Source organism: Anaeromicrobium sediminis, assembly GCF_002270055.1.
GTDB classification, from domain to species: domain Bacteria; phylum Bacillota; class Clostridia; order Peptostreptococcales; family Thermotaleaceae; genus Anaeromicrobium; species Anaeromicrobium sediminis.
Window position 1 is genome coordinate 1 of the sequence record NZ_NIBG01000030.1, and the last position, 45,655, is coordinate 45,655.

The 45,655-nt window shown below is 31.2% G+C and carries 46 protein-coding genes; 8 read left to right on the top strand and 38 right to left on the bottom strand.

All coding sequences use genetic code 11. From position 1 onward, the window contains the following. Positions 1-116 precede the first annotated feature (116 nt). The 6 genes from speE to CCE28_RS19985 all read right to left on the bottom strand — a co-directional run bounded on the left by speE (position 117) and on the right by CCE28_RS19985 (position 5,632). A complete protein-coding gene (gene speE, locus CCE28_RS19960) occupies positions 117-971 on the bottom strand; it encodes a polyamine aminopropyltransferase (RefSeq protein ID WP_095135689.1) in 855 nt (284 codons plus the stop codon). A gap of 12 nt (positions 972-983) precedes the next feature. Further along, positions 984-2,435, bottom strand: a complete 1,452-nt coding sequence (locus CCE28_RS19965; RefSeq protein ID WP_095135692.1) for an aminotransferase class I/II-fold pyridoxal phosphate-dependent enzyme — start codon at positions 2,433-2,435, stop codon at positions 984-986. A gap of 45 nt (positions 2,436-2,480) precedes the next feature. Further along, complete coding sequence (gene speD / locus CCE28_RS19970) at positions 2,481-3,296, bottom strand: adenosylmethionine decarboxylase (protein ID WP_095135694.1); 816 nt, start codon at positions 3,294-3,296, stop codon at positions 2,481-2,483. A 215-nt stretch (positions 3,297-3,511) separates the two neighbouring features. Further along, positions 3,512-4,459: a 2-hydroxyacid dehydrogenase gene (locus tag CCE28_RS19975; RefSeq protein ID WP_095135696.1), complete on the bottom strand. Its 948-nt coding sequence runs from the start codon at positions 4,457-4,459 to the stop codon at positions 3,512-3,514. Positions 4,460-4,507: 48 nt separating this feature from the next. After that, positions 4,508-5,077, bottom strand: coding sequence for a GDSL-type esterase/lipase family protein (locus tag CCE28_RS19980; RefSeq protein WP_095135698.1), 570 nt, complete (start codon positions 5,075-5,077; stop codon positions 4,508-4,510). 9 nt (positions 5,078-5,086) lie between these two features. Beyond that, positions 5,087-5,632 carry a GNAT family N-acetyltransferase gene (locus CCE28_RS19985; RefSeq protein ID WP_095135700.1) on the bottom strand — a complete coding sequence of 182 codons (546 nt, stop codon included), beginning with the start codon at positions 5,630-5,632 and terminating at the stop codon, positions 5,087-5,089. Positions 5,633-5,952: 320 nt separating this feature from the next. On the opposite strand from CCE28_RS19985, the gene CCE28_RS19990 reads away from it, so the two are divergent. Next, a complete protein-coding gene (locus tag CCE28_RS19990; protein ID WP_141228395.1) occupies positions 5,953-6,357 on the top strand; it encodes a hypothetical protein in 405 nt (134 codons plus the stop codon). 112 nt (positions 6,358-6,469) lie between these two features. Here CCE28_RS19990 and CCE28_RS19995 read toward each other — a convergent pair whose 3' ends face one another. Then, on the bottom strand, positions 6,470-7,657 hold the full coding sequence (locus CCE28_RS19995; RefSeq protein WP_095135704.1) for a S8 family peptidase: 1,188 nt from the start codon (positions 7,655-7,657) through the stop codon (positions 6,470-6,472). A gap of 139 nt (positions 7,658-7,796) precedes the next feature. Next, positions 7,797-8,750, bottom strand: coding sequence for a carbohydrate kinase family protein (locus tag CCE28_RS20000; RefSeq protein ID WP_095135706.1), 954 nt, complete (start codon positions 8,748-8,750; stop codon positions 7,797-7,799). A 503-nt stretch (positions 8,751-9,253) separates the two neighbouring features. Between CCE28_RS20000 and CCE28_RS20005 the strand changes: the two genes are divergently transcribed. Next, positions 9,254-9,838 (top strand): metal-dependent hydrolase, encoded by a 585-nt coding sequence (locus CCE28_RS20005; protein WP_095135708.1) that lies wholly within the window; start codon positions 9,254-9,256, stop codon positions 9,836-9,838. A 26-nt stretch (positions 9,839-9,864) separates the two neighbouring features. On the opposite strand, the gene CCE28_RS20010 is transcribed toward CCE28_RS20005, so the two are convergent. The 12 genes from CCE28_RS20010 to CCE28_RS20065 form a co-directional block, all read right to left on the bottom strand. Next, positions 9,865-10,782, bottom strand: a complete 918-nt coding sequence (locus CCE28_RS20010) for a DUF7916 family protein (RefSeq protein WP_095135710.1) — start codon at positions 10,780-10,782, stop codon at positions 9,865-9,867. Between the two features lie 15 nt (positions 10,783-10,797). Then, the gene (rarD, locus tag CCE28_RS20015) at positions 10,798-11,691 is read right to left on the bottom strand and encodes an EamA family transporter RarD (protein WP_095135712.1); all 894 of its coding nucleotides are present in this window, start codon (positions 11,689-11,691) and stop codon (positions 10,798-10,800) included. Between the two features lie 101 nt (positions 11,692-11,792). Next, positions 11,793-12,692 (bottom strand): RNA-binding domain-containing protein, encoded by a 900-nt coding sequence (locus CCE28_RS20020; protein ID WP_095135714.1) that lies wholly within the window; start codon positions 12,690-12,692, stop codon positions 11,793-11,795. An 89-nt stretch (positions 12,693-12,781) separates the two neighbouring features. Beyond that, positions 12,782-13,396 carry an acetate uptake transporter gene (locus CCE28_RS20025; protein ID WP_095135717.1) on the bottom strand — a complete coding sequence of 205 codons (615 nt, stop codon included), beginning with the start codon at positions 13,394-13,396 and terminating at the stop codon, positions 12,782-12,784. An 89-nt stretch (positions 13,397-13,485) separates the two neighbouring features. Further along, complete coding sequence (locus tag CCE28_RS20030; protein WP_095135719.1) at positions 13,486-13,650, bottom strand: rubredoxin; 165 nt, start codon at positions 13,648-13,650, stop codon at positions 13,486-13,488. 77 nt (positions 13,651-13,727) lie between these two features. Next, a complete protein-coding gene (locus CCE28_RS20035) occupies positions 13,728-15,101 on the bottom strand; it encodes an MATE family efflux transporter (RefSeq protein ID WP_095135721.1) in 1,374 nt (457 codons plus the stop codon). A gap of 22 nt (positions 15,102-15,123) precedes the next feature. Continuing rightward, positions 15,124-15,690, bottom strand: coding sequence for a TetR/AcrR family transcriptional regulator (locus CCE28_RS20040; RefSeq protein ID WP_095135723.1), 567 nt, complete (start codon positions 15,688-15,690; stop codon positions 15,124-15,126). A gap of 320 nt (positions 15,691-16,010) precedes the next feature. Beyond that, positions 16,011-16,553, bottom strand: a complete 543-nt coding sequence (locus CCE28_RS20045; protein ID WP_095135725.1) for a hydrolase — start codon at positions 16,551-16,553, stop codon at positions 16,011-16,013. Between the two features lie 122 nt (positions 16,554-16,675). Then, the gene (locus tag CCE28_RS20050; RefSeq protein WP_095135727.1) at positions 16,676-16,861 is read right to left on the bottom strand and encodes a DUF1858 domain-containing protein; all 186 of its coding nucleotides are present in this window, start codon (positions 16,859-16,861) and stop codon (positions 16,676-16,678) included. Between the two features lie 12 nt (positions 16,862-16,873). Continuing rightward, complete coding sequence (locus tag CCE28_RS20055; protein ID WP_095135729.1) at positions 16,874-17,527, bottom strand: hypothetical protein; 654 nt, start codon at positions 17,525-17,527, stop codon at positions 16,874-16,876. Then, complete coding sequence (locus CCE28_RS20060; protein WP_095135731.1) at positions 17,520-18,212, bottom strand: nitrite/sulfite reductase domain-containing protein; 693 nt, start codon at positions 18,210-18,212, stop codon at positions 17,520-17,522. The genes CCE28_RS20055 and CCE28_RS20060 overlap by 8 nt, the downstream gene beginning before the upstream one ends. 108 nt (positions 18,213-18,320) lie before the next feature. Further along, the gene (locus CCE28_RS20065; RefSeq protein WP_095135733.1) at positions 18,321-19,043 is read right to left on the bottom strand and encodes a class I SAM-dependent methyltransferase; all 723 of its coding nucleotides are present in this window, start codon (positions 19,041-19,043) and stop codon (positions 18,321-18,323) included. Positions 19,044-19,222: 179 nt separating this feature from the next. Here CCE28_RS20065 and CCE28_RS20070 point away from each other — a divergent pair, with 179 nt between their 5' ends. The 3 genes from CCE28_RS20070 (at position 19,223) to CCE28_RS21905 (ending at position 20,579) form a co-directional block, all read left to right on the top strand. Then, positions 19,223-19,696, top strand: coding sequence for a MarR family winged helix-turn-helix transcriptional regulator (locus CCE28_RS20070; RefSeq protein ID WP_095135734.1), 474 nt, complete (start codon positions 19,223-19,225; stop codon positions 19,694-19,696). Continuing rightward, a complete protein-coding gene (locus CCE28_RS20075) occupies positions 19,680-20,258 on the top strand; it encodes a hypothetical protein (RefSeq protein WP_141228396.1) in 579 nt (192 codons plus the stop codon). The genes CCE28_RS20070 and CCE28_RS20075 overlap by 17 nt, the downstream gene beginning before the upstream one ends. Positions 20,259-20,330: 72 nt before the next feature. After that, positions 20,331-20,579 carry a hypothetical protein gene (locus CCE28_RS21905; protein ID WP_141228397.1) on the top strand — a complete coding sequence of 83 codons (249 nt, stop codon included), beginning with the start codon at positions 20,331-20,333 and terminating at the stop codon, positions 20,577-20,579. 149 nt (positions 20,580-20,728) lie between these two features. Here CCE28_RS21905 and sdaAA read toward each other — a convergent pair whose 3' ends face one another. Together sdaAA and sdaAB are read right to left on the bottom strand one after the other, a co-directional pair. Continuing rightward, entirely contained in the window at positions 20,729-21,604 is an 876-nt protein-coding gene (gene sdaAA / locus CCE28_RS20080) for an L-serine ammonia-lyase, iron-sulfur-dependent, subunit alpha (protein ID WP_095135738.1), read from the bottom strand. A 24-nt stretch (positions 21,605-21,628) separates the two neighbouring features. Continuing rightward, the gene (gene sdaAB, locus CCE28_RS20085; RefSeq protein ID WP_095135740.1) at positions 21,629-22,294 is read right to left on the bottom strand and encodes an L-serine ammonia-lyase, iron-sulfur-dependent subunit beta; all 666 of its coding nucleotides are present in this window, start codon (positions 22,292-22,294) and stop codon (positions 21,629-21,631) included. Between the two features lie 401 nt (positions 22,295-22,695). Here sdaAB and CCE28_RS20090 point away from each other — a divergent pair, with 401 nt between their 5' ends. Continuing rightward, entirely contained in the window at positions 22,696-23,244 is a 549-nt protein-coding gene (locus CCE28_RS20090; RefSeq protein WP_095135742.1) for a cupin domain-containing protein, read from the top strand. Between the two features lie 61 nt (positions 23,245-23,305). On the opposite strand, the gene ybaK is transcribed toward CCE28_RS20090, so the two are convergent. After that, positions 23,306-23,776 (bottom strand): Cys-tRNA(Pro) deacylase, encoded by a 471-nt coding sequence (ybaK, locus tag CCE28_RS20095; RefSeq protein ID WP_095135744.1) that lies wholly within the window; start codon positions 23,774-23,776, stop codon positions 23,306-23,308. Positions 23,777-24,366: 590 nt separating this feature from the next. Here ybaK and CCE28_RS20100 point away from each other — a divergent pair. Then, a complete protein-coding gene (locus tag CCE28_RS20100) occupies positions 24,367-25,257 on the top strand; it encodes a multicopper oxidase domain-containing protein (RefSeq protein ID WP_207652939.1) in 891 nt (296 codons plus the stop codon). Between the two features lie 236 nt (positions 25,258-25,493). Here the strand turns inward: CCE28_RS20100 and nadC are convergent, their stop codons facing one another. From nadC to amrA, 10 genes are all read right to left on the bottom strand, one after another. Then, positions 25,494-26,330 carry a carboxylating nicotinate-nucleotide diphosphorylase gene (gene nadC / locus CCE28_RS20105; protein WP_095135746.1) on the bottom strand — a complete coding sequence of 279 codons (837 nt, stop codon included), beginning with the start codon at positions 26,328-26,330 and terminating at the stop codon, positions 25,494-25,496. Beyond that, positions 26,312-27,877, bottom strand: coding sequence for an L-aspartate oxidase (nadB, locus tag CCE28_RS20110; protein ID WP_095135748.1), 1,566 nt, complete (start codon positions 27,875-27,877; stop codon positions 26,312-26,314). The genes nadC and nadB overlap by 19 nt, the downstream gene beginning before the upstream one ends. 13 nt (positions 27,878-27,890) lie before the next feature. Continuing rightward, positions 27,891-28,802 (bottom strand): quinolinate synthase NadA, encoded by a 912-nt coding sequence (gene nadA / locus CCE28_RS20115; protein ID WP_095135750.1) that lies wholly within the window; start codon positions 28,800-28,802, stop codon positions 27,891-27,893. 234 nt (positions 28,803-29,036) lie between these two features. Then, positions 29,037-29,648, bottom strand: a complete 612-nt coding sequence (locus tag CCE28_RS20120; protein ID WP_095135752.1) for a TetR/AcrR family transcriptional regulator — start codon at positions 29,646-29,648, stop codon at positions 29,037-29,039. Positions 29,649-29,676: 28 nt separating this feature from the next. Beyond that, a complete protein-coding gene (locus tag CCE28_RS20125; protein ID WP_095135754.1) occupies positions 29,677-30,489 on the bottom strand; it encodes a class I SAM-dependent methyltransferase in 813 nt (270 codons plus the stop codon). Between the two features lies 1 nt (position 30,490). Then, complete coding sequence (locus CCE28_RS20130) at positions 30,491-33,571, bottom strand: efflux RND transporter permease subunit (RefSeq protein ID WP_095135756.1); 3,081 nt, start codon at positions 33,569-33,571, stop codon at positions 30,491-30,493. Between the two features lie 17 nt (positions 33,572-33,588). After that, positions 33,589-34,695 (bottom strand): efflux RND transporter periplasmic adaptor subunit, encoded by a 1,107-nt coding sequence (locus CCE28_RS20135; RefSeq protein ID WP_095135758.1) that lies wholly within the window; start codon positions 34,693-34,695, stop codon positions 33,589-33,591. Positions 34,696-34,870: 175 nt separating this feature from the next. Continuing rightward, positions 34,871-35,827, bottom strand: a complete 957-nt coding sequence (locus CCE28_RS20140) for a D-2-hydroxyacid dehydrogenase (protein ID WP_095135760.1) — start codon at positions 35,825-35,827, stop codon at positions 34,871-34,873. 430 nt (positions 35,828-36,257) lie between these two features. Continuing rightward, entirely contained in the window at positions 36,258-37,244 is a 987-nt protein-coding gene (gene amrS, locus CCE28_RS20145) for an AmmeMemoRadiSam system radical SAM enzyme (RefSeq protein ID WP_095135762.1), read from the bottom strand. Positions 37,245-37,252: 8 nt separating this feature from the next. Then, on the bottom strand, positions 37,253-38,656 hold the full coding sequence (amrA, locus tag CCE28_RS20150; RefSeq protein WP_095135764.1) for an AmmeMemoRadiSam system protein A: 1,404 nt from the start codon (positions 38,654-38,656) through the stop codon (positions 37,253-37,255). An 815-nt stretch (positions 38,657-39,471) separates the two neighbouring features. Between amrA and CCE28_RS20155 the strand changes: the two genes are divergently transcribed. Continuing rightward, positions 39,472-42,051 (top strand): FAD-dependent oxidoreductase, encoded by a 2,580-nt coding sequence (locus CCE28_RS20155; RefSeq protein ID WP_095135766.1) that lies wholly within the window; start codon positions 39,472-39,474, stop codon positions 42,049-42,051. 34 nt (positions 42,052-42,085) lie between these two features. Here the strand turns inward: CCE28_RS20155 and CCE28_RS20160 are convergent, their stop codons facing one another. The 5 genes from CCE28_RS20160 to CCE28_RS22385 form a co-directional block, all read right to left on the bottom strand. Beyond that, positions 42,086-42,277 (bottom strand): hypothetical protein, encoded by a 192-nt coding sequence (locus CCE28_RS20160; protein ID WP_095135768.1) that lies wholly within the window; start codon positions 42,275-42,277, stop codon positions 42,086-42,088. An 87-nt stretch (positions 42,278-42,364) separates the two neighbouring features. Then, positions 42,365-42,754 (bottom strand): VOC family protein, encoded by a 390-nt coding sequence (locus tag CCE28_RS20165; protein ID WP_095135770.1) that lies wholly within the window; start codon positions 42,752-42,754, stop codon positions 42,365-42,367. Positions 42,755-42,891: 137 nt separating this feature from the next. Next, positions 42,892-43,650: a DeoR/GlpR family DNA-binding transcription regulator gene (locus CCE28_RS20170; RefSeq protein ID WP_095135772.1), complete on the bottom strand. Its 759-nt coding sequence runs from the start codon at positions 43,648-43,650 to the stop codon at positions 42,892-42,894. A 168-nt stretch (positions 43,651-43,818) separates the two neighbouring features. Beyond that, positions 43,819-45,216, bottom strand: coding sequence for a PAS domain-containing sensor histidine kinase (locus CCE28_RS20175; RefSeq protein ID WP_095135773.1), 1,398 nt, complete (start codon positions 45,214-45,216; stop codon positions 43,819-43,821). 74 nt (positions 45,217-45,290) lie between these two features. Continuing rightward, a complete protein-coding gene (locus tag CCE28_RS22385) occupies positions 45,291-45,467 on the bottom strand; it encodes a hypothetical protein (protein WP_176461940.1) in 177 nt (58 codons plus the stop codon). Between the last annotated feature and the right edge of the window lie 188 nt (positions 45,468-45,655).

Genomic DNA, 45,655 nt, shown 5'->3' on the forward strand with positions numbered 1-45,655 from the left:
TTAAAAATAATAGATGGTTATAAAAAAATTCCTAGTATATAAGATATATTTATCTCTACATACTAGGAATTTACTTACTTTATAGTGGTTAACTTGATTTACAAACTCAGATAGTTTTATTCATCTGCACTTTCTAGCATTTCATTAACATAAGTAGGTAGAGCAAAACAACCTACATGTAAATCTGTGTTATAATACTTGGTTTTTAATTCTAGACTATTCCACTGCTCCACTTTTATATCCTTAATAGGGTCAAATTTTTTAGAAGCGAATCCAAATAACCAGTGACCAGATGGATAGGTTGGCATATGGAATTGATAAACTTTGCTTATTGGAAATAGTCTCTTTATTTTTCTATGGGCACGTTTCATTTCATGTGCATCTCTTTCATAATAGGGACTTTCATGTTGATTAACTAATATGCCCTCTTCTGATAGGGCTTTTGAGCAATTATTATAAAATTCTTCAGTAAATAATCCTTCACCTGGTCCTATAGGATCAGTTGAGTCAACTATTATTAAATCATAAATATTATCCGTATTTTTAACAAATGCTAAGCCATCTTCAAAATACAAATTGACCCTTTCATCTTGTAATTTTGATGAAGTTATAGGTAGATACTTTTCACAAGCCCTCACAACTTGTTCATCTATTTCAACCATATCTATTTGCTCAATAGTATTGTATCTAGTAAGTTCTCTTACTGTACCACCATCTCCTCCACCAATTACTAATACTTTCTTAATATTTGGATTAGTAGCCATAGGTACATGAACAATCATATCATGATATATAAATTCATCCTTTTCATTTACCATCATTAGTCCATCTAAGGTGAAAAATGTACCAAATTCTTCCGATTCAAAGAAATCTATTTTCTGAAATTCACTTTCCTCTGAATAAAGTTGTTCCTTTACTTTTATTGAAAATTTAGCATTCTCAGTATGTTCTTCTGTATACCATAATTCCATTTTTATTTCCTCCTATATTCCTAATACTTTAATCCACTTTATTTCAGGGTCTTCCGTTCCTGTTAATATGCTTCCCTTTTCTTTTAGATGTATAATATATTTGATCATTTCATCATCAATTCTTTCTCCTGGTGACACTATAGGTATCCCAGGTGGATAAGCCATTATTGATTCACCGCTTATCTCCCCTGTACTATCTTCAAGTTTTATTCTTTTTTTATTTGAATAAAAAGCATCCCTAGGAGAGACTATAACGGAAGGATTTCTAAAGTTCAATTTTATAGGTGCTTTCTTTTCTTTTTTGTATTTACGACTAATATCCTTTAATGCACCTATGAGTTTATCTATATTCTCTTTAGTATCTCCAACACTTATTATTGCCAATATATTGTTTGAGTCACCAAATTCTACCTGTATGTTATATTCATCTCTTAGAATATCATATACTTCTATTCCTGTTAATCCTATATTTGTAGTATTTATAGAAAGTTTAGTTTCATCAAAATCATAAACTGAATTTTTATCTATTAATTCCTTACCAAATGCATAATAACCTTCTATTTTATTAGTTTCATTCCTTGCATATATGCTTAATTCTCTCACCTTATTAAAAATTTCTTTTCCTTCAGTAGCTAACATTTTCCTCGTTATATCTAAGGAAGTCATTAATAAATAAGAAGCAGAAGTAGATTGTGTTAGATTTAATGTGGTTTTAATAGTTCCTTTATCCACCAGACCATTATTACTTAATAAAACTGAACTCTGAGTTAAAGATCCTCCAGTTTTATGTAGACTAACAGATGATATATCTGCTCCTAACTTCATAGCACCATCTGGAAAATTATCATTAAAGTAAAAGTGAGTTCCATGGGCTTCATCAACTATAGTAACTAATCCATGACTTTTTGCAAGTTCTAGTATTTTTTTAAGATCAGAAACAATACCATAGTAAGTTGGATTTATTACAAATAGTGCCTTAGCATCTGAGTTTTCTTCTATTGCTTTTTTATAACTTTCTACAGATACACCTAAAGATATACCTATATGGTCATCAATTTCTGGTTGAACGTAAATGGGATGTGCTCCACTTAGAATTAATGCATTAATTGCTGATTTATGAACATTTCTTGGAATAATAATTTTATCCCCTTGATGACAAACACTCATAATCATAGCCTGAACTCCAGCAGAAGTTCCATTTACTAAAAAAAATGAATTATCACTAGAAAAGGCTTCAGCCATTAATTCTTCAGATTCTTTTATAACTCCTATGGGATTTCCAATATTGTCTAAAGGTTTCATAGAATTAACATCTACGCTTAAAGTTTTTTCACCTAAAAATTCAACTAACTCTTTATTACCTCTTCCTTGTTTATGACCAGGTACATCAAATGGAATTACTTTTTTTTTACTATATTCTAATATTGCTGTATATAATGGAGTTTCATATTGATTTTTTTTCATTCATCGTCCCACCTTTAGAAATAAGAATAGTAAACAATATAACCTTTATTTAGTAAGGTTTATACCATAAAAGATCTCTGTCATCTCCCTATTAAGTCTTTCAACTATTTCATTCTTATTCTTAATTGATAATTGTGACTCTGATTTTTCGAATAAATAATTATCAAGATCAATATCTTTAACCTTCATTTTCGTATGGAATATATTTGATTGGTAAATGTTCATATCTATTAAACTATATCTCTCTATAGTTTCATCCTTAATATAATCTTGTATAGAATTTATTGAATGGTCTATAAAATGCTTTTCACCATCTATATCCCTTGTAAAGCCTCTTACCCTATAGTCTATAGTTATAATATCTGAATCAAAACTTCCTATTAGATAATTTAAAGCGTTAAGAGGTGATATGGTGCCACAAGTTGACACATCAATATCTACCCTAAAAGTACTTATATTATTTTCAGGATGACTTTCAGGATAAGTATGTACTGTTACATGACTTTTATCTAAATGCCCAACAATATTCTCTCTCATAGGAGTTATTATTCCTTTGTTGCAAGATGGGTCTAATACGTAAACAGGTACTTCCTCTTCAGATATTAGAAGAGTTACGCTAGCTCCTTGGGGATCATAATCTTGTTTTGCAACATTTAAAACAGATGCTCCTATAGTATTGGTAACATCCGTTAATATTTTAGTTAGTCTTTCTGAATTATACTGTTCATCTATGTATTCAATATATCTTTTTCTATCTTCTTCAGTTTCTGTATAACAAATATCATAAATATTGAAACTAAGAGACTTTGTTAAATTATTAAATCCATATAGATTTAGCTTATTATTTTTCAGTTTCGGCAATATAGTCCCTCTTTTCTTTTTAAAATCAGTTCTTTAATATTAGCAAATTAATTATATCTATTTCTCTAAAATGTCAATTATATATATTATGTGTTTTATTAATCAAATGATACAATATGACTTTAAAAACAAAATACAGAATACTTGCAATTAAATATGGGCTTAGGTTATCTCTATAGATACCTAGGCCCAATATTTGTATAAAATCATTATTATTAATCAATACGAACTTCATTAGATGGTCCACCACTCAAATAATTCCGAACATTATCAATGCATATATTTGTTTTAATCTCTGTTGCCTCTATAGTATTAAATCCCATATGAGGAGTTACTACCACATTATCTAATTTCAGTAAATCTTCACCACTTTCTATGCTTAAGTTAATCTCATCTAAGCCTGCTCCAAAAACATTTCTACTTTTTAAAGTTTCATACAGATCATTCTGATTGACTATTTCAGCTCGAGCTGTATTGATGAAAATGGCATTCTTTTTCATCTTAGCAAAATCCTTCTCTGTAATGAAGTTATGAGTTGACGGTAGTAATGGCATATGAACAGTAACAATATCACTTTCCCTAAAGATTTCATCACAAGATGTATATTTCACATTACATTTCCTAACAATCTCATCCTTAGGACTAGGGTCATAAGCAATAATTTTCATGTTAAATCCATTTGCAATCTCCGCTACTCTGCATCCAATTGCCCCTGTTCCAATGATTCCAATGGTTTTATTAGACATCTCCATTCCTTGAAATAATCCCCAATTATAGGCTTTTGATTCTTTAACATTACGATCAGCCTGAGGAACCTTTCTCATAACAGATAACATTAGGCTTATAGCTAATTCTGCAACAGCATTTTTAGCGTATCCTGGCACATTTGTTACAGTAACCCCTCTTTTATTAGCTTCTCCTATATCCACATAGTCATAACCTGTGGCCCAAAGGGAAATCATCTTTAGATTTGGTAATCTATCTAGGGTACTAGATGAGAAATGAGTCCATCCACTTACAATAATATGAGCATCTTTTCCTCGATTCAGAGTCTCTTCTTGGTTTTTAGGTGTTCCTGAATATATGTTTAAGTCTCCTAAGCTTTTTAGTTGATCTATTTGACTCTCATTCATCAAAACATCATCTATAACTACAATCTTCATAAACGATCCCCCTGATTCTATTCTCTTATGTGATTCATATATACTATTTTAATACCTTAAATTAATTAACTTAGCCATTATTTCATTTCCCTTTGAAGTTAGATGAAGTCCATCACTATAATAATCTGATCTATCATCTTCTCCCATATATTTATTAAAACCTTCATAAAAATCTATTACTTCTACATTAAACTTTTTAGCAAATCCCAGTATCCACTTTCTATACAAAATTAATTTTTCATTTACTTCATAAAAATCTGTAGTACTAGACCATTGAATTGGTGCTAGTTGTGGATCTGTTTTTATGGGTATGCCTACAATTGGAACTATATTGTTTTCATTAGCCATATGTACCATATTAGATATATTCTCTTGGATTTCATCTAAATCTATACCCATCATAATATCATTTACTCCGCCTAATATGATTACATGGCTTGGCTTTTCCTTTATAACATGCCTATCAAATCTTAGACACATACCTTCTGTAGTGTCTCCGTTTATCCCTCTATTTACTATATGTACATTATATTTCATAGATAAAAGATATGGCCATGCTTCTCTTTGTCTTACACCATATCCATAGGTGATACTATCTCCAATACAAACTATCTTCATTTATTCCTCCTAAATGTTCTTATAATACTCTTCCTTTGTTAGATTATGGTATAATGTGGTTACTTTTTTATTATCTAATAATTTTAATTCTTCCTTACGCTTGAATATATATTTAAATGGAGATTTTTCAATAACTCTCTTTGACCTCATATTATAATCATAATGGGCACACCAAATCAATTCTAAATTCATTTCCTCAAAACCATGTTTAATTAAAGCATTAGTGGCTTCTGGTACATATCCATTTCCCCAATACTTAGGATTTAGTACGTATCCAATTTCCCTTTGTTTTAAATCTTTCAGTTTTTCATCTGGGGTCCTTCTATGTATTCCAATACTTCCTATAACCTTATTTTCATCCTTTAACTCTATGGCATATACTTCGTCACTTTCTATAAACATTTTTATTATTTCTTTACTTTCTTCTTGGTCTTTATGTGGCTTCCATCCTGCATTAGGACCAACCAAATCACTCTTTGCATATTCAAATAAATCATCCACATCTTCATATGTCCATTTTCTTAAAATTAACCTCTCTGTTTCTAATATACTCATTTTATCCCCTACCTCTTTCTTAATACATTTGCTTCTTTTTTGTTGAATATATTATACCATCTAATTCAACTACAATTCATTTTTCCCTAGTCTTTTTGTTAATAACCAACTTACTTTGTCAAAAGAAATTTTTGGAAATCAATTAACTCCTATACCAGCAAATGTCCCCTTTCCCTTGCGATTCAAGGGAGAGGGGTTTGGTATTTATATCTGTTTATTGGGATGGAAATATGTGTACCTTGTAATCTTAGTAGGATTTATATAAAATGTTATATATGAAAAATTTAATTTAGAATGAGGTGAGAGTTGTGAAAGGTATAATGAAAAAAATTGCAATTATATTAGTCCTAATCATGGCATTCGGTACAGTTGCATTTGCAGCTCAGCCAGAGCTATATAATAACATTAAAGAACGTATTTTATCTATAAAAGATGAATTTATAAAAAAAGATTCCCAATTAGTTTCTAGCGGAGATGAGGCTATTGAAGATTTACGTGATTATGTAGATGAAGTAGAGAATGAAATTAAAACTGAATTAGGAGAATATGAACAAGCTCAGATTGAAGAAGCAAAAAAAGTAATAGCTAAAGAAGTTGATAGTGTAAAAGAGCAACTGAATACTGAAAAAGCAGCCTTAACTGAAACAATGAAAGAGGAAATCAAAAATAAGGTTCAAAAGGACCTGGATAAAGAGTTAGATAAATTAAATAAAGCCTTTAAATAAAGGCTGTGTTAAAGGACTATGTTGTTTTCATAACATAGTCCTTTTTAGTTATAATATAAATACTGATAGCCATGTTATTTAGTTTCTATGATTATGTGAATATGGTGTATTTTTATTTTTTTGTTTTATTTATTATAAATATTTTTCTATTTTTTATAATACTATTTAATTCACCATTTCCTTCTACTTCTCCTAATTCATTTCCAGTTAATAGTTCAAAAGCTCTTTGAGCATCAATTAATCCAGTTCCCGTAAAAGGGTCTATACCTGATTGCATAATGTCCTTTGAAGATTTACTCAATATATCTTTAATTTCATTTATATCTATATCTGGGTTTTCTGTCATTAGCATAGCCACAACTCCTGTAACCACAGGTGTTGCCATACTGGTCCCATCCCAAGCCTCATATCCTCCATTAGGTACTGTACTTAGAATCTTTACCCCTGGAGCTGCTATATCAACACTTTTACCATAGTTTGAAAAATTAGCTTTTTTATTAATTAAATTAGATGCGGCTACTGTATATACTCCATCTAATCCTGCTGGTACGTATCTATCACAATTTCTACTATCATTTCCTGCTGCTGCAATTACGAATACGCCTTTATCCATGGCATACTCTATTGCCTCTTTTATCTCTTCATTTTCCTGTGGTCCACCTAAACTCAGATTAATAATATGTGCCCCTTTGTCAACGGCATACTCTATAGCTTGTGCGATTACACCTATATCTCCAGATCCATCTTTATCTAATGCTTTTATAGGAATAATGTTTACATCTAAATCTCCAACAATACCTACTATCCCTTCATTATTATCCTTTTCTGCTGCTATAATTCCTGCTACATGAGTACCATGACCATTGTCATCCATAGGATCTGGATCATCATTTACAAAATCATACCCTAAATCTACTTTTACTCTATTTTTTAAATCAGGATGATTATAATCTATACCTGTATCTATGATAGCCACATTTATATCTCTTTTTTGATCTATTTCATCCCATACAAGGTTACTTTTTGTATATGCCACTGCCAATTGAGATTTTGATCCTGGGTCATTTGCATCTATATCTATAACTTGTTCCAATTTATCAATTAAAAAGTTTTTTCCTACAATAATTTTAGTAATAGGCTTTATAATACTAATTCTTCTAGAAGGGTCTAATTTTCTAATCTCTTTATTTTTTATAATTCTATTAGAAGATACTTCTGCATTCTTTTCTTTTACAGCACAACCTGTCATTAACATACATCCAACAAGTGCTATAGAAAGAATCTCCTTATATTTTTTCATATAAAAACACTCCTCTGTTTTTTTATCTTATTACACTTTTATTTTACAACATCTTTGTGGAATAATAATGCCTTAATTATGTGAAAATATGTGAATTTAATAAAAAAAATATAGGTGGTATTGAAACCACCTATATCTTTTAATACACTACTTCTGTCCAATCAATTTCATCTATATGTTTTTTAACATATTCATGGCACATCTTTGGATGTATAGTTTCTTCATGAGATATGGTTATTATGGACATGGCTACTGAAAACCTAATGGTATCACGTATATTCATATCGTTTATATATCCATATCCTAAGCCTGCTACGAAAGAATCTCCTGCCCCTGTCACATTCTTTACGCACGCATTATTAGCCCTTATTTTTCCACACTCTAATCCATTTGAATAATATATGCCATCTTCGTCTAAACTTATAAACACATTCTTAACACCTAGGTCTAAGAAGTAGTCAGCAGCTTCCTTTAAATCTGCATCTGTCTTAATTTCAAATCCAGCTAACACTTCTGCTTCATGCCTATTTGGCTTTATTGTATGAAAATGCTTAATTAGATGTCTAATATTCTTTGCCTTTGCAGCTGAAATAGGGTCTAGTATAAATTTAGTTTTCCCCTTAAAAGTTTCAAGTATATACTGCAAATTAGTTGGATTATCAGCATCTAAAAAAGTATATTGTGAATTCTCTATAATTTCCCTCTTAGAATCAATGAACTCAAAGTTCATTTCATCAACACTTTTCATATCTGCTATAGCTGAAACCATCTCTCCATATTCATCTAAAATAGCCATATAAGTTGGAGTTGTTCCATTTTCTAGTATAAGGGATTCACACATGTCATATCCAATGACCTTTGAATGTTCAAGCATACTGCGTCCCTTTTCATCATTTCCTAATATGGAAATAAATTTAGTATTAACTCCAACACGAGCCATATTTTCAGCTATGTTTCTACAGACTCCCCCAAATGTAATTTTAATATTTCCTGGCGTAGAATCATATGATCTATATTTAGCACTGCTAAAACCAATAATGTCTACAACGGATGCTCCAAATACTAAAATATATGGTTGGTTATAATTATTCATTTTGATTTTCTCCTCCTACCTCTCAACCCTATTTATTTTATCACATTTTGTCATTTTTAATAGTATTATGTGTTAAAATCTTTAAATTTCCAGCAGTTTAACGTTTAACCAAATATAATTTAATTTCACCTTTGCACTTTCATTTGTATATAGGAATAATCTTTAATATTTTATGGTAAATATATACAATATAGTAAATTAGTACCATATTTTTCTTTTCCTCTATACTTTTTTACAAATGGTGGTATAATATGATTTATGTGGTTCTCTAAGGAAAAATTGTATTTGTCAATAGCTTAGAGATTATAAAAAGCAGGATATAACCCTACAGGTTAATGAAAGATAACTTACTATACCAGTAAACCTTTATCCATATGCACAATGGATTCTTTTATAACAACTGTAGGGTTATACCCTGCTTTTTATAGTTTAATTTTCCATTTGTCTATTTATGTCACATTGAGTTATAATAAGTCCAACAGCTATTATAGGAGAGTGACACAATGAATGGACGAAGTCATATGATTATTGGAACTGCAGCAAGTCTCCTATTATTGCCTAAAATGGGATATGAATTTAATTTACTAACCAGTACAGCAGCTGCTTTAGGATCTTTGATTCCAGATATAGATCATCCTAAAGCACTTATTAATCAAAAGCTATTATTTAATAAGAACAAAGAGGGAAAGATTCTTTTTTATTGTACTAGTGGTGGTATTTTTCTTTACAAGGGATTTGAATCCTTTAGTAAGTCCATGATGTTTTTAGGTATCCTATTAATTCTAATAGGCCTATCTAAACATAGAACCTTTACCCATAGTTTAGGAGGAGTCTTAGTAATTAGCTACTACATATTTTTTCTATTTAATGAACAAATGATAATGGATAATATAACCTATGCCACTATTATAGGGGTAGTCTCCCATTTAGTATGTGACTTTTTCACCAAGGAAGGTGTTGAGATGTTTTATCCCTTAAGTCATAAGAAATATAGGTTCCCATTTACTATTACAACGGGAAGTGTGGCTGAGTCTGCAATAAACTTAATATTTATATTTATAATTTTTAATGAAACCATAATAAAATAATAGGGACGGTATATAAACCGTCCCTATTATCTATTTACAGACCTGGCCATGGCCCTGTATGTATGTCTTTTCCCTCTTATGGCTATGGAATAATACATTATGTTCTCTGGTGTGGCAATTCCTGGTGACATGCCACAATCACCTATATGGTGTATATCCGTTCCTGTCATTTTACTCCATAAGGCAATTTTTTCTATAACTTCTTTACTGCTACCTTCTTGGGATGTGCCTATGGCAGTCATAGTGAGTTTTCCTTTTTTATGAGCCATACTCACAAACTTTTGAATTTTTTGTACATCTATCCCTGGCACAGTTCCTGGTGCTGGTAATAAAAGAATATCAACCCCAGCTTCTAGAAACTTTTCTATAGTTTCTTCATTTATTATATTTTCTCCACTTTCATGTATGCTTCCTGAAGAATGCATTTTCCCAGATGTAATTATTAAATCATGAATACCTGCTTTTTTTATACGTCCTATAGTATTTAATATGGCATCATTACTAACTCCTGTACTTGGATTTCCTGTAAGTACTACCATATCAGCCCCTTGATTTCTCAACCTTTTAATATTTTCTACCGTGGCCATTCTACCATTAGGTATATTAAGTTTTTCTCCCTTTAATTCCATACTTTCATCTACAGGTTCTAAGTTTACCCCAATCATCTTCCCTGTCATTTCCTTTAATCTTTTAATTACATGTTCCCCTTTACCTATAGCACTTATCTTCGGATTATCCACGTCGTACATGTTTAAAAGAATCATATCTGCCCCAAAGGATGCAGCTAATTCACCATTGCTTATATCTCCTAATAGGGGAGGCACTATACATATTATCTCTGATATTAAAGTCCTCCCTTCAGCAAGCCTAATACTAATGAGTTTCTCCTCTTTAGTCATGTCGTTTAAATTAGAGTAACTTAAATCTAATATTCTTTTAACCATGATCCCACTCCCCTTTTAAATTTGTTTCTTCATAGTTTGGGAAATTGTATATATAATTAGACCTAACCATATGAAACCAAAACTTATTAAATGACTAGTAGTAAATGGTTCTTTAAAAATGTATATGCTTAAAAATAAAGTTATGGTAGGTGATATATATTGAGCAAATCCTATGGTTGATAGGGACACTAATCTTGTGGCTATGGAAAATATCATAAGGGGTACAACAGTTGCCATTCCTGAGAATAAAAGTGTAACAAAGGTGTGTGTTGGTATTTCCCTTAAGAACCCCGTTCCATTAAATTCTTTAAATAAAATATAGCCTATGGCAAATGGAACTAATAACAACATTTCTATAGCTAATCCCATTATTGAGTCCACGTGTGCATACTTTTTAAATAGACCATAAAAGGCAAATGTAGCTCCTATAATAATTGCACCAATTGGAGCCTTACCATATCTATATGTAATAGTTAATACACCTATGGCTGCTAAAAGGACAGATATAATTTCATATCTATTAAGTTTCTCTTTTAAAATAAATACTCCTATTAAAACTACTATTAACGGGTTTATATAATAGGCCATAGTAACCTCTAATACTTTTCCCCTTCCTATAGCAATTACAAAGAATAGCCAGTTTAGTCCAATGGATATGGAACTTAATATTATATACTTTCTCTTTTCTCTAGTAGATAAGATATCCTTTATTTTATTTATTTTTCCCTGGAAACCTAATAAACTCATGGTAAATATGAATGAAAATATTATTCTATAAGCTACTAACTCCCTAGGAGGTATATTACTCAATTGCTTCCAGTATGCTGGCATTAATCCAAATACCAAAAAGCATACAACTGCCCATGTATTTCCACTTGTACCTCTACTCTTAACCCTTTCTAATTCCATGGTAAAAATCTCCTTTATGTAGTATTATTTTTAAATTATAACATAAAGAAAATTTTATAACTTAGTTTCCTATAAACAAAAAAATAAAGTTAGTCTTCAAACTAACTTTTAGGGCTTTTAAAAAAATCCTTATCACCTATTATCTTATTAAGGAGTCTCGTTTTTATTACTTCTTGAATTTCAGGCCCCTCTATTTTTTCATTTCTCCCATCAAATCTAATATATAATTTATCATCCCTCGTAAAGTATAAAACGGAAGGGTCTGGAGAAGGTGGCACGTAAATTTCAATTATATAATAATCTTTTTCTATTTTGCCATTTTTCTTTAATTTTATAAACTCTATAGTAAATAAAGATCTATCTACTACAGGCCTTATATATTTCAATCTATCTATGAATAACTGTCTTATATCATCCCTATCTTCCCTATTCAAATAAGTTCCTTTTATTATTCCATCATCCGTTATTCCAAAATATATTTTACCAAATTTGTTGTTTTCACCATTTAAAAATCCACATATATATTTTTCTAGTTTTCTAGCCATCAAGTCCCTAGGTGCTTCTTGATCTACCCTAAATTCCTTAAACTCATATTCATTATCTTCATCCTTTTCAAAGGTAGAACCTATTTCGAAGAACCTTTCAAATTCCAATTGTTCCATTTTATTCTCATTATTTATTATCATATTCCAAGCTGCCAATATTTTTTTTCTTATTCTTTCATCATTTACTTGGCCTACTTTTACTACTAGTCTATTTTTATTTATAGTTTCGTTATGATTAACTAAGGCTATAGTATCCTTTTCATTGACCTCTATATCCACATGAAGAAGGTTGTTTTCATTTGCATATTTTTTAGGCGCTACTATTATAACATTCACGCATTGACTAAATTTATTTATGGCATTATTAGAAATTACTAAAACACTCTTTACTTCTCCCATCTCAACTCCCTCTATAGGGATCTTTGCAAGATATATATCCCATTGCCTAATGAGCATTATTGGTTTCCCCCTATCCCCAACTTATTTATATATATGTTAAAACAAGTAAAAAAAGACGCCCTAAAAGGCGTCCTTATTCCATTATATTATGACTTTTTAATTATTCCAAGTGGTTTACCTAAAGGTAATATTTCTCTTCCAAAGTGACCATTTAATAGATTTCCTGCGAAACCATAGAATCCACAGATCGAAATCAGTAACTCAGAGTAAGCAGCTAAATTGTGTGCAAAGTGAGGTGCAATTCCAAATGCAACCATTGCTAATCCTAAGAATAAGAAATCGATTAAAAATAAAATAATAAATAATATCTTTTGAATTTCCATAGCAGCAATTGTCATAACCACACTAAAAATGAAATACCCTATATATGCCATTCCTAATTGCTTTACATCAATTCCAGCCATTATTGCTTCTCCAAAAACTCCATTTGTAATCATCCATGTTGTTCCTATTGAAAACCAGAATAATGCATATGCACCAAATACAGTTGTTCCAAAAAGGCTATTTTGCTTTGCATCATGAATACAAGCAAATAATTGTGCAAATGCTCCTAAAAATATTGCCCATGGAATTAGTAATGAAGTTCCGCTTGTCCACCCTAATTTTTGAGAAGCTGCTACTAATGTTACCATTGCTAGTCCAAATTGTCCTAAAGCGGAAGGATTAATTGTACGGATTTTTACTGTTGTTTCATTGATCATCTTTTTCAAGTCCTCCTTATATTATATACACATATTACCATTAAATATCAAAAATGGACTTTTGTCAATATAATTACAACATTTTTCGACTATCTTTTCATCTTGGCAAATGCCATTTTAGGCTGGTTACATGTAGGACATCTCCAATATTCGGGTAAATCTTCCCACTTTGTCCCTGCTTTTATATCATTTGTCCAGTCTCCTTTTTCTTCCTTATATGAATAACCACATACACTACATTTGTATATTTCCATAATATTCCCTCCCAAATAAAAAAAGCTATATAAACTATAATACCCAAATATAGCTTATATAACTTTGAAATTTTTTCCTAATATACACTTGCTAGTCTTTCTTCTGAAATTCCATCAAGACCATCTAATTCCTTCTTTATTTTTGTAGCAAAGTAAAATGTAACTATTATTGTAAAGAAATCTGCTATAGGCTGACTTGCTATTAAACCATTTAATCCAAATAATTTGGGAAGTGTTAATAGGGCTGGTACAAAGAATATACCTTGTCTTGATAAGGCTAGTATACTAGCTTCCTTTGCTTTACCCATGGCTTGGAATAATGATGAATAAACTGCTTGGAATCCAAAGAAAGGAAACAGTACGCAAAGGGCTCTTAATATGGTAACCCCCACTTCTATAACAGCTGGGTCCTTACTAAATATCATAATTATAGGTTCTGCAAAGATGGCAAATACTATACTTACACAAGTGGTAAATATACTAGCCCATCTTATGGTTATCTTAATTGTCTCTTTTAATCTATCATAAGACTTTGCTCCATAATTAAATCCTGCAAGGGGTTGGAATCCTTGACTTAATCCAAATATTACATACATACCGATTATTATTACTCTGTTAGTTACACCCATGGCAGCTACTACTGAGTCTCCAAAGGTAGCAGCTATACCATTCATCAACATCATTGCAAAAGTAGTTGTTAATTGTCTTACGAAAGTAGGTGTTCCTATTTTTAATATGTCATTATATATTTCTTTATCAAACTTTAAATTTTTAATGCTAATCTTTAACATGGATTTACCAGTAAATATATAACCTGCTAGCATTATGAAAGTTACAATTTGTGAAAATACTGTAGCTATGGCTGCTCCACCAACACCCATGTCAAATTTAATTATTAATAATGGATCTAGGGCTATATTCAGTAAGGCTCCCGTTGACATGGCTATCATACTAAATTTAGAACTACCTTCTGCTCTTAATATATTATTCATAGTCATGTTCCCCATTATAAACACTGATCCTAATATGATCACTCTAAGATATTCTATTGCATAGGGCTTTATAGTAGCTGATGCTCCTATCATATTTACTATTTTATCCATAAATACTAATCCCAGTATAGTTGATAATATACCTAATACTAAAGTAGTAAATAGGGCCATATTAGCAGCTTTGTTGGCATTGTCTATTTCACGTTTTCCTAGGGCCCTTGATATATATGATCCTCCACCAATACCAAAGGTTAAACCTACAGTACTTAAAAGCATAAGTATGGGAAAACTCAGTGACACAGCCCCTATAGCAGCTGTTCCTACCATTCCCACAAACATTGTATCTACTGCATTATATACGGCATTTACAAGCATTCCTATAATAGCAGGTAAAGATAGGGCTATTAATGCTTTAGACACCTTTTCTTCTGCCATCAATTTCATTCTTTTATCTTCCATTACCTCTCACTCCTTCTAAATCTCAGCACATACGTTTAACACGATATTTAATATATTTTATTGCATCTTCCTTTTCATATTTATTTCTCAAATGAACACATAGCATTAAAAGATCATAAGCCATATGTTCTATAAATTCTTCCTCTTCCTTAAATACACCCGCCTTTATTCCTTTAAGAATTACTCTTTTTATGATCTCACTATTTTTTTGACCAAAGTTCTTCATCTTCTCATTAGTTTCTTTTTCTTTGTCCCTTTTATGAAGTTCCCTCATAAATTGGCTTCCCATACCTTTTCTATTGATTATATCTTCATATATTGTGCTCAATATTTTTATTAGTTTCTCATCATAATTAACTTTTTCATCTTCTATTTCTTCACATTTTTTTAAGGTCCTATTCCAACTATTCTCTAAAACTATACTAAATAAATCAAATTTATTTTTATAGTAATTATATAGAGTTCCCACAGCTATGCCTGTAGTCTTGGCTATGAATCTCATATCCACATTTTCATATCCCTTTTCTTTAAAAAGTTCCTCTGCTGTAGTTAATATCTTTTTATCTATATCCTTTATAACCTTTGGCATAGTATCTCTCCTTTTTTGTGAACACAGTTCATAATAATATTATAATGAACACAGTTCATAAAATCAAGTGGATAAATATTAAAAATTTATTAAGAAAATCATACTCCGTATGATTCGTTATGGAACCCTATGGTTCCCTTCGACGGTTGCTATCGCAACCTGAACACCTTCCTTTAAAGAGGTAGGGGAATCCTTCCCCCACACCCCCTTTTTTTACTTATCTGCAGTTTTGAAAATGTTGTGATTTTTAAGTAAGTAAAAAAATAAAAAGCATATGACTAAGTTTTACCTTAGAGTCATATGCTCATTCATTCTCAATATTATTTAACTAATTTAGAGATAGTTCTAAACTCTGGTGCCTTTGAGTATCTACATAGTTCAAATAATAAGGATTCATATGTAGTAACTATTACACCTGATTGGGCTAATCTGTTCATAGCCACTTTTCTATTGTTGTCACTTCTTGAACCAACACAGTCTTCTACTATTACAGGCTCATATCCCTTTGCCTTTAAATCTAAGGCAGTTTGCATTACACATATATGACTTTCTATTCCAGTTAATATAATAAATTTCTTTCCTGACTTTTCCATATACTCCATCATATTTTCATCATCGCAACAGCTAAAACTAGTTTTCTCAAGTGGAGTATACTCACCTAATACTTCTTGTAATGTTTCTACAGTATGTCCTAACCCCTTAGTATACTGCTCAGATACTAGGATATCTACTCCCATAGTTTTTAATCCTTCTATTAAAATTCTTAAATTTTTAGCTAGATTTTCATTATCATGGATATGAGGTAATAGTACCTCTTGTACATCTACTAGCACTGCCATAGTTTCTTCTTTTAATATTCTCATAGTTCTTCCCCCTCGTTCAAATTCTATTTCCTACATTTAATATTATATTACGTTCTTTAATAGTTCTGCAACAATTTAAATGGATAGTAAAAAAAGCTCACCTCTTCGGTGAGCCTTTTAAATTATTTATTTAATTCTTCTAATAATTTTTCTAAATCAATTCCATGGATTTCTGCTGCTTGTTCTAGCGTCTCCATTTGTGATGATGGACAACCTAGACAACCCATTCCAAATCCCATTAAAATATTTGGTGCATTTTTATTTACCTTTAATACATCTGCTATAACACTGTCCTTAGTTATTTTCATATTAATTCCCTCCTATTTACTAATCACATTTTTCATTATTATTAAACCATTATTTTTTTCAATACCAAATGTGTATGAAAACTCTCCATTAGCTGTTTCAATAAAGTTGTTTATAAAACCTGTTCTTAAAGTATAATAAACTTGTACGTCTCCATCAACTGCTTCCCAATAGTTCTTGTGTAAGCAGTCAACTGCATTCCATACTATATGATCATCATCCTTTTCTACTACACTATTTACATTATCACAAGGCATTCCCTCTAAAATGTAATTGTTAAGAGCCTTATATAAAGCAGGAGCGTCTTTAATGTTTTCACCTTTTACTTCTTCTCCATACTTTCTTCCCATCTTACAATAAACGTCCTTAGCTACATCTAGTACCATATTTCCATGCTTATCCATAAGCTTTGAGATAATTGCCGCTTGTCTAGTTTCAACTATTCTAATTTTTTCTTGTAACCAACCGTGGATATTGTTTGTATCGATTAATTCTTCTAATTCAACCTTTGGAATTAAATCTCCATGGGCATTACGCATGGTATTTACTACCTCATCCACATCTAATCCCTTTTCCTTTAAGTCTTTTATTAATACCTCTTCTGTTTCCTCAAATACTCTTATCTTATTGAATAGCCAATGATGAATTGGTCCTAAAAATCTACTCAATGTTGTCACTTCCTTTCATTCTCTCTTCAAATACTTTAAGTACTTCTTCTCTAAATTTGTCTACACCTATTCTATCCATAAAGTGCCCTAACTTTTCTCCAGCTTCAGCATTTTCACAATAATAATCAAATAGAGATTCTACTAATATAAAGGCTTCCTCTTCAGTTAAATTTCTCTTAATTTCATCTGATAGCCTTTGATGGAATCCAGCACTACCTCCTGCTACTACTATAAAACCTTCTTCATTAGCTAGGACTCCTATATCCTTAGCATGTAAACTAGTACAGCCATTTAAACAAGCTACAACGCCTATTTTCGTTCTATTAGGAGCTGGTGCTCCATAAAACCTTCTTTCTAGCCTCATTCCAAGGCCTAAAGACTTTTGTCTTGCGCGCTTACAAATTTCACCTGGGCAAATTTCCACATTCTTAACAGAATAGGCAGATAATACTCCTGGGTCCATGCCTAGGTCTTCCCAAGCCTTTTCCACATCTTCTGCCTTTAAACCTATTAGGCTTACCCTTTGACCAGAAGTAAATTTGATTGATGCTTTATATTTTTTAGCTACTTCAGCTATTTTTATCATTTGATTGGCACTTATAAAACCACCTGGTATTCTAGGTGTGATTGCATAAACTCTTTTACCATTTTTAATTTTTTGTAACACTGCATATTTCGGATTCATAACAATCTCTCCAAACTCTCTCTTGTTTTGTTAAGTAAATTATAATCTCAATTGGAAAATTTTTAAGTAACCTATGTTACAAAATTATATTTTTATTTTTCACCTATTTTACTCTTTATATGCTACTACCACATTGGCAAAGGTTTCATCTGAATAGTCACTTTCGTCAAATCCACCAAAGAACTTCATATTACTAAATCCAGCCTTATTTAAAAGTTCCTCTAAATCGACCTTTAATAGGGCAAATAATTCCACATCACTAGTATATTCTTTATTGTCCTCTTTAACAGATAACTTACCTGTGAATATTACTTTCTCATCTTTCATAGAATAAAGTCTTTCAAATACTACACCTTCGTCACTTCTATCTATAGTAGGAAGTTTTGTAACATTATTTTTTATAACCCTGTCGTAATTTACTATTTGTATTATTATAGCTCCATTATCATTTAGAATGTCATAGGTTTTTTTAAAGAATTCTCCAATTTCTTCTTTCCCATTTAAATGTACTAATGAATTTCCAATACAGTACACTCCATCATATTTTTTATCAATCTCATTAATGTCCATCATATTCATTTCATAGATGTCCATATCTATACTTTCCTTTGTTGCCTTATTTTCTAAAAGTTCCACCATATCAGAATCTAATTCTAGTGAATCTACTTCATAACCATCTTTACTCAGGCTAATAGAATAATTTCCCGTTCCAGCTGCCACATCTAATAATTTCTTTCTATCTCCCATATATTTTTTAATAAACCTTAATTGATTTTCTCCTGTTTTAAAAACCACATCATAATATGTGCTTAATTTTTCATAAAAACTCATACTTATATCTCCTTTAAAATCCTATTTTATTTTTATTTTACCCCAATTTTTATTTTCAAAGCAAAAAGTGACTAAAAAGACCCTTTGAATTTAAGAAAAAATTGACAATTAACACCTATAAATATTAGAATTCTAACAATAAGAATTCTAACATTTATATTAAAGAGGGGGGAAATTCAATGAAATCCTTATCAAAGGGACATATGATATTTAATGCCATTGATAAATTTATGCCTTGTTACTTTAAATTTATTAATCCAATTATACATAGGGAAAAGTCTAGAGAATATGGTTTAAATGAAAATCAAATTAAAGTACTTATGGCTATTGACCATGTTGGTTGTCTAACTTCTACCCAATTGAGCCACTTTCTCTTTATTAAGAAAGGTAGCTTAACAACTATTGTTCGTTCTTTAATTGAACTTGAGTTAATTAATAGGGAAGATGATCCTAATGATCAGAGGAAATACTATCTTTCTCTTACTGAAAAGGGAACATCCTTCGTTAAAGACAAAATAGAAGAAAATTCACAAGAACTAGGCACCATATTCAAAGATATGGGAGAAGATGACCTATACATTGTAACTAAGGGCTTAGAAACTTTATCTAAATATTTAGAAGGTAAGGGTGATGAATATGGGCAAAAGAGATAAAGAATATGATGCATTTGGTCCCTGGATTTTAGAAATTAATGAAAAACATACTATGCCACCATTGTTTATTGATTATTATACTCAAACAAATACACCATTACTTTTTATTAAAGTCCCTCGTAATGTAGATAGAAGGGATGCATGTCCTGGAATGAATCTATATGATTATGTAATAGCTATTTTTAATGAACATATGGAAATTCTACATAGAAAAAATGATGATTCCGTTAGGGTTATGACTATTCCTTATACAGACATTAAACTCATAAAAAACCGGCATAACCTTCTCAAAGGAACCTTATCACTATATATGAAAAAAGAAACTATTCAAATTGATTACAATACAGTTTCTGAAGATATAATAATGAAAATGATTAATTTTATTCGACTAGGTTATCTATCTTCTCCTATTGATACATTTAAATTTACACCTCTTTCAGATTTTTCTAATCAATTAGAAATACTTTATTTTAATCTTATTAAGGAAATGAAAACATACGATCCTAACATTGATATGTTGGCAATTCAGCCTAAAATCAACTTAAAAGAGGAATCCTTTTAAAAAACTATTACTAGGATTTTTAATAGAAAAAGCCTTGAAAGTAGTATCTTTTTCACTAATTACAAAGAGCTAATGACCTTAGAAAAGGGATTAAAATTTAAAAATCGTACAGAGGTTGATTATAGTTATGTATACACCTATTTGCCACTACATGAAATAAAAAATATAGAAATAGATCAATCTCAAATGGCAAAGGAAATTAATTGTTTAAAAGTATATACTAGTAATCATTGTCTTAATTATTCTTTCCATCATAAAAATTCTCAAATAATTTCCCTATACGACAGTTTGTGTAATATAAACAACTACAGTTGCACTTAACTATTGTTGTTTCCTTTCATTACATTTTGGGGCACATTTTATCCTTTATCCACTTCCATATTCTTCAAGTATAAAAATATCGGATATAAGCATTCATATTATACTTATTATCCGATATTTATTATAGTTTATTTAAATTTATTCTTCTTTTACCCTCCAAATACTTCCTCATTCATTCTCTGTCCTGCTTCAGTTATGGCAACTCCACCTAAAGCTGTTTCTCTCAGTTCAGAAGGAAGACTCTTTCCAACCTTGTACATGGCTGATACAGCATCATCAAATGGAATATAACTCTCAACTCCACCCATAACCATATCTGCTGCTGCTAGGGCATTTACAGCTCCCATGGCATTTCTCTTAGCACATGGTATCTCAACTAATCCTGCCACTGGGTCACAAACTAGTCCTAATACACATTTGATTACTATAGCCCCTGCATCTAAGGACTGCTTAGGTGTTCCACCCATCATTTCTACAACGGCTGCAGCTGCCATGGCTGCTGCAGAACCACATTCAGCTTGACATCCACCCTCTGCTCCTGACACGGTGGCATTAGTAGCTATTATATGGCCAACTCCTGAGGCTGTTAAAAGGGCTTGTACCATTTCATCTTCCGTTTTCTTTAACTTCTCTCCAGCTGTTATTAAAACTGATGGTAATATACCACAAGACCCAGCCGTAGGACATGCAACAATCTTGCCCATAGATGCATTTACTTCTGATGAAGATAAAGCCCTTGCCATAGCTGTAGCCATAACATTTCCTGTGAGAGTCTCCTTAGTTTCTATATATTCGTTCATTTTATAGGCATCTCCACCTATTAGGCCGCTAACAGATATTACTTTGTTATGAAGACCTTCTGTAGCTGAACTTTTCATAGTATTTAAAACATCTCTCATATTTTTCAATATTTGCTCTTCTTCCACTTCACTTAAATGAGCTTCGCTCTTTAATGTATGCTCCCATATTTTACATTGAGATTTTTCGCACACTTCCATTAACTCTTTACCTGATTTAGGAAACATCTTTATTACTCCTTTCCCTAGGAACTATATATTGATTATCTTTACATCATCTACAGCGTCTACCTTGCTTATACTATCTATTATGTCATTATTAATTTCCGAGTCAGTTTCTATTATCATTATGGCCTTTCCGCCCTTTTTTTCTCTAAATACCTTCATTTGAGCTATATTTATATTTTCATTTGAAATAGCATTTGTTATTTGTGTTATCACTCCTGGCATATCCCTATGGACACTTATAATAGTAGGATAACTTCCTGTAAACTCCATTGGTATTCCATCAATTTCAGTTATGATTATATTTCCTCCTCCAATTGAAGAACCCATAATCACAACCATTTCATCATTTTCCTTTTTTAATATGAACCTTACCGTATTAGGGTGTACGTCTCCCAAATCCCTTTCTATAAACTGGAATTTTATCCCTTTCTTCTCAGCTATAGTAAAGGAATGTCTTAAATTCTCATCCCAAGGATCCATACCCAATATTCCTGCTACTAAGGCCTTGTCTGTACCATGGCCCTTATATGTCTTTCCAAAGGAACCATGAAGTAGAAAGTCTACTTCCTTAATATGATCTCCACTTATAATCCTAGCCACTTTTCCTAGACGTGCAGCTCCTGCCGTATGGGAACTGGAAGGACCTATCATTATTGGACCAACTATGTCAAAGATACTGAATTCACTCAAAACTAAACAAACCTCCTATCCTATTACCTTCATTATACTGTTGGTTTTCTTCATTTTTTTGAATTATTGAGTCTATTATATCATAATTCCTATAAAAATGTTCTGAATTTTATTAGTTCAAAGCTAGACTATTCCTAATTTAATATTCAACACTTTATAGTTTTAACTGTTAATAAAAGTGAATATATGATAAAATATTGTTTAAATTAATATTGTTTTTCCCATATGTTTTTAGGTTCCTTGATAATTGTTAAAAATTTCATTATAATTTAAAACTTTTAATATTAAATAGTATAAAACTACTTCCATGTAGTTATACTACATAATTGTCTCCATTTGAAATTTTCCCAATTATTTTAATACCTAAAATTGTATTTAAATTTTATAGAAGGAGAATAGGTATGCAACTCGGAGAAAAAATTAAATATTTTCGAAAAAAAAGAGGACTAACTATAAAACAATTATCTACACTAACTGGTTTATCTAGTGGATTTATAAGCAATATCGAAAGAGACTTAAACAGTCCGTCTGTAAGTAATCTTCAGCAAATTTGTCAAGTCTTAGATATTAATATTGTAGATTTAATAGAACCTTCCGAGAAAAAAGAATCCGTAGTAATAAAAAAGGCTGATCGAAAAGAAATCTTCAAAAATGAAGATAATAATGTTAAGTTTGAATCCTTAACAGATGTAGAGAAACCACTAAGTTGTATATGTATTACTATAGAGCCTGGTAGTAACTATGGTAATACTTCTTGGGGTCATAACTTTGATGAAATGGGTCTAGTAGTATCAGGAACTTTAGAAATAACAGTAGATAATATTAAGTATGAATTAAATGCTGGTGATAGTGTATATATTAATAAATTTACACCTCACAACTATAGAAACCATGGTTCTATACCTTGTATCACATACTGGTTCTCGGCAAAAAATAATACTACCATATAAAATATTGGACGGGTAGTTAAATAGATTAAATTTAATCTATTTAACTACCCGTCCTTTAAATCTATTCAATAATATTGGCTACAGTGCCATTTACTACTTTAATCAAATCTTTAGGATTTAAATATAATTGTTGTCCTCTTATTCCTGCACTTACATATATTTTATCAAATTCTAAGGCACTTTCATGTATAAAAGTAGGATATGACTTTTTCATACCTATGGGAGATACTCCTCCTCGTATATATCCAGTTATCTTTTGTACATCTTTAAGTGGAATCATTTCTACTTTTTTATTTTGGCTAGCCTTTGCAAGGGATTTTAAATTTACATTCCTATCCCCTGGAATACATGCTACTAATATGTTATTTTTATTATTTTTTAAAACTAGAGTTTTAAATATCTTCTCTATACTCTGACCCGTTTCATGAGCCACATGAAGGGCGCTTAAATCACTTTCATCTACCTCATATGTTTTGATTTCATGTTCCACCTTATGTCTATCTAAAATTCTAGCTGCATTAGTCTTTTTCATAACTCTACCCCTTCTTAAATGGAAATTTATAACTATATTATACCAATATATTTGGGAAAAGGTATAAATTTCAAAAAATAAAAAAGGCATACTCCATATGCTTCGTTATGGAACCCTATGGTTCCCTTCGACGATTGCTAACGCAATCTGAACACCTTCCTTTAAAAGGCAGGGGAATTCTTCCCCCACACCCCCTTAGTTTTTTTACTTATTCATTTTAAAAAAAATCTATAGTTTTGTATAAAGTAAAAAAACACTCAATAGAGTGTTTTCACGGGAAGAGGTGGTTATATTGTTATATTGAATAAAAATAGACATTTGACAAAACTTTGTCAATCTGTAGTTAAAATTATAACAAATTTACAGCATATTTAAATAGGTCTATAGTCCTATTTGTATAAATGTATCCAATTATCCATACATAAACCCCTTATTTCATGGCCTTTACCCTAGGCGAAGTTCCTTTATTATCCATTTATCACTTTATTCGCTTAATGTACATATTTCGACATTGTTTAATTTATGTCATTGCCTTTATTCATTAATTTTTTTACTTTTTTCTTCATAGATTCTAATAAGGGGTGATTATATTGGCTATTTCTAATAAGGATCTTACCTTCCTAAAATGCACGATTGATAAAGGTATAAGGGTATTTAATTTGTATGCCCTCCCAATAGAACAACAAATACTTTGTAATGTTAATATCCGTTGTTATGGATATAACAATCATTCGCCTGGACCTATTATGTTGGCTTACAAGGGAGATAGAATTAGGGTTAATTTTACAAATCTCTTAGAAGAACCTTCCACAATTCATTGGCATGGCATAGATGTACCTTCTAATCAGGATGGAAGTGTAGAGGTGGGACAAAACTCTCAATTGGCTTTTCCAAAGGATACCATAACTTATGAATTTACATTGAATCAAGAAGGTACCCATATATATCATGCAGATTATCACGGTATGAATCAAATGTTAATGGGTCTTTGCGGTCCTTTAATTATCCTTCCTAATAAAAAGGAGGAATTTGATAAGGACTATATTATGTTTTTACAAGAATGGTATATTCCCATGGCAAAAAGAACAGTAATTCCTGGTACTTACAAAGTAAATCCATATATGCATGAATCTAACTTTTTCACTATAAACGGAAGATCATTTCCCTATACCCACCCTTTCATAGTTAATTATGGAGATAAGGTAAGGGTGAGAATTATTAATATATCAAAGACAAATCATCCAATTCACATTCATGGTCATCAATTTAAAGTAATAGCCACCGACGGAAATCCCATACCACCTAGTTGTCAATTAACCAAAAATACAATTATAGTTGGTGTGGGAGAAACTTATGATATAGAATTTATTGCTAATAATCCTGGTATATGGCCATTTCATTGTCATATGCCCCATCATATGACTAACAATATGGTTAATGGTTTAGGTGGTATGACCTTAGCCGTAAAATATGTAAAATAAAAAAGGTATACTTCGTATGCTTCGTTATGGAACCCTATGGTTCCCTTCGACGATTGCTAACGCAACCTGAACACCTTCCTTTAAAGAGGCAGGGGAATTCTTCCCCTACAACCCCTTCTTTTTTTTACTTATCTACAGTTTTAAGAGCATTATAATTTCCTAGTAAGTAAAAAATACTAGTCATTTTAGGCTAGTATTTTTATTAACACTATAAAAAATATTAAGTATTATTTCATCTACTTTACTATTATTAAACTGATATCCATTGCATTCACAGAATGGGTAAGAGCTCCCACAGAAATCACATGAACCCCTATTTCTGCAATAGATTTTAATCTCTCTATTTTAATATTTCCAGAAGCCTCAAGAATGGCCCTATCATTTGTGATCTCTACAGCTTCCTTCATGGTTTCTATATCCATATTATCTAACATAATAATATCTGACCTTGCCTCTAATGCCTCTTTTAATTCTCCTAGACATGTAACTTCTACTTCTATTTTCATAGTATGTGGAATATTTTCACGGGTCCTTTCTACGGCCTCTTTAATCCCTCCTACTGCCTTTATATGATTGTCCTTAATCATTACTGCATCTGATAAATTAAATCTATGGTTGTAACATCCTCCCACACGAACTGCATATTTCTCCAACATTCTAAGTCCTGGTGTGGTCTTTCTAGTATCTACTACCCTCGTATTATATTCCCCTACTAGGTCTGCATACTCTCGTGCTTTAGATGCAATCCCTGACATTCTCTGAATTAGGTTTAGAGACAGCCTTTCTCCTTTTAATATGTTTTTTGTATTCCCTTTAATTCTTGCAATATGGTCTCCTTTTTTTACCCTATCTCCATCTTTTTTTATGGGATAAAATTCTATATCCTGGTCTAATAATTGAAAGACCGCCTCTGCAATAGGAAGTCCTGCAATAACGCCATCTTCCTTTGCAATCATAAGAGCTTCTGAAATGCTATCATCATCAATTAATATGTCTGTAGTTGTGTCTCCATAGTTCATATCCTCTATAAGCCCATTTTTTATGATTTTCTCTACTAAAAATTTATTATACAATCTTTTCCCTCCCTATCTACTCTATAATGTGCCCCAAGGCTTTCTCTTCTTTTCAAAGCAGCTTCTATAATAAGTACTGCAACTGTACATATATTCATAGATTCATAATATTCTACTGAAGTTTTTTCTCCTAATAAACTACAGTATATTTTTTCCGTTTCCTTTAATGCATATCTTAATCCTTTCTCATTTCTAAGAATGGATACATGTTCATCCATTATATTTTGAATTTTTTCTTTTATCTGCTTAATATCTAAGTACTTATCATCTTTATATAAGCTCATTGGTCCTATAGGCAATGGTCTTATTTCTACCTGTTCAATATAACCATTTAAAGATTGAATAACTCTATTACCAAAGACAATCCCCTCTAGTAAAGAATTGCTTGCAAGCCTATTTGCACCATGTACTCCTGTACAACTACATTCCCCACATGCATAAAGTCCCTTAATGTTTGTTTTTCCATATTCATCCGTATATATGCCACCCATAATATAGTGCTGCACAGGAGACACTGGAATATATTCCTTTGTAATATCAATTCCTTGTTCTAAACATTTTTTATAGATAGTAGGAAATCTATTTTTAACAAAGTCAGGATCTTTATGTGTAATATCAAGATAAACATAGGGTTTCCCCGTTTTAACCTTCTCTGTAAAAATACTTCTTGCTACTATATCTCTCGGTGCTAAGTCAGCCATTTTATCATATTTTTTCATAAATGCTTCACCATTTGTATTTCTTAAAATAGCTCCTTCTCCTCTTACGGCTTCAGATATTAAGAATTTTTGTCCCCATTTTTCACTATACATGGCAGTAGGATGGAATTGTATAAACTCCATGTCAGAAATAACTGTTCCTGCTCTATATGCCATTGCAATGCCGTCTCCTGTAGCAACAGATGAATTTGTAGTATTTTTATAAACTTGACCTACTCCGCCTGTTGCCAAAACTACTGCCTTGCTTTGATAGATTGCCTTTTGTCCCTTTTCATTCAAAGTCAAAATTCCACAGACTGCATTTTCATTTGTTATAATATCCACAGCAAAGACATGTTCTTGAATCTGAATATTTTCTCTACATTTGGCTTCTTCTTTCAAGGCCCTTATGACTTCCCTTCCTGTAGCATCCTTTGCATGAAGAACCCTTCTTTTTGTATGCCCACCTTCTCTAGTTACCTTCAAGTTTTCATTTTCATCTCTATCAAAATCTGTACCATAATCTAATAGCTTTTGAATATTTTCTGGTGCTTCTTCAATTAAAATCTTTGTAGTTTCTACTCTGTTATAATAGGCTCCTGCTCTCAATGTATCCTCATAATGACATTTGAAATCATCTTGAGGATGTACACATGCAGCAATCCCCCCTTGAGCTAGATTACTATTGTTATCCTCGAGTTCCCCTTTTGAAAGAACCTTTACCTTATATTTATCATTTATATTTAAAGCAGTGAATAGTCCTGCAACTCCTGTTCCTAAAACAATCACATCACAGATTTCTTTTGGAATATTTGAATCATGAAAGCCACTAATATATCTGGATTTCATCATTTTCATCTCCTTAACTAAGCTCAAGCATTCTCTCAAGAGATCCTAAAGCTTTCTGTCTAACTTCTTCTTCTACTGTTATTTCGTGTTGTTCAAATGCCAAAGCCCTATAAATATGATCAAGGGTGGTCTTTTTCATATTAACGCAAGTTAATCCTTGTGATAATAAATAAAATTTCTTATCTGGATTATCTTTACAAAGTTTATGAATAACTCCCATTTCTGTACCAATAATAAATTCTTTCTTATGTGACTTACTTGCATAGTCAATAATTTGAGAAGTACTTCCAACAAAATCAGCTTTCTCAACTACCTCTGGTTTACATTCTGGGTGAACAAGTATCAATGCATCTGGACGATGTTCTCTAACTCTATCTACTTCTATCCCTTTCACACGATGATGGGTAATACAAAAACCTTCCCAAAGGATAATTTCCTTCTCTGGTACATGTTTTGCAATATAGCTTCCTAGATTTTGATCAGGTACAAATAGGATTTTATCTTCTTTAATTCCTTTTACAATCTTTATGGCATTAGAAGACGTACAGCAAACATCACTTTCAGCCTTCACTTCTGCCGAAGAATTTACATAACAGACAATTGGTATATGTGGATTTTCCCTTTTAAAAAGTTTAAGTTCCTCTGCATCCACCATATCTGCCATAGGACATCCTGCATCAACTGCAGGTAATAATACTTTTTTTTCAGGAGACAAAATTTTTGCACTTTCTGCCATAAAATGGACCCCTGCAAAAACAATTACATCTGCATGAGTTTTTGCTGCCTCTTGACTAAGTTTTAAGGAATCTCCCACAATATCGGCTATATCCTGTATTTCAGGTATTTGATAGTTATGAGCCAAAATAACGGCATTTTTTTCTTCTTTTAATCTCTGTATTTCACTTACCATTTCTTTTTCATTCATCTTTTCCAACCCCTTCTTTAATAGAATTTTCACTGTCATTACATCTGTCTTGTCACCTATTATAAAAAATATAACAAATCTTTTGTATTTATACAATACCCTAGATTTGTTATTAACCACTTACAAAAACCTTATACAATAATAGAGTTGTGTAAATTTCAAGTAATAAGCTTACACAACTCCAATTAATATTGTTATTTATATTTCTAATCTTTGCATTTTTTAGATTTCATTCTACTCTTCTACAATTAATTCTTTAAATAAATCTTCAAGCATTTTATAAAGGTATTCTTTGTGATTTTGAAAAATAGTTTTATCCTTGAAAAGAGTATTTGCAAAAACTAATCCACTAATGACTCGACTAATAAATGCTTTTTCATCTTTATACTCTTTTACCTTGAAAAATGGATGTTCCTTTTCAATTGTCCTACCTATTTCCCTATAGAAATCTTTTTCTAATTCCATGTGTATCTGTTCAAACTGCGGTTCATAAATCATTTCATAAGCAAACATAAGGTATAGGTTCTTTTCCGGTAACTCTGCCGTTATTTTTTCTACTGCTGCCTCTGCTAATACTTTACATAATTCATCCTTGCTTTTCACTGAATTTATGCCTTTTTTAATTACTCTTTGCTTACTAATGTTATTGCCGTCCTTCATTATAGCTACTAGTATTTCTTTTGTACTTCCAAAATAATTATATACTCCACCCTTTGAAAGACTTGTATTATCTATTACATCTTCCATTGTAGTATTTTTATATCCCTTTTTCAAAAATACTTCCAAGGCACCTTTTTTTATTTCTTCAACTCTCTCTTGTCTAGTTTTTCTTTGAAATTTGGCCATCTGTCTTCCTCCAAGTGTATAGTATAGTCTAGTTTACTTTAATTTTTATTATTTTTGCCATCTTTTTCAATCTTGGAATTATGGAAAAAAGCCTCAAACCTTTCCATCGTTTCCCTCCAATGTCCATATGATACCATTCTCCTGTGAACTTAAGCCTATCATCAAAGGACTCTACCTCTTTTCCTGACTTAAATCCAGAAAGAAACTCAGCTTTTGTCTTTAGCTTTTTCACTGATTCATGTCTCTTTGCTCTTCCTACGGCTAAAGGGTCCATTGCTTCAAAAATCATATGGGAATTTGTAAAGTTATCTGCTAATTTTTTAAACAATTCTTGTAATTGTTCCATACTAAAATACATTAGTATTCCCTCTGCAATAAAAAGAACTTTATCCCTTTTGTCTATTAAATCTATCCACTGGTAATCAAATAAAGATTTTTCTATAAATTTAAGTTGATCCGTTTCATCTATAAATTTTTTTCTAATATTAATTCCCTCTACCAAATCTATATCATACCAATTAGCTTCCTTAATATCTATTCTCGTAGGTCGTGTATCTAAACCTGCGCCCATATTTATTATAGTTCCTTTAGGATTATTTTCAATATATTCTTTAGTCAAATTATCTAATATTTTAGTTCTTGCTGCAACTCCAACTTGTGTTTTATAAAATTCATCATAACTGCCAAATATGGAAAAATCATAATCAATTTGTTCTATTATCTCTAAAGCTTTAAAATCTTTTATTATACTATCTTCTCTTTTTGTCTCCTGTGCCTTCGCCCATAATGGTATAAGCATTGTTTCAGGAACCCCTACTAATTGCACCTCATGCTTTTGCATATTAATTCACTCCTTCTATATATTTAATATTTGTACTTTTCTTAAACCTTTTCATAATAAACCCCTTAATATCGTCTAATATTGTGTAAACTACTGGAACAACAATCAAAGTAAGTATGGTAGATGTAATCATTCCTCCCATTATGGCATGGGCCATTGGTGCTCTGGCTTCTGCTCCAGGTCCTAATGCTAGGCCTAGAGGAATCATCCCAAATATGGTTGACAAGGAAGTCATCATTATAGGTCTAAACCTTGTATTTCCAGCCTTCAATATGGCCTCAGTTCTCTCTATGTTAGCTTCCCTTTGCTGCTTAATATAATCAATGAGCAATATGGCGTTTTTTGTAACTAATCCCATAAGCATTATTACACCAACCATAGACATCATGCTCAAATCACTACCTAGAGCTAATAAGCCAAGTATTGTTCCGATTATGGCCAAAGGCAATGATAGCATTATAGCAAAAGGGTCTATGAAACTTTCAAATTGGGCTGCCAATATGAAGAAGATAAACAATACGGCTGTAACTAATGCTTTGAGCATATTTATAAATGTCTCCTCCATCATCTCAGCATCTCCCTTTGCCTCAATTGAATAACCTTCTGGAATTTCTATTTCCTTTTCTAATCTATCAAAGAATATTTTATTGAACTCTCCTATTGAAACTCCATCCACATTTGCTGATACAAAGACTTCCTTCTTTCTGTCAAATCTTCTAAGTTCATTTGATGTAGTATCAAATATAATATTAGTAACTTGATCTAAGGAAACTAATTCTTCATTTTTGGTACTATATAAATATATATTTTCTAAATCACTCATATTTTTTCTCTCTTTATCATCAAGTATTAGCTTTACATCATATCTATCTTCACCTGATGAATATTTACTGACTACTTTTCCACTAAATAAAGTATGCATGGTATCTGCAATCTGAGCTGTAGATATTCCAAGATCATTAGCTTTCTCATGGTCAATTTTTATATTTACCTGTGGACTTCCCGGTTTATAGCTACTAGATACATCTACAGCACCTGGAATTCCATTCATAAGCTTTACTGTCTTTTCTCCTAGTCTTTGAATCACTTCTGGATCCTCTCCTAAGACATATATCTGAACCTTCTTATCCGTATCAAATGCTTTTATATTAAAAGCACTTTGAATACCGGGTATCTCTTTAAATTTATTTCTAAGCTGTGCAATTACTTGTTCTATAGTAAGCTCCCTATGATTTTTATCATTTAGTTTTACAAATATGTCTATTTTATCTGATTTTATAGTTCCATATGTTTTTATAACATGAGGTGTATCATTTAATATTTTTTCTATTTCTAATGTTTTCCTCTCAGCTGCATCCATACTAAGGCCCGAATCTAATTCCACTGCAATCATAAATTCTCCTATATCAGCAGTAGTTATAAAGCTTGATCCTAAATGAGGTATAGTCATAAGACTTCCTACGAACATTAATATAGCTATAATCATTGTAACTATTCTGTGCCTTAATGATATTCTCAAAACACTTAAATAAACTTTTATGAGTCTATCAAAGTTATTGTTAAAGTGATCTAATACTCTATACACTATATTTCTATTCTTTGTTAGGTTCTCCATTTTTAAAAGCCTTGAAGAAAGCATAGGTGTAAGTGTAAGGGCAACTAATGTGGATACTAAAACACTAAAGGCCACGGTTATGCCAAATTGTTGAAAAAACCTTCCTATCACTCCATCCATAAGTCCAACGGGCAAGAATGCTGCAACAATTGAAAGGGTTGTAGCAATAATAGCAAAACCTATTTCTTCCATAGATTCTTTTGCTGCTTCCATGTTTTTTTTTCCCATACTCATATGCCTTGATATATTTTCTATGACAACTATGGTATCGTCTATTAACATTCCTACGGAAAGAGAAAGTGCCATAAGAGACATGGTATTTAATGAAAATTTTAATATCTTCATAACAAAGAAAGTTGTTATGATTGAAGTTGGGAGAGTTATGGCACTAATCAGTGTACTTCTCCAATCCTTTAAGAATACAAATATAACAAATATGGCCAGAATACTTCCTATAAAAATAGTTTGAATAACATCTTCTATGGAATTTCTAATATTTATTGAATTATCCATTATTACTTCTATCTTTACATTTGCAGGTAAATCCTTTTGTATTTTGTCTATTGTTTTCTTTATTTTATCTGCTATCTCCACAGTATTTGTCTTTGCTTGCTTTATTATATCTATACCTATAGATTCACTACCACTATAGCTTGATAAACTGTCTTGTTCCTTTATTCCATCTACTACTATGGCAATATCCTTTACATAAATTAATACTCCATCTTTTTTCCCTACTACTAAATTGTAAAAATCCCATATATTTTTTAAATTCCCCTCTGTACGTAAAAATATTTGGTTATGGGCCATTGTAAGTTTGCCCACTGGCACATCCATATTTTCGCCCTTTAAGCTATTTACAACCTCTTCAGTAGTAAGTCCATATGCAGCCATTTTTTCTTTATTTAACTTTATTTGAATTTCTCTTTCTGCCCTGCCATATATATTCACTGCTCCCACACCATCTATTGATGTTAATTTTTCCTTTATTTTATCGTCTACTATCTGTGTAAGATTTTTCATTGTCCCATTTCCCGTTACAGCTATAGTTACTATGGGTGCAGCACTTGGGTCAAACCTTTCAATAATTGGCTCTTCTATATCAGCAGGTAACTGGCCTCTTACTGAGCTTATTTTATCCCTGATGTCTTGGGCCGCAACAGGTGCAGAAGTTTCTAAAGTGAATTCTGCCCAAATAATTGAAACCCCTTCTCGAACAATTGTATAAATATGCTTAACCCCAGCTACCTGAGCCACTGCTTCTTCAACTTTCTGAGAAATATTATTTTCAATCTGCTGAGCAGATGCTCCTGGTTCTACAATAGTTATAGATACATAGGGAAACTCCATCTCTGGATATTCATTTACACTTAAATCAAAATAGCTAAGTATTCCAAGGGTTACTAGTCCTAAGATTAAAACAATTGCAAAAACTGGTCTTTTTATACTAACATCAGATATATACATAAGCTACTCCCCTTTCCTCACTTATTTAAAAGTAACTTTACCAAGTCTTCATCTTTTAATTGATTTAAATTTGTAACAGCAACCACTTGATCCTTTTGTAATCCTGATTTTATAACTACATTATCATTTATAATTTCTCCAATTTCTACGGATACCCGTTTAGCTTTATTCTCATCTATAACATATGTATAGTATTCCCCTTCTCCACCGAGTAATGACTTAACTGGTATGTAGACCAGATTATTTTCATTTCCCGTTTTAATATGACAACTAGCAAACATACCTGGCTTTAAAAGAAAATCTTTATTTTTTATAAGTATCTTAGTTTTAAAAGTACGATTGGACTCTTTTGCTATACTCCCTATTTCTTTTATATATCCTTTAAATTCTTTATCTCCATAAGAATCTATCTCTATTTTTACTTCTTGATTTAATTTTACTTTTGATAAATCAGACTGTTTAATATTTACAATCATATATACAGAAGAAATATCTCTTATTTCCATTAACTCCATTCCTGGTGATAAAACTTGCCCTATTGACACATCTTTCCTTGTAACAATTCCCTTCATAGGTGAAAAAATTGATGTATTACTAAAAGCTTCTTTAGCAATTGCAATTCCTGTTTCAGCACTTCTCAACTCTGCCTTTGCCACTAAGTATAGAGTATTTACATTATCATATTCACTTTTAGATACTATCCCCTGATCATATAATCTTTTTACTCTATCATGATTTATCTTTGCTGAATCAAAATTAGCCTTTGCTTTTTCAAATGTGGCTTTAGATAATTCCACATTATTTTCATTATCTTCTCTTTCTAGTCCCAAAAGTAACTGACCCTTCTTAACAAAATCTCCATCCTTTGCTTTTATCATATTGACCTTTCCAGATATTTTACTACTTACAAAAGCCTTTTCTTTTTCTTCTATGGTTCCTGTAAGATGAATGATTTCTTCTACTTCCATTTCCTTAACCTTTTCCCCTTGAATATTCATGACTATTGGTAAAATTTTCTTAGTGTCTTCAGCTTTTCCTACAAATAAACCATCTTTTTTCGAATACCCACCAATACCAATAATCCCTATTATCAGGAGTATTATTACTTTCTTTTTAATTTTCACAATTCTCCCCCCTTTTTTAGCAACCGACGTCACCGTCAATTAATTATATCATCATTGATAATCATTATCAATAACTTTGTGTTTTTTTACTAATTAAAACAAAAGAAGATTAGGATATATTCCTATCCTAATCTCCTTTTATAAAACTACATCTATTCTGTAATATAAACTATTCCTATACAACTTTATTTCTATCTTCACCCTTTAAAAAGCTATCTATATTTAATGCAATTTCCTCCATGAGAGTATGTCTAGCTTCCTTACTAGCCCATCCTATATGGGGAGTTATTAGTATTTTGTTCTTATCTTCCAATTTGAATAGAGGACTATTTTCTCTCATTGGTTCCTTTTCCAAAACATCTAAGGCTGCACCTCTTATTTTATTTTCATTTAGTATTTTAATTAAATCCTCTTCATTAACAATGCCACCCCTGCCCACATTTATTAATATGGAACTTTCTTTCATACACTTTAAATTTTCGTAGTTTAATAAATTTTTAGTTTTATCATTGAGTGGAGCATGAATAGATACAATATCTGAAACTTTTAAAAGTTCCTCTAAATCTAATTTCACATATTTATCATTTATATTTTGTCCAGATGTGGAGTAATACACAATAGTAGCGCCAAAGGCTTTCGCTATTTCGGCCACATTCTTACCTATATTACCAAGTCCAATAATTCCCCATATCTTCCCTTTAATTTCATAATAGGGCTTTTGAAGATTAGTAAAAATATTGCTTTTCACATATTCTTTACTCTTTACATATTCATCATAATAGGCCATATTTTCTAATATATAAAATAACATGGCAAAGGTATGCTGAGTTACACTGTTAGTAGAATACCCTGCCACATTACATACCCTTATACCTGCTTTTAAACAATAACTTAAATCAATATTGTTAGTACCTGTAGCTGCCACACATATTAATTTTAAATTATCTGCCCTATTCATGTTCTCTTCATTAAGGAGTACTTTGTTAGTTATTACTATATGTGCATTTTTTATTCTTTCTTCCACTTCATTTTCCTTTGTTGTTTCATATGTAATAACCTCTCCATACTCATTAAGTCCCTCTAAACCAATATCTTCACCCAAAGTTTTTCTATCTAATATAACAATTTTCATTTTTTCACCTACCCCTTTATTCTTTATAAAAATTCCTTACCTAATCCAATTATACATTTAAGCTTCACCTTTTTACTATAACCTATTACTCCTAACATATATATACCACTTCCAAACTCAATAACCTTTAGCTACCTACAAGTTTCTATAGATCAAAAATTTTTCAGAAGGTGGAACATCAGAACATCCTATGCTGCAAACAATTATGAACCTTCTATCTTAATTATAAGATGTACAGCTTATAGTCTGATAGTGACTTACCTTTGAAAATATTTTTGATTTATAGAAACGTAGTAGGTTCACAAAAGTTAAGTTTGGAAATAGTTTGTCTCTCTATATATACCTCATGTAAACTGCACTTATGTGTGTCTATGAAGTGAAATAAATCAATTAAGATAAAATAAGACTAGGATACTCTCATATCCTAATCTTATAAAACTACCTCTATTTCATATCCACATGTGGGACACTCAGTATCTGTAATATAAACTTGTGCCATCATATTTTGTCTATCTATTAAAAGCTCCTTACATTTAGGACAATAGGTGGAATTATCCATGTTAGGAACATTTCCTACAAATACATAGTTAAGATGTTCTTGTGCCCTTTTTTGAGCCTCTAAGATAGTATTTATTTCTGTGGCTGGTAAATTCATCTTATAAGTAGGAAAATATCTACTTAAATGGAGAGGAATATTCTTATTTATTTGTGCTAAAAATTTACTTATTTCTTCCACTTCCTCTAAAGAGTCATTTAAAGAACTTACTAAAAGGGTAGTTATCTCCACATGACAATGCTTAGCTGCATACTCTATAGTTTCCATTACGGGCTTTAAGCTTCCTCTACATATTTTTTTATAATATTCCTCGCTAAAGCCCTTTAAGTCTATATTCATGGCATCCACATAGGGCATTAACTTTTCTAAAGCCTCTTTAGTTATATATCCATCTGTTACTAATACTACCTTTATATCTTCATAATTTTCTTTTAAATCCTTTGCCACATCATATACATATTCATACCAAATTGTAGGTTCATTATATGTAAATGCAATTCCCGTATTATTATCTAAGTTTGCCGTAGTATCTGCTAACTTCTTAGGTTCAACAAATTCACTCTTTGGTCTCTCTTGAGATATGGAATAATTTTGACAAAAGCCACAGGCAAAATTACATCCGAAGCTTCCTACAGATAAAATTAAAGTACCTGGCTTAAAATGAAACAGTGGTTTTTTTTCTATGGGATCTTGATTGGCAGATGCTATTTCACCATAATTTATAGTTTTTAGTTCCATATCCTTATTAGTCCTTACTCCACATAATCCAAATTGATTTTCTCCTATATGGCAATTATGGGGACATAAAAAACAATGTATCTTTTCACCTTTTATTTCATAAAACATGGCCTTTTTTTCCATAGTATCACCTATTCCTTGTGTCTTATTACTTTAAATCTCTCTACTTCATAAGCTTCATCTTCTTCTATGCCAGCCTTTCTAAGGACAATATTTAATTGTTCTTCCACCGTATTTACACCTTCTAAGTCTGGTAATAGCAGACCTGATTTTCTACCACTTTTTACTATTACCCCATACTCCTTTGGATCTAATTCACTAATAGAAGCCTTTTCAGGTTTAGTAAGCACATCTACAGAAAAGTCTATATCCTTTAATTCCTCTAAATGAACAGGATTAAATCGAGGGTCATGCTCTCCAGCTTCCACTGCATTTCTAATTATTTCACTGGCAATATTTTTAGTAGTTGGAAGGAATGTACCTATACAACCCCTTAAATCTCCGTCTACCTTTAGAGAGACAAAAACACCCCTAGCTTCATTTTTCATCTCATCTGTCACATACTCTGGCATATCCGTATAAGTTCCATGGGTTAAATAATGGGTCAAACTCTCTCGCGCTAACCTCACATAAGGATCTGCACTTGCTAATTTATTTTTAAATTTTTCTTCTCTACTCTTTACTATTTTTTCATATCTATTTTCATTAGATTTTTCAAGATTAAATTTTACAACACCATAGCCTACTCCAAAGGGACCTTCATAGGATAGGACTTCTCCACTTATATTATAGTCATTCATAGCTCCTGCCATAATATAGATAGATCTCATTCCACATTCCCCAGCTTGTTCTATTATAGTAGGGTCCATATTAAATATTTCTAATATATCTCCTTCTCCTAAATATTTAATAATCTCTTCATCAAATTTAGGTCCATAGGGACTATACTCATAGGGCCCGAGCTCTTTTAGCTTATGGGATAAATCTCCGCTACCTATTATAACAGCATTCTTCCCTGCATGGTCTAATGCCTTTTCTAATGCCATACCAAACTTGTATAGTTGCATTTTAGACAACATTCCATAAGTTATATGTACTAAATTAAAGTCTTTATACTCTTTTTCTATAAAATATAGGGGAACTAATGCTCCATGGTCTAATTCATATTCTACCCCATAGGTATCAGCAGCATTTTTATCAATCTTTGCCACCATTACACCTTCACCATTGGAGTAAGCATATATTTCATCTACTAATCTTTTATCATTATTAAAAGATAAACCTACCTCATCTACTCCAAACTTTCTTAAATCACCACTTATACTAGTTCCATAGGATATGGCTACTGCATCATTAAATACAGGGCCATGGGGAGTTATTACTATTATAGTATCTGGCTTTAGATTGCCAATTTCCTTAGCAATTTCATTGCAAGAATCTATAGTATTCTGTATTTTTCTCTCTTCTCCCTTTCCCACCTCTGGCAAAATTATTGGAGGGTGGGGCATTAAATAGGTTTTTAAAATTTTTCCCATTATATCACCTCTAAATTTATTATTCCTTTTTAATAATTTTATAGTCTATTCAATAAAATTTTATCACAGTATATGGTATTTTTTGTTATTCATCTTGTGTTATTTTGTCGATTTATTAAAAAAATAAAAAAAATTAAAAAATTTTTAATCGCGTTCAAAAAATAATCGCGATTACGAAACCCTTGAAATCATGCCATTTCTAGGCTTTTCCACCCTTTCAAAAGGGCTACAACCTTGTCTATCACTGGATTTGGGGTGTAGAATTCTTTAGAAGTTTGTGGTAAAATTAACTCAGGTTGAATCTTTGGTGTTATCATATTAAAATCAACAACTCTAATTTAACCAAGACTCATATTTCCCCCAAGAAAATAGAGCATTAAGTTAATTAGAAATTTAATTAGAATTGTGGAATATTTTTCGTCTTATATTCTACAGTTTGAGCCATTTTATGGTTTTATAAGACTACCTTAAAGATTCAAACCTTACCAGTTTTACTCACCTTTCTTAAAATGACCCTTCGAAAGAAGGGTTATTTTAATTTCTTTATTTTTATTTAATTCATTCTAATCTCGAACCATCTATTCGCCAAAATTCTTTATAAAATTACCTCATATAATTAATTTTTAAATATTATTGAATATAATATAACCTAATTAGTAACTCTAAAAATAGGATAATTACTTAATTTATCCCTATACATATATAAAGCTATTAAATATTAATTAAAATAATGTTAAAAATTTATTGTTTAAAGTTTAACTTGGCTGAGTATATATATAATACAAAAATGAAACATATAAATTCAGGAGGTTATTATGAAGTCACTAAAATTAAAAGATGATATATATTGGGTTGGATCATTAGATCCTAACTTAAGAGTATTTGATATTATTATGTATACAGAATTCGGTACAACTTATAATTCCTATGTGGTTAAAGGTTCAGAAAAAACTGCTTTAATAGAGACGGTAAAGGTAAAATACTTTGATTCTTATCTGGAAAGATTAAATAAACTAGTAGACATAGATAAGATAGACTATGTTATTGTAGACCATACGGAACCAGACCATGCAGGTTCTATAGAAAAGTTATTAGAAATAAACCCTAAAATAAAAATAGTAGGTTCTCCTACGGCATTGAGATTTATGAAGGATATTGCAAACAGAGAATTTGATTCCATATCCGTTGGAAGTGGAGACACATTGTCCCTAGGAAATAAGACATTAGAATTTTTCAGTGTTCCATTCTTACATTGGCCAGATTCCATATATACTTATGTAAGAGAAGATAGTGTATTATTCACTTGTGATTCCTTTGGTTCTCATTATTCCTTCGAGCCAATACTAAGTAGTAAAATCACTAATGAAGAAGATTATATGAGTGCACTTAAATACTATTATGATATGATTATGGGACCATTTAAGCCCTATGTTCTTCAAGCGGTTGACAAAATTAAAGATTTAGATATTGACATAATAGGCCCAGGCCATGGACCAGTTCTTGATGAAAATCCTAGAAAGATAGTGGATATCTACAAAGAATGGTCTACAGAATCAAATCCTAACACTAAAAAGACTGTAGTAATTCCTTATGTATCATCCTATGGATATACGGGAGAATTAGCTAATGAAATAGCAAAGGGTATTAAAAGTGCAGGAGATATAGAAGTTAAATTATTTGATCTAGTAGAAGAAAAATCCACAAAGGTATTAAATGAAATTTATTGGGCAGATGGAGTATTATTTGGAACTCCTACTATAAATGGAGAAGCCTTAAAACCAATTTGGGATTTAGTTACATCCATGTTCCCTCCTACTCATAGTGGTAAAGTAGCATCAGCCTTTGGTTCCTATGGATGGAGCGGAGAAGGTGTTCCTCATATTGTGGAAAGACTAAAACAACTTCGAATGAAGGTATATGGAAAAGGTCTTAAAGTAAGATTCAAGCCATCAGAGGATAATTTGTCGGAAGCCTTTGAGTTTGGTGTAAACTTTGCTAACAGCGTTTTATCTGGAAAAGTTCCTACTACTTTTGAAGACAAAAAACCCATTACTATAAAAACTCAAGCTGGTGAAATAAAGGCTTGGAAATGTGTAGTATGTGGAGAAATATTCGAAGGAGAAGAACCTCCTGAAATATGTCCAGCATGCGGTGTAGGTAGAGATCAATTCATAGAAATTCCTCGCGAAAATGTAACTTATAAAAATGATACGGACGAAAATATAATAATCATTGGTGGTTGTGCTGCTGGCGTAGCTGCTGCTGAAGCCATACGAAAACGAAATGAAAGTTGCTCCATTGAGATAATAAGTAAAGAAAAGGTTTCTGGATACTATAGGCCAAACCTATCTAAAAACCTTGTTGGCCATTTAGATGATGATGATTTCTATATCCACCAGGTAGATTGGTATACTGAGAATAATATTACCTTAACCTTAGGAAATGAAGTAACTAGTGTGGACCCTAAAAATAAAACAATCACATTAAATAATTCTGTTACTAAGAGTTTTGATAAATTAATATTTGCAAATGGAAGTAGATCCTTTGTTCCTCCAATTAATGGAGTTGAAAAGGAAGGTATATTTACTTTAAGAACTTTAAAGGATTCTGAAAATATTAAAGCTGCTGCTTCTAACTCTAAATCTGCCGTAGTAATAGGTGGAGGAGTATTAGGTCTTGAAACTGCTTGGGAATTACACAGATTAGGCCTAAAGGTAAGTGTAATTGAAATGGCTCCTAGAATATTCCCTCGTCAATTAGATTTAGTTGGCTCTAGCATGTTAGAAGATAAAATAAAAGATTATATGGACATATTTAAAGGTGCATCCATTGATTCTATTGTGGGTGAAGATAAAGTTAGTGGAGTTAAGTTAAAGGATGGCACATTAATAGAAAGTGATTTAGTTGTAATATCAGCAGGTGTACGCGCCAATGCAGGGTTAGCTAAAGAGGCTAATATGGATACAAATCATGGTATAGTTGTAAATGAGTTTATGGAAACTAGCATGAAAGATATTTATGCTTGCGGTGATGTGGCTGAGTTTGATGGCGTAAACTATTGCCTATGGGAAGAAGCCTTAGTACAAGGTAATATTGCCGGTGCAAATGCAGTTGGAGATACTATTCCTTACGAAAACATAATACCTAGTGTATCCTTCAACGGATTAAATACTAGCATATTCTCCATAGGAGATACAGGAAAAGATGAAAATGCAGATTATCAAGTAGTAGAAATAAAAGATGACAAAAAAGGCATCTACAAAAAAATGTACTTTGTAAATAAAGCCTTTGTAGGAGGCATATTAATAGGAGATACTTCTAAATCAGTAAATATGATTCAAGCTTATAAGGAAAAAACCCTACTATCTGATATGATAAGTCTAATAAATCAATAATAGAAACGTCCACCATAAGGTGGACGTTTTCACTTTATTTAATTGGTATATGTTCAAGGGCATTATTTAAAATATCGTTTACTAACTGACTTTTATTTCTATTAGTTTCTTTACACACCATATGGAGTTTCCTAAGAAGTATTTTATCAATTTGCAAGGTTATAGTTTTTTTATCACTATCTATAATCTTTTCATAATTATTAATATGAACTAAATTATCCCTCATAAGTATCACTCCTTAGGTCTTTTATTTATTTTAACATACTTTTTAAATTTTCTGAATAGTTCGCATTAATTCATATGTATATTTTAATTAAATTGTTATCTCAATCCTATTTCCATCTAAATCTAAAACACAACTTTCATAATATCCATCACCAGTTGTTCGTGGTTCACTTACTATCTTGTATCCTTCTGCTCTTAATTTTTCCGTTAATTCCTCTACCTTTACTTTTGAACCAACTGAAAAAGCAATATGAATTATCCCCATATATTGTTTCTCAATATCATTTGCATTTAAAGGTATTGAAGACATTTGCATTAATTCAATTCTGGTACCATCTTCAAATTTTATGAAATAAGATTCAAATCCTTTTTTGGAATTGACATATTTTTCTCCACAAGTTCCATGAAAAAATTTAATATAAAAGTCTTTAAGCTTTTCTAAGTTTTTTGTCCATATTGCAACATGTTCAATCCTCATAATTTGATCCTCCCTATAAATTATAATTATACACCCTACTATGACGCCCAAAGGTTACGCTAATAGGGTATTTATTAACCTACTATCACGCCCACAAGGTTACGCTAATAGGGTGCTTATAACTTACACTTTTAAATTTATTTTGCAAGCATAACATTTATTTCATATTTATTAAAAGCATCCATCAATGTTTTATTAGGCAATTGACCCGTAATAATTATGTCAATTTGTGATAAATCAGCAAATTTGAAAAATCCCTTTTTACCAAACTTTGAGCTGTCAACTAGCAAGATTACTTGATCCGCTTGTTCAATCATCTTTTTCATCACAAAACCATCCTCTTGAAAGGCAACCATCACACCTTTTTCTGTAACACCACAGCAGCCTACAAATGTTTTATCTACACAATAATTTGAAAGCATAGATATAACTGAAGGACCATATAAAAAACGTTGTTCTTGATTTAATTGACCACCCAACAAGTGAATATCTACTCCAGGTTTATTTGAAAGTATATCTGCTTGATTAATGGAATTTGTAATAACAGTACAACTATCTACTTGTAAAAACTCTGCACATGCTTGTACAGTTGTAGCAGTATCCATAATAATTTTGTCATCATTTTTAATTAATGATGCAGCTAGTTTCCCAATGGCTTTTTTTTCTTTTGAATCAGTATAAAGACGATCTTTATAGCTTTTTATTTCTCTAGTTATAGTTGGTAAAAGAGCCCCTCCACGTGTTCGAAGAATAGAACCTTTTTCTTCTAACTTTACTAAATCTCTTCTTGCTGTGTCTCTAGATACATTACATAGATTACAAATTTCTTCTACACTAATCTTTTTATGTTCACCTAAGTATTTTAAAATCATCTGTATTCTTTCTTCCTGGTACATGGGTCTTCACCTCTGTTTTATTTATTTCTAATTTAATTATAAGTTGAACTAAGTAATTTTTCAAGTATTTTTAAGTGTTTTTAAGTATTTTTAATTAAATATAAGTGTTTATATGTTTTAAGTAAAAAAAGAACAAGTCATATACGACTTGTTCAGACAGTGCTTAAGTTATATATCTGAAAATTCAATATTAATTTTCTGTTTTATATAAGCTTCCTTTTCCATTATTGTACTTGATCTTTCATTTATAGATGCATACTCCACAGGTAGTTTTATAATAAATTCACTTCCCTTACCATATTCACTACTTAAGGATATTGTTCCTCCTTGCATCTCTACTAAAGATTTTACTATAGATAATCCTATGCCACTACCCTCGTGATTTCTTGTAAATGACTTATCTACCTGTCTAAATCTATCGAAAATCAAGTCAATATTCTCCTCTTTTATTCCTATGCCCGTATCCTTTATTACAATCTTCACATTATGAATTTCATCAAAAATATTAACATATATACATCCACCCTCTGGTGTGAATTTTACGGCATTTGATAATAAATTAAGTATAATTCTGTCCATACTCTCCATATGGCAACTCACTATTTTTTCCTCAATTTCTGTATCAAATTCTATGTATAACCCCTTATTTTCTACATAATCTACAACTGATGATGTAATATCTTCAACTACAGATACTATATTATATTTATCCATCTTTATATTAAAATATCCTGCATCTATTTTAGTAATATCTAATAAATTATTTACTAATCTTAATAGTCTATAACCATTCTGTTTTAATGTTTTCATGCTTTTATCTTGTTTAGGTACAAGTGATTCAGATGTATTTTCAAGAAGTTGGATTGCACCTAAAATTATTGTTAATGGAGTTCTTAATTCATGAGATAAATTAGCAAAGAATTCGTCCTTGATTCTATCATGTTCTATTTTTTCTCTCAATTTTTTTTCTTCTTCATAAACTTTTTCTTCTAGCTCTAAGATTTTCTTTTTTTCAGTGACATTTTTACATAAGACTAATGCATAGTTATTACCTTTTACTTCTATGGTGCTCCCAAATATCTCCATTTGGATCACTTCGCCATTTTCCCTAAAAAACATTTCTTCTACAACAGGTTCGAAATATCTTCCTTCTGTAACAGCTTCATATCTTTCTTGTCCTATTACATCTATGTTAAATTTTACAAAACTTTCTACATGTTTTCCAATTACATCCTCTGGATTTTCAAATCCAAAAATCTCTGCCGCTTTTTTATTTAAATATTTAAACTCCAATTTTCTATGTACAAAAACTGCATTTGGTGATGACTCAATAATTTCTTCCAGCAATTGAAGCTTGTCATCTATTTTACTAATATAAGCTTTTCCTTTTACACTTGTTATTAGTGATATTATATTTAAAATTAATAACAAAATAATTCCACCTATGACAGTAGCATAATTTATCTTAATTTTATAAACATAAAAAATTAATCCTAATAATATAGCCAAACAATTAATCCAACTATATATAATAAGCTGTACATGGCCTATCTTTTGTAATTTCATTAAAAAACCTCCTAAAGAGTGTAAAACATGGTAAAATACATATACATTTTACCATGTTTTATACTCTTTAGTAACTATACGTGAATTTTATCTTGAGAAAAATATCTATTAAAAATCCCATACTTATCTATATGTTTTAGATTATTACTACAAGAAAGGGTCACTGGCCTATAACCAGTAGCCCCATTTCCCATAGAAATTTGAGTCTTTATTCCTACAAAGAGTATGGTCTCACCACACGCTCGTCTCATTATGCATTTTTACTTAATCAAACTTAGTGATTTCTAATATAATGAGTTCTATTTCTATGTATCCCTTTTATAATAAATTTATCAGAATATTATTGTTTACCAATTATACTCAATTTGAACCAAAACTCCACACCAAATTCCTTGTTTATTACGCCATATTCTTCTTCATGGTGTTCCATAATGGATTT

What these genes read in the sequence shown, in the direction of transcription:
- CCE28_RS20005 (WP_095135708.1), top strand. Translation starts at nt 9,254, where the DNA reads ATGAATGGACGAAGTCATATGATTATTGGAACTGCAGCAAGTCTCCTA.
- CCE28_RS20170 (WP_095135772.1), bottom strand. Translation starts at nt 43,650, where the DNA reads ATGTACCAGGAAGAAAGAATACAGATGATTTTAAAATACTTAGGTGAA.
- ybaK (WP_095135744.1), bottom strand. Translation starts at nt 23,776, where the DNA reads ATGAAAAAGACTAATGCAGCTAGAATTTTAGATAGACATAAGGTGGAA.
- speE (WP_095135689.1), bottom strand. Translation starts at nt 971, where the DNA reads ATGGAATTATGGTATACAGAAGAACATACTGAGAATGCTAAATTTTCA.
- CCE28_RS20070 (WP_095135734.1), top strand. Translation starts at nt 19,223, where the DNA reads ATGAAATCCTTATCAAAGGGACATATGATATTTAATGCCATTGATAAA.
- CCE28_RS19975 (WP_095135696.1), bottom strand. Translation starts at nt 4,459, where the DNA reads ATGAAGATTGTAGTTATAGATGATGTTTTGATGAATGAGAGTCAAATA.
- CCE28_RS19985 (WP_095135700.1), bottom strand. Translation starts at nt 5,632, where the DNA reads ATGAGTATATTAGAAACAGAGAGGTTAATTTTAAGAAAATGGACATAT.
- CCE28_RS20030 (WP_095135719.1), bottom strand. Translation starts at nt 13,650, where the DNA reads ATGGAAATATACAAATGTAGTGTATGTGGTTATTCATATAAGGAAGAA.
- CCE28_RS20125 (WP_095135754.1), bottom strand. Translation starts at nt 30,489, where the DNA reads ATGCAAAAGCATGAGGTGCAATTAGTAGGGGTTCCTGAAACAATGCTT.
- CCE28_RS21905 (WP_141228397.1), top strand. Translation starts at nt 20,331, where the DNA reads ATGACCTTAGAAAAGGGATTAAAATTTAAAAATCGTACAGAGGTTGAT.
- CCE28_RS20120 (WP_095135752.1), bottom strand. Translation starts at nt 29,648, where the DNA reads ATGGCCAAATTTCAAAGAAAAACTAGACAAGAGAGAGTTGAAGAAATA.
- nadA (WP_095135750.1), bottom strand. Translation starts at nt 28,802, where the DNA reads ATGAATGAAAAAGAAATGGTAAGTGAAATACAGAGATTAAAAGAAGAA.
- CCE28_RS20035 (WP_095135721.1), bottom strand. Translation starts at nt 15,101, where the DNA reads ATGGAAGATAAAAGAATGAAATTGATGGCAGAAGAAAAGGTGTCTAAA.
- CCE28_RS20175 (WP_095135773.1), bottom strand. Translation starts at nt 45,216, where the DNA reads ATGAAATTACAAAAGATAGGCCATGTACAGCTTATTATATATAGTTGG.
- CCE28_RS20160 (WP_095135768.1), bottom strand. Translation starts at nt 42,277, where the DNA reads ATGAGGGATAATTTAGTTCATATTAATAATTATGAAAAGATTATAGAT.
- CCE28_RS19980 (WP_095135698.1), bottom strand. Translation starts at nt 5,077, where the DNA reads ATGAAGATAGTTTGTATTGGAGATAGTATCACCTATGGATATGGTGTA.
- CCE28_RS20065 (WP_095135733.1), bottom strand. Translation starts at nt 19,043, where the DNA reads ATGAGTTTTTATGAAAAATTAAGCACATATTATGATGTGGTTTTTAAA.
- CCE28_RS20155 (WP_095135766.1), top strand. Translation starts at nt 39,472, where the DNA reads ATGAAGTCACTAAAATTAAAAGATGATATATATTGGGTTGGATCATTA.
- CCE28_RS20060 (WP_095135731.1), bottom strand. Translation starts at nt 18,212, where the DNA reads ATGAATCCGAAATATGCAGTGTTACAAAAAATTAAAAATGGTAAAAGA.
- CCE28_RS20130 (WP_095135756.1), bottom strand. Translation starts at nt 33,571, where the DNA reads ATGTATATATCTGATGTTAGTATAAAAAGACCAGTTTTTGCAATTGTT.
- CCE28_RS19995 (WP_095135704.1), bottom strand. Translation starts at nt 7,657, where the DNA reads ATGAAAAAATATAAGGAGATTCTTTCTATAGCACTTGTTGGATGTATG.
- amrA (WP_095135764.1), bottom strand. Translation starts at nt 38,656, where the DNA reads ATGGGAAAAATTTTAAAAACCTATTTAATGCCCCACCCTCCAATAATT.
- CCE28_RS20045 (WP_095135725.1), bottom strand. Translation starts at nt 16,553, where the DNA reads ATGAGAATATTAAAAGAAGAAACTATGGCAGTGCTAGTAGATGTACAA.
- CCE28_RS20075 (WP_141228396.1), top strand. Translation starts at nt 19,680, where the DNA reads ATGGGCAAAAGAGATAAAGAATATGATGCATTTGGTCCCTGGATTTTA.
- CCE28_RS20020 (WP_095135714.1), bottom strand. Translation starts at nt 12,692, where the DNA reads ATGCTCATTAGGCAATGGGATATATATCTTGCAAAGATCCCTATAGAG.
- CCE28_RS20010 (WP_095135710.1), bottom strand. Translation starts at nt 10,782, where the DNA reads ATGGTTAAAAGAATATTAGATTTAAGTTACTCTAATTTAAACGACATG.
- CCE28_RS19965 (WP_095135692.1), bottom strand. Translation starts at nt 2,435, where the DNA reads ATGAAAAAAAATCAATATGAAACTCCATTATATACAGCAATATTAGAA.
- CCE28_RS20140 (WP_095135760.1), bottom strand. Translation starts at nt 35,827, where the DNA reads ATGAAAATTGTTATATTAGATAGAAAAACTTTGGGTGAAGATATTGGT.
- nadB (WP_095135748.1), bottom strand. Translation starts at nt 27,877, where the DNA reads ATGAAATCCAGATATATTAGTGGCTTTCATGATTCAAATATTCCAAAA.
- rarD (WP_095135712.1), bottom strand. Translation starts at nt 11,691, where the DNA reads ATGGAATTAGAAAGGGTTAAGAGTAGAGGTACAAGTGGAAATACATGG.
- CCE28_RS20000 (WP_095135706.1), bottom strand. Translation starts at nt 8,750, where the DNA reads ATGAATAATTATAACCAACCATATATTTTAGTATTTGGAGCATCCGTT.
- CCE28_RS22385 (WP_176461940.1), bottom strand. Translation starts at nt 45,467, where the DNA reads ATGAGACGAGCGTGTGGTGAGACCATACTCTTTGTAGGAATAAAGACT.
- amrS (WP_095135762.1), bottom strand. Translation starts at nt 37,244, where the DNA reads ATGGAAAAAAAGGCCATGTTTTATGAAATAAAAGGTGAAAAGATACAT.
- CCE28_RS20040 (WP_095135723.1), bottom strand. Translation starts at nt 15,690, where the DNA reads ATGCCAAAGGTTATAAAGGATATAGATAAAAAGATATTAACTACAGCA.
- sdaAA (WP_095135738.1), bottom strand. Translation starts at nt 21,604, where the DNA reads ATGTTTCCTAAATCAGGTAAAGAGTTAATGGAAGTGTGCGAAAAATCT.
- CCE28_RS20025 (WP_095135717.1), bottom strand. Translation starts at nt 13,396, where the DNA reads ATGATCAATGAAACAACAGTAAAAATCCGTACAATTAATCCTTCCGCT.
- CCE28_RS19990 (WP_141228395.1), top strand. Translation starts at nt 5,953, where the DNA reads ATGAAAAAAATTGCAATTATATTAGTCCTAATCATGGCATTCGGTACA.
- CCE28_RS20165 (WP_095135770.1), bottom strand. Translation starts at nt 42,754, where the DNA reads ATGAGGATTGAACATGTTGCAATATGGACAAAAAACTTAGAAAAGCTT.
- CCE28_RS20050 (WP_095135727.1), bottom strand. Translation starts at nt 16,861, where the DNA reads ATGAAAATAACTAAGGACAGTGTTATAGCAGATGTATTAAAGGTAAAT.
- CCE28_RS20090 (WP_095135742.1), top strand. Translation starts at nt 22,696, where the DNA reads ATGCAACTCGGAGAAAAAATTAAATATTTTCGAAAAAAAAGAGGACTA.